Origin of the sequence: Ramlibacter sp. PS3R-8 (assembly GCF_037572435.1) — a bacterium.
Classification (GTDB): domain Bacteria; phylum Pseudomonadota; class Gammaproteobacteria; order Burkholderiales; family Burkholderiaceae_C; genus Ramlibacter.
This window is the reverse complement of the sequence record NZ_JBBHGT010000002.1, coordinates 670176-727846: the sequence shown is the minus strand read 5'-3', so window position 1 is coordinate 727846 and position 57671 is coordinate 670176. Positions and strand designations below refer to the sequence as shown.

The 57671-nt window shown below is 68.3% G+C and carries 52 protein-coding genes (1 of these 52 only partly in view); 37 read left to right on the top strand and 15 right to left on the bottom strand.

The genetic code is table 11. The features are described from left to right. Window positions 1-356: 356 nt before the first annotated feature. The 21 genes from dksA (at window position 357) to WG902_RS11270 (ending at window position 23912) form a co-directional block, all read left to right on the top strand. Window positions 357-1232 carry an RNA polymerase-binding protein DksA gene (dksA, locus tag WG902_RS11370; protein ID WP_445263680.1) on the top strand — a complete coding sequence of 292 codons (876 nt, stop codon included), beginning with the start codon at window positions 357-359 and terminating at the stop codon, window positions 1230-1232. 29 nt (window positions 1233-1261) lie between these two features. After that, entirely contained in the window at window positions 1262-3145 is a 1884-nt protein-coding gene (locus WG902_RS11365) for a hypothetical protein (RefSeq protein WP_340060163.1), read from the top strand. Window positions 3146-3227: 82 nt separating this feature from the next. After that, complete coding sequence (gene hslV / locus WG902_RS11360; protein WP_340060162.1) at window positions 3228-3779, top strand: ATP-dependent protease subunit HslV; 552 nt, start codon at window positions 3228-3230, stop codon at window positions 3777-3779. Window positions 3780-3982: 203 nt separating this feature from the next. Then, a complete protein-coding gene (gene hslU, locus WG902_RS11355; protein ID WP_340060161.1) occupies window positions 3983-5293 on the top strand; it encodes an ATP-dependent protease ATPase subunit HslU in 1311 nt (436 codons plus the stop codon). Window positions 5294-5522: 229 nt separating this feature from the next. Continuing rightward, a complete protein-coding gene (gene mraZ, locus WG902_RS11350; RefSeq protein ID WP_340060160.1) occupies window positions 5523-5951 on the top strand; it encodes a division/cell wall cluster transcriptional repressor MraZ in 429 nt (142 codons plus the stop codon). Between the two features lie 9 nt (window positions 5952-5960). Next, the gene (gene rsmH / locus WG902_RS11345) at window positions 5961-6872 is read left to right on the top strand and encodes a 16S rRNA (cytosine(1402)-N(4))-methyltransferase RsmH (RefSeq protein ID WP_340060159.1); all 912 of its coding nucleotides are present in this window, start codon (window positions 5961-5963) and stop codon (window positions 6870-6872) included. Next, window positions 6872-7144, top strand: a complete 273-nt coding sequence (gene ftsL, locus WG902_RS11340; protein WP_340060195.1) for a cell division protein FtsL — start codon at window positions 6872-6874, stop codon at window positions 7142-7144. Before rsmH ends, ftsL begins: the two co-directional genes overlap by 1 nt. A 55-nt stretch (window positions 7145-7199) precedes the next feature. Next, window positions 7200-8936 (top strand): peptidoglycan D,D-transpeptidase FtsI family protein, encoded by a 1737-nt coding sequence (locus WG902_RS11335; RefSeq protein WP_340060158.1) that lies wholly within the window; start codon window positions 7200-7202, stop codon window positions 8934-8936. Further along, entirely contained in the window at window positions 8936-10420 is a 1485-nt protein-coding gene (locus tag WG902_RS11330) for a UDP-N-acetylmuramoyl-L-alanyl-D-glutamate--2,6-diaminopimelate ligase (protein ID WP_340060157.1), read from the top strand. The genes WG902_RS11335 and WG902_RS11330 overlap by 1 nt, the downstream gene beginning before the upstream one ends. Window positions 10421-10428: 8 nt before the next feature. Next, entirely contained in the window at window positions 10429-11802 is a 1374-nt protein-coding gene (locus tag WG902_RS11325) for a UDP-N-acetylmuramoyl-tripeptide--D-alanyl-D-alanine ligase (protein WP_340060194.1), read from the top strand. Beyond that, complete coding sequence (gene mraY / locus WG902_RS11320; protein ID WP_340060156.1) at window positions 11792-12970, top strand: phospho-N-acetylmuramoyl-pentapeptide-transferase; 1179 nt, start codon at window positions 11792-11794, stop codon at window positions 12968-12970. Before WG902_RS11325 ends, mraY begins: the two co-directional genes overlap by 11 nt. Continuing rightward, window positions 12970-14484, top strand: coding sequence for a UDP-N-acetylmuramoyl-L-alanine--D-glutamate ligase (murD, locus tag WG902_RS11315; RefSeq protein ID WP_340060155.1), 1515 nt, complete (start codon window positions 12970-12972; stop codon window positions 14482-14484). Before mraY ends, murD begins: the two co-directional genes overlap by 1 nt. Beyond that, window positions 14481-15683, top strand: coding sequence for a putative lipid II flippase FtsW (ftsW, locus tag WG902_RS11310; RefSeq protein ID WP_340060154.1), 1203 nt, complete (start codon window positions 14481-14483; stop codon window positions 15681-15683). Before murD ends, ftsW begins: the two co-directional genes overlap by 4 nt. Beyond that, window positions 15680-16738 carry an undecaprenyldiphospho-muramoylpentapeptide beta-N-acetylglucosaminyltransferase gene (murG, locus tag WG902_RS11305; RefSeq protein WP_340060153.1) on the top strand — a complete coding sequence of 353 codons (1059 nt, stop codon included), beginning with the start codon at window positions 15680-15682 and terminating at the stop codon, window positions 16736-16738. The genes ftsW and murG overlap by 4 nt, the downstream gene beginning before the upstream one ends. Continuing rightward, window positions 16735-18147 (top strand): UDP-N-acetylmuramate--L-alanine ligase, encoded by a 1413-nt coding sequence (gene murC, locus WG902_RS11300; protein WP_340060152.1) that lies wholly within the window; start codon window positions 16735-16737, stop codon window positions 18145-18147. Before murG ends, murC begins: the two co-directional genes overlap by 4 nt. Window positions 18148-18251: 104 nt before the next feature. After that, window positions 18252-19178, top strand: a complete 927-nt coding sequence (locus tag WG902_RS11295) for a D-alanine--D-alanine ligase (RefSeq protein WP_340060193.1) — start codon at window positions 18252-18254, stop codon at window positions 19176-19178. Next, complete coding sequence (locus tag WG902_RS11290; protein WP_340060151.1) at window positions 19175-19963, top strand: cell division protein FtsQ/DivIB; 789 nt, start codon at window positions 19175-19177, stop codon at window positions 19961-19963. Before WG902_RS11295 ends, WG902_RS11290 begins: the two co-directional genes overlap by 4 nt. An 11-nt stretch (window positions 19964-19974) precedes the next feature. After that, entirely contained in the window at window positions 19975-21204 is a 1230-nt protein-coding gene (ftsA, locus tag WG902_RS11285) for a cell division protein FtsA (protein WP_340060150.1), read from the top strand. 147 nt (window positions 21205-21351) lie between these two features. Beyond that, on the top strand, window positions 21352-22596 hold the full coding sequence (gene ftsZ / locus WG902_RS11280; RefSeq protein WP_340060149.1) for a cell division protein FtsZ: 1245 nt from the start codon (window positions 21352-21354) through the stop codon (window positions 22594-22596). A gap of 208 nt (window positions 22597-22804) precedes the next feature. Continuing rightward, window positions 22805-23728: a UDP-3-O-acyl-N-acetylglucosamine deacetylase gene (gene lpxC, locus WG902_RS11275; RefSeq protein WP_340060148.1), complete on the top strand. Its 924-nt coding sequence runs from the start codon at window positions 22805-22807 to the stop codon at window positions 23726-23728. Window positions 23729-23732: 4 nt separating this feature from the next. Continuing rightward, a complete protein-coding gene (locus WG902_RS11270; RefSeq protein WP_340060147.1) occupies window positions 23733-23912 on the top strand; it encodes a hypothetical protein in 180 nt (59 codons plus the stop codon). Window positions 23913-24001: 89 nt separating this feature from the next. Here WG902_RS11270 and ruvC read toward each other — a convergent pair whose 3' ends face one another. The 6 genes from ruvC to WG902_RS11240 form a co-directional block, all read right to left on the bottom strand. Then, window positions 24002-24550, bottom strand: coding sequence for a crossover junction endodeoxyribonuclease RuvC (gene ruvC, locus WG902_RS11265; protein ID WP_340060146.1), 549 nt, complete (start codon window positions 24548-24550; stop codon window positions 24002-24004). A 1-nt stretch (window position 24551) separates the two neighbouring features. After that, window positions 24552-25283, bottom strand: a complete 732-nt coding sequence (mtgA, locus tag WG902_RS11260; protein ID WP_340060145.1) for a monofunctional biosynthetic peptidoglycan transglycosylase — start codon at window positions 25281-25283, stop codon at window positions 24552-24554. Beyond that, window positions 25280-26110, bottom strand: a complete 831-nt coding sequence (gene aroE / locus WG902_RS11255) for a shikimate dehydrogenase (protein WP_340060144.1) — start codon at window positions 26108-26110, stop codon at window positions 25280-25282. Before aroE ends, mtgA begins: the two co-directional genes overlap by 4 nt. Window positions 26111-26116: 6 nt before the next feature. Beyond that, window positions 26117-26965: an energy transducer TonB gene (locus WG902_RS11250; RefSeq protein ID WP_340060192.1), complete on the bottom strand. Its 849-nt coding sequence runs from the start codon at window positions 26963-26965 to the stop codon at window positions 26117-26119. Between the two features lie 10 nt (window positions 26966-26975). After that, window positions 26976-29039, bottom strand: coding sequence for a ribonuclease catalytic domain-containing protein (locus WG902_RS11245; protein WP_340060143.1), 2064 nt, complete (start codon window positions 29037-29039; stop codon window positions 26976-26978). 231 nt (window positions 29040-29270) lie between these two features. After that, window positions 29271-29855: a YqiA/YcfP family alpha/beta fold hydrolase gene (locus WG902_RS11240; protein ID WP_340060142.1), complete on the bottom strand. Its 585-nt coding sequence runs from the start codon at window positions 29853-29855 to the stop codon at window positions 29271-29273. Window positions 29856-29894: 39 nt separating this feature from the next. On the opposite strand from WG902_RS11240, the gene rodA reads away from it, so the two are divergent. Both rodA and WG902_RS11230 read left to right on the top strand, forming a co-directional pair. Further along, a complete protein-coding gene (rodA, locus tag WG902_RS11235; protein WP_340060141.1) occupies window positions 29895-31049 on the top strand; it encodes a rod shape-determining protein RodA in 1155 nt (384 codons plus the stop codon). Window positions 31050-31066: 17 nt separating this feature from the next. Beyond that, on the top strand, window positions 31067-31687 hold the full coding sequence (locus WG902_RS11230; RefSeq protein ID WP_340060140.1) for a response regulator transcription factor: 621 nt from the start codon (window positions 31067-31069) through the stop codon (window positions 31685-31687). 182 nt (window positions 31688-31869) lie between these two features. On the opposite strand, the gene WG902_RS11225 is transcribed toward WG902_RS11230, so the two are convergent. Continuing rightward, window positions 31870-33651 carry a hybrid sensor histidine kinase/response regulator gene (locus WG902_RS11225; RefSeq protein WP_340060139.1) on the bottom strand — a complete coding sequence of 594 codons (1782 nt, stop codon included), beginning with the start codon at window positions 33649-33651 and terminating at the stop codon, window positions 31870-31872. Window positions 33652-33733: 82 nt separating this feature from the next. On the opposite strand from WG902_RS11225, the gene WG902_RS11220 reads away from it, so the two are divergent. From WG902_RS11220 to WG902_RS11195, 6 genes are all read left to right on the top strand, one after another. Next, a complete protein-coding gene (locus tag WG902_RS11220) occupies window positions 33734-34612 on the top strand; it encodes an NAD(P)-dependent oxidoreductase (protein WP_340060138.1) in 879 nt (292 codons plus the stop codon). Between the two features lie 55 nt (window positions 34613-34667). Beyond that, on the top strand, window positions 34668-36734 hold the full coding sequence (locus WG902_RS11215; RefSeq protein WP_340060137.1) for a protein kinase domain-containing protein: 2067 nt from the start codon (window positions 34668-34670) through the stop codon (window positions 36732-36734). 50 nt (window positions 36735-36784) lie between these two features. Beyond that, complete coding sequence (gene tldD / locus WG902_RS11210; RefSeq protein ID WP_340060136.1) at window positions 36785-38245, top strand: metalloprotease TldD; 1461 nt, start codon at window positions 36785-36787, stop codon at window positions 38243-38245. A 9-nt stretch (window positions 38246-38254) separates the two neighbouring features. Then, entirely contained in the window at window positions 38255-38809 is a 555-nt protein-coding gene (locus WG902_RS11205; RefSeq protein ID WP_340060135.1) for a hypothetical protein, read from the top strand. Between the two features lie 231 nt (window positions 38810-39040). Further along, window positions 39041-40168 carry a 3-deoxy-7-phosphoheptulonate synthase gene (locus tag WG902_RS11200; RefSeq protein ID WP_340060134.1) on the top strand — a complete coding sequence of 376 codons (1128 nt, stop codon included), beginning with the start codon at window positions 39041-39043 and terminating at the stop codon, window positions 40166-40168. 108 nt (window positions 40169-40276) lie between these two features. Continuing rightward, window positions 40277-41311 carry a hypothetical protein gene (locus WG902_RS11195; RefSeq protein WP_340060133.1) on the top strand — a complete coding sequence of 345 codons (1035 nt, stop codon included), beginning with the start codon at window positions 40277-40279 and terminating at the stop codon, window positions 41309-41311. On the opposite strand, the gene mpl is transcribed toward WG902_RS11195, so the two are convergent. Together mpl and WG902_RS11185 are read right to left on the bottom strand one after the other, a co-directional pair. Then, window positions 41308-42684, bottom strand: a complete 1377-nt coding sequence (gene mpl / locus WG902_RS11190; RefSeq protein WP_340060132.1) for a UDP-N-acetylmuramate:L-alanyl-gamma-D-glutamyl-meso-diaminopimelate ligase — start codon at window positions 42682-42684, stop codon at window positions 41308-41310. The two genes, WG902_RS11195 and mpl, sit on opposite strands and share 4 nt — an antisense overlap. Before the next feature lie 156 nt (window positions 42685-42840). Then, complete coding sequence (locus WG902_RS11185; protein WP_340060131.1) at window positions 42841-44469, bottom strand: long-chain fatty acid--CoA ligase; 1629 nt, start codon at window positions 44467-44469, stop codon at window positions 42841-42843. A gap of 69 nt (window positions 44470-44538) precedes the next feature. On the opposite strand from WG902_RS11185, the gene WG902_RS11180 reads away from it, so the two are divergent. The 7 genes from WG902_RS11180 (at window position 44539) to WG902_RS11150 (ending at window position 50558) form a co-directional block, all read left to right on the top strand. Then, window positions 44539-45135 carry a hypothetical protein gene (locus WG902_RS11180; RefSeq protein WP_340060130.1) on the top strand — a complete coding sequence of 199 codons (597 nt, stop codon included), beginning with the start codon at window positions 44539-44541 and terminating at the stop codon, window positions 45133-45135. Then, complete coding sequence (locus WG902_RS11175) at window positions 45128-45685, top strand: TlpA family protein disulfide reductase (protein ID WP_340060129.1); 558 nt, start codon at window positions 45128-45130, stop codon at window positions 45683-45685. Before WG902_RS11180 ends, WG902_RS11175 begins: the two co-directional genes overlap by 8 nt. 136 nt (window positions 45686-45821) lie before the next feature. After that, a complete protein-coding gene (gene accB / locus WG902_RS11170) occupies window positions 45822-46280 on the top strand; it encodes an acetyl-CoA carboxylase biotin carboxyl carrier protein (RefSeq protein ID WP_340060128.1) in 459 nt (152 codons plus the stop codon). Between the two features lie 2 nt (window positions 46281-46282). Continuing rightward, a complete protein-coding gene (gene accC, locus WG902_RS11165; protein WP_340060127.1) occupies window positions 46283-47632 on the top strand; it encodes an acetyl-CoA carboxylase biotin carboxylase subunit in 1350 nt (449 codons plus the stop codon). 6 nt (window positions 47633-47638) lie between these two features. Further along, a complete protein-coding gene (prmA, locus tag WG902_RS11160; protein ID WP_340060126.1) occupies window positions 47639-48526 on the top strand; it encodes a 50S ribosomal protein L11 methyltransferase in 888 nt (295 codons plus the stop codon). A 12-nt stretch (window positions 48527-48538) separates the two neighbouring features. Continuing rightward, a complete protein-coding gene (locus tag WG902_RS11155; protein WP_340060125.1) occupies window positions 48539-49651 on the top strand; it encodes a DUF3426 domain-containing protein in 1113 nt (370 codons plus the stop codon). Between the two features lie 22 nt (window positions 49652-49673). Next, the gene (locus WG902_RS11150; RefSeq protein ID WP_340060124.1) at window positions 49674-50558 is read left to right on the top strand and encodes a carbohydrate kinase family protein; all 885 of its coding nucleotides are present in this window, start codon (window positions 49674-49676) and stop codon (window positions 50556-50558) included. 58 nt (window positions 50559-50616) lie between these two features. On the opposite strand, the gene WG902_RS11145 is transcribed toward WG902_RS11150, so the two are convergent. Next, window positions 50617-51384: an SDR family oxidoreductase gene (locus WG902_RS11145; RefSeq protein ID WP_340060123.1), complete on the bottom strand. Its 768-nt coding sequence runs from the start codon at window positions 51382-51384 to the stop codon at window positions 50617-50619. Between the two features lie 124 nt (window positions 51385-51508). On the opposite strand from WG902_RS11145, the gene WG902_RS11140 reads away from it, so the two are divergent. Further along, window positions 51509-52954 carry an MBL fold metallo-hydrolase gene (locus WG902_RS11140; RefSeq protein WP_340060122.1) on the top strand — a complete coding sequence of 482 codons (1446 nt, stop codon included), beginning with the start codon at window positions 51509-51511 and terminating at the stop codon, window positions 52952-52954. A 175-nt stretch (window positions 52955-53129) separates the two neighbouring features. On the opposite strand, the gene WG902_RS11135 is transcribed toward WG902_RS11140, so the two are convergent. The 5 genes from WG902_RS11135 to WG902_RS11115 form a co-directional block, all read right to left on the bottom strand. Beyond that, on the bottom strand, window positions 53130-54014 hold the full coding sequence (locus tag WG902_RS11135) for a branched-chain amino acid ABC transporter permease (protein ID WP_340060191.1): 885 nt from the start codon (window positions 54012-54014) through the stop codon (window positions 53130-53132). A 145-nt stretch (window positions 54015-54159) separates the two neighbouring features. Beyond that, entirely contained in the window at window positions 54160-55047 is an 888-nt protein-coding gene (locus WG902_RS11130) for a branched-chain amino acid ABC transporter permease (RefSeq protein ID WP_340060121.1), read from the bottom strand. A 51-nt stretch (window positions 55048-55098) separates the two neighbouring features. After that, window positions 55099-56313: an ABC transporter substrate-binding protein gene (locus WG902_RS11125; protein ID WP_340060120.1), complete on the bottom strand. Its 1215-nt coding sequence runs from the start codon at window positions 56311-56313 to the stop codon at window positions 55099-55101. A gap of 30 nt (window positions 56314-56343) precedes the next feature. Beyond that, a complete protein-coding gene (locus tag WG902_RS11120; protein WP_340060119.1) occupies window positions 56344-57051 on the bottom strand; it encodes an ABC transporter ATP-binding protein in 708 nt (235 codons plus the stop codon). Beyond that, on the bottom strand, window positions 57051-57671 hold the 3' portion of the coding sequence (locus WG902_RS11115) for an ABC transporter ATP-binding protein (protein WP_340060118.1). Its footprint extends 153 nt past the window's final position; 621 of the gene's 774 nt are visible here — the last part of the coding sequence; its start codon lies off the right edge, out of view; it ends in the stop codon at window positions 57051-57053. The genes WG902_RS11120 and WG902_RS11115 overlap by 1 nt, the downstream gene beginning before the upstream one ends.

Below are 57671 nucleotides of genomic sequence, written 5' to 3'. Positions count from 1 at the left end.
CCCGCAGGGAGGGGCACTCGCGTCCACATGAAAAGGAGGTCCACGGTCGTGCACAGCAGGACAATCAGGGTATAAAGCCCGGTCATGAAGGCGTTGCAATTACAAGAAAAGGCATGGATGCTGTCCCCGGACCGCAGGCCGCCGGCGCCGATGACGCGAGGAGACGGGAAGTGAAGGCTCAAGCCAAGGTCGTTGCCAAGACCAAGAAACCAGCGGCGAAAGCCAAGCCCGCACCCAAGGCGTCCAAGCCGGCCGCGAAGGCCGGCAAGCCTGTTGCCAAGAAAACGCCCCCGAAACCCGTAGCCAAGAGCGGCCGCCCGGCTGCCAAGCCTGCCGCCAGGCCCGCCACGAAGCCAGTGTCCAAGGTCGCGTCCAAGGCTCCGGCCAAGGCTGCCTCCAAAGCGCCGTCCAAGTCCGCCAAGGTCGCCGCCAAGCCGGCTGCCAAGAGCGCGGCGGGCAAGGCGCTGGGCGCGGTCGCCAAGGCGGTCGTCAACGGCGCCAAGGCCGTGGTCGCCGCCGCCAAGAAAATTCCTGCCAAGGCCAGCCCGGCCCCCGCCCCGGCGGCCGCTTCCAAGGCATCCCCTCCACCCACGGTCCCCAGGAAAGCGGCATCCCAGCCCGCTGTCGCCAAGCCCGCCTCCTCGCAGTCCGCTGCGAGGCCGCCTGCTGCGACGGCACCGGCTGCGGGCTCTGCCCCCGTCTTCGGGTCCGCCAAGGCAACCTATACCCCCATGGCCAACCAATCCGTCCTGCCGCCTCCTCCGGTCGTCGCCGTCAAGAAAGACCCCAAGCTGGCGAACAACTGGAAGACGAAGACCATCGAAGAACTCTCGGACGCCGAAGTGCTGGCCATGCCGGACTCGGAGTACATGAACGAGAAGCAGATGGCGTTCTTCCGCATGAAGCTGCTGCAGCTGAAGACGGACATCCTCAACAGCGCCGGTGAAACCACCGAGCACCTGCGTGAAGACACCGTCATCGTCCCCGATCCCGCCGACCGCGCGACGATCGAGGAGGAGCACGCGCTCGAACTGCGCACGCGGGACCGCGAACGCAAGCTGCTCAAGAAGATCGAACAGTCCATCAACCGCATCGATGCGGGCGACTACGGCTACTGCGACGAGACCGGCGAGCCGATAGGCGTCGGCCGCCTCCTGGCCCGGCCCACCGCCACCCTTTCGCTCGAGGCGCAGCAGCGCCGCGAGCTGAAGCAGAAGATGTTCGGCGACTGAAGCCGCGCGAAGGCAAGCAGTTCTCCCACATGGCAACGAAGGACGAATCCGCACCGGGTGGCCTGCTGTCCAGGGTGGTGCGGTTCGTCAAGAGCCCCTCCACCAACTGGGGCGAGGGTGTCGAGGCGGACACCGACCGCGAGAGCTCGTACTCCAAGCAGATGCTCAAGGAGATGATCGAGCGCAAGCGGCGCAACGACTTCGTGCGCAAGCGCGAATTCGACATGCTGCGCAAGATGCGCCGCAGCGAAGTGCTTTCGGGACAGGACCCCGGGCTGCGCCCCTCCTTCTTCCAGAGCTCGATGCCGTCCAAGCCGGACGATCGCGCGACCACGCTGAAGAAGATCGACGAGATCGAGGCGCAGATGTCCATGCAATGGTGGAAGACCAAGCATGGGCCGCAGTCGCAGTCGTCCCAGGTGAACAGCGAATACCCGATGTCCTCGCACATGACGCCGGATGCGCTGCGCGCCGGAGCGGGAATCCCCAATGCCGCCGCTGCGCCCACCGCCAGCTATTCGCGCACCGCACCGCAGGAACTGAGCCACGCGGTCACCGCCCCGGCCGAGCCCTCGCCTTCGCTGATGGATTCCGTGCTGCCGGCCCCTACAACCGCGCATGCCGGGCTGGTGCCGCAGCGGCAGGAGCCGGTTCCCTCGGCCCGCGCTCCGCTGGCCCCCATGCCGCCGCCGCAGGTTGCGCCCACGCCCCAGGCTGCGGCCCGCATCGAAGCCGTCAACGGCACGCCCAGCCTGCCGGGCTCGTTCTCCCAGTCCAAGCAGTTCGCGATCCAGGTCGAGGAATTCGCGCACGACCCCGAACTGGAGGAAGCCTCGATCCGGTTCGCCAATGGCGATGACGACGGCGCCGAGGCCGGCCTGCTGGAAGTGCTGGGCCCCCAGGGCACGCGGGTGAACCACGACGAAACCTGGCTGACGCTGTTCGACCTGTACCGCGCGATCGGGCGGCAGGCCGGCTTCGAGAGCGCTGCGATCGACTTCGCCAGCCGCTTCGGCCGCTCGGCGCCCCAGTGGTTCTCGCTGCCGGAGATCGTGGGCCGCATGAACGCGACGGTCTCCACCGCCGTGCCCAGCGGCGTGCCGGTGGCCGACTGGAACTGCCCGGCCATCTTCGGCACGCAGACGCTGGCGGCGCTGAACGCGGCCTTGAACAAGGCGAGCCCGCCCTTCAAGCTGAACTGGGCCAAGCTCAATTCCATCGTCGATTCCGCCGTGGAGCCGCTGACCAAGTTGTTCACGCTCTGGACCACGCAGAACCTGCAGTTGCGCTTCATGGGCGCCGACTCGCTGGAGAAGGTGCTGAAGGACGCCACGCCCTCGGGCGACCGCTCGACCAACCCCGCGTGGTGGAAGCTGCGCATGGAAGTGCTGCGCGTCATGCACCGGCCGGACGAATTCGAGCTGGTTGCGCTGGACTACTGCGTGACGTACGAGGTGTCGCCGCCGTCCTGGGACAGCGCGCGCTGCGACTACAAGACACTGCAGGCCGACGGCAGCGTGGCCCGCAACACGATCATCGGGGAGGCCTTCCGCGACTCGGTGGTGTCCAGCTTCGCGGTGGGCACGGGCTTTGGCGACTCGGGCGCGCCTTCGATGAACTCGCAGATGTCCAGCGTGGCGACGGTGGAGCTGTCGGGCCAGATCCTCGGCGACGGCAAGGAGGCGATCGACATCCTCGACGCCAAGCTGGCCGACGCGGACATCATGATCGTCTCCTGCGCGCGCCTGATGCGCATCGACTTCACCGCGGCGGGCACCTTGCTCAACTGGGTGACGGCGCGCGAGGCCGAGGGCCGCCAGGTGCAGTTCGTCGACGTGCACCGCCTCGTGGCCGCGTTCTTCAACGTCATCGGCATCAGCGAGCACGCGCGCATCGGCGTGCGCAACGACTAGGCGCCCTGGTTCCCGCCTGCGGGGGGATGACGGCTGCGCCGTCACTTGCAATGCGGGGGGACGGCCCCCAATTGCAAGGGCTATGGAACAGTTTCACGGAACGACCATCATCAGCGTGCGGCGCAAGAGCGCCGACGGCCGCTGGCAGGTGGCGATCGGCGGCGACGGACAGGTCACCCTCGGCAACATGGTCGTCAAGGGTTCGGCCCGCAAGGTCCGCAAGCTCTACCACGACAAGGTGATCGCGGGCTTCGCGGGTGCCACCGCCGACGCCTTCACCCTGTTCGAGCGCTTCGAAGGCAAGCTCGAAAAGCACCAGGGCAACCTGGTGCGCGCGGCCATCGAGCTGACCAAGGACTGGCGCACCGACCGCGTGCTGCGCAAGCTGGAGGCGATGCTGGCCGTCGCCGACCGGGAGTCCTCCCTGATCATCACCGGCAACGGCGACGTGCTGGAGCCGGAAAACGGCATCATCGCCATCGGTTCCGGCGGCGGTTATGCGCAGGCGGCCGCCAAGGCGCTGCTGGACAACACCGAGCTCGGCGCCCGCGACATCGTCAAGAAGTCCCTCGAGATCGCCGGCGAGCTTTGCATCTACACCAACATGAACCATACGATCGAGGTGCTGGAGTAGGCGAGGCGGACAGCCGCATCCGAACAGCCGAACAGCCGAACAGCCGAACAGCCGGACAGCCGGACGCAGAAGGCGCAGAAGTTACGCAGAAGGCGCAAAAGGAACCCAAGAAAACTTCTTTTGGATTTTTCTGCGTCTTCTGCGTAACTTCCGCGTCTTCTGCGTCCGGTAGTCCTGTCTTCCTCCATCTTTCAGGCCCCCACATGTCGTCCATGACCCCCCAGGAAATCGTCTCCGAGCTCGACCGCCACATCGTCGGCCAGAAGGACGCCAAGCGCGCCGTCGCCATTGCGCTGCGCAACCGCTGGCGGCGCCAGCAGGTGGACGAGAAGCTGCGCCACGAGATCACGCCCAAGAACATCCTGATGATCGGCCCCACCGGCGTGGGCAAGACCGAGATCGCCCGGCGCCTGGCCAAGCTGGCGGATGCGCCCTTCATCAAGGTGGAGGCGACCAAGTACACCGAGGTCGGCTACGTGGGCAAGGACGTCGACGCGATCATCCGCGACCTGGCCGAAATCGCCGTGAAGCAGACGCGCGTCGCCGAAATGCGCAAGGTGCGCGCGCGGGCGGAGGACGCCGCCGAGGACCGCATCCTCAACGTGCTCATCCCGCTGGCGCGCACCGAAGACGGCGACAGCACCGCGCGCCAGGTGTTTCGCAAGAAGCTGCGCCAGGGCGAGCTGGACGACAAGGAAGTGGAGATCGACGTCGCCGACACCAAGCCGCAGATGGAGATCATGGGTCCGCCCGGCATGGAAGACATGGCCGAGCAACTCAAGGGCATGTTCGGCCAGATCGGGGGCAACCGGCGCAAGACGCGCAAGCTGAAGATCGGGGAGGCGATGAAGCTGCTGGTCGACGAGGAGGCCGCGGGCCTGGTGAACGAGGAAGAGATCCGCGCCGCAGCCATCTCGAGCGCGGAGCAGAACGGCATCGTCTTCATCGACGAGATCGACAAGGTGACGTCGCGCAGCGAGGGCTCCGGCGCGGAAGTCTCGCGCCAGGGTGTGCAGCGCGACCTGCTGCCGCTGGTGGAAGGCGCGACCGTGTCCACCAAGTACGGCCCGGTCAAGACCGACCACATCCTGTTCATCGCCAGCGGCGCATTCCATCTTTCCAAGCCGAGCGACCTCATCCCCGAGTTGCAGGGCCGCTTCCCGATCCGGGTGGAACTGGATTCGCTGTCGGTGCAGGATTTCGAAGCGATCCTCACCACCACCCATGCCTCGCTGGTCAAGCAGTACCAGGCCCTGCTGGCCACCGAGAACGTGCAGCTGAGCTTCACCGCCGACGGCATCACCCGCCTGGCGCAGATCGCCTTCGACGTGAACGAGCGCACCGAGAACATCGGCGCGCGCCGGCTGTCGACGGTGATGGAACGGCTGCTCGACGACGTCAGCTTCGAGGCCAGCCGGCTGGAGGGGCAGGCCGTCAAGGTCGACGCCGCGTACGTGGATGTGCGTTTAAAGGAACTCAGCCGGGACGAGGATCTTTCCCGCTACATCCTTTAGCCGCCTCAAGCTCTACATGCAGAGCGGCGCGTAAGTGCTTGCTTTAGAACGAAAATCGGGGGCTCCAAGCCTCCGGTTTCGCTTCTAAGTGCTTGATTTCATTGCCAAAAGTTACCCGGGACGGTTGCGCCTCAGCGATTTCCTGCTACAGTGCAAAAAAGTGCAATGAAGTGGTGGAAAGTGGAAGTCCACCCCATCCATTGCGCTTCAACTGTAGGGGCTGACCAAGGTGTTCCAGGGCGCGTCATCGCTGAGTCTCGATGCCAAGGGTCGGCTGTCCATGCCGACCCGGCACCGTGACGTCCTGGCCGCCACGGCTTCCAACCAGTTGACCATCACCAAGCATCCGCACGGCGGCCTGATGGTGTTCCCGCGTCCCGAGTGGGAAACATTTCGTGAACGCATCGCACGGCTCCCCATGGCCGCGCAATGGTGGAAGAGAATCTTCCTGGGCAACGCGATGGACGTCGAGCTCGACGGCACCGGACGCGTGCTGGTGTCGCCGGAACTGCGCGCCGCGGCGGGCATCGAGAAGGACGTGATGCTGCTGGGGATGGGCAACCACTTCGAACTTTGGGACAAGGCGACTTACGAGGCCAAGGAGGCCGAGGCGATGCGTGGCGAGATGCCCGAGGCCTTCCAGGACTTTTCCTTCTAGAGGCAGGCGGTGGAACGCACATGGCAACACACCACCGTCTTGTTGAACGAAGCAGTAGAAGCCCTCGTCACCAAGCCGGAAGGAACATACGTCGACGCGACCTTCGGGCGCGGCGGGCACTCGCGGGCGATCCTCGCGCTGCTGGCGCCGCAGGGCCGGTTGATTGCCTTCGACAAGGATCCCGAAGCCGTGGCCGTTGCGAATGCCATCGAGGACCAGCGCTTTTCGATCCGGCACCAGGGCTTCGCGGCCCTGTCGGAGCTCGAAGCGGGCAGCGTCACCGGCGTCCTGCTGGACCTGGGCATCAGCTCGCCGCAGATCGACAACCCCGCGCGGGGTTTTTCCTTTCGCTCCGACGGACCGCTGGACATGCGCATGGATCCCACGCGCGGGCAGAGCGCCGCGGATTTCCTTGCCACCGCATCGGTGGAGCAGATCGCGGAGGTGATTCGTGAATATGGCGAAGAACGGTTTGCTGTGCAGGTTGCAAAGGCGATTGCAGCTCGGCGACAGGAACGGGGCCCTCTTGCAACCACCGCCGAACTGGCCCAGCTCGTGGCTGGTGCGGTCAAGACTCGCGAGCCGGGCCAGGACCCTGCAACGCGCACATTTCAGGCTCTTCGGATTTTCGTCAATGCCGAGCTTGAAGAGCTGCAACAGGCGCTGACCGCGAGCCTTCACGTGTTGCAACCCCATGGCCGCCTTGTCGTGATCAGCTTCCACTCGCTGGAGGACCGCATCGTCAAGCAGTTCATCGCGGCGAACGCGCGCGATGTCTTCGACCGCCGCGCGCCCTTTGCCGAACCCAGGGCGATGAAGCTGCGGGCGATCGAGCGCGTCAAGCCCACCGCCGACGAAGTGCAGGCCAATCCGCGCTCGCGCAGCGCGATCATGCGGGTGGCCGAGAGGACCGACGCATGATCCTGCGGTTGAACCTCTTCCTGCTGGTGGTGCTGGTGGCCAGTTCGCTGTACCTGGTGCGCGTGCAGTACGAGTCGCGCCACCTGTACGCCGAGATCGAGCGGGCGCAGAACGAATTCCGCAAGCTCGAAGTGGAGCACGAGCGCCTGCAGGTGGAAAAGCGCGCGCAGGCCACGCCCGGCCGCGTGGAAAAGGTCGCCCGCGACCAGCTGCAGATGCGGCCGGCCACGCCGGCGATCACGCAGTACGTCACGCTCAAGGGAACCCCATGAGCCGCCGGGCCGCTCCCACGGCGAATGCCGCAGCGCTTCGCGCGGAGGCTTCCAGATGAGCGGGCGTGTCGTCGCTTATTCGTCCAGCCCGCTGCTGGCCAGCCGCACCCCGGTGTGGCGCAGCAAGTTCATCGTGGCCGGCATCGCGCTGGCCTTCCTGGGCCTGGCCGGCCGCGCCGCCTGGGTGCAGGTGATCGGCAACGACTTCTACCGCAAGCAGGGCGAGGTGCGATTCGCCCGCACGCTGGAACTGGCCGCCAACCGCGGCCGCATCGTGGACCGCAACGGGCTGCTGCTCGCCACGAGCGTGCCGGTTCCCAGCATCTGGGCGATTCCCGAGGACGTGGAGCGCGACAAGGTGAAGCTGGCGCGACTGGCCAGGCTGCTGCAGATGCCGCTGGCCGAGCTGACGGCCAAGCTGGCAGAAGAAGAGAAGAACTTCGTGTGGCTCAAGCGCCAGGTGGACGAAGCCACCGCGCGCGAGATCGCGGCGCTGGACATCAAGGGCGTCTTCCAGCGCAAGGAATACCAGCGCAAGTACCCCGAGGGCGAGGCCGCCGCGCACGTGGTGGGCTTCACGGGCGTGGAGGACCACGGCCAGGAGGGCGTGGAACTCGCGTTCGACAAGGACCTGGCCGGCCGCCCGGGATCGCGCCGCGTGATCAAGGACCGCATGGGCCGGATCGTCGAGGATGTCCGCGAGCAGGTGCCGCCGGTGGACGGCAAGGACCTGCAGCTGTCCATCGACAGCAAGGTGCAGTTCTTCGCCTTTCAGCGCCTGCGCGAGGCCGTGCTGGAGAACAAGGCGAAGGCGGGCAGCGTGGTGGTGCTGGACGTGCAGACCGGCGAGATCCTCGCGCTGGCGAACTACCCGAGCTATTCGCCCGGCAACCGGCAGAACCTCAACGGCGCGCAATTGCGCAACCGTGCGCTGACCGACACCTTCGAACCGGGCTCCACGATGAAGCCCTTCATCGCGGCGTTGGCGCTGGAAAAGGGGCTCGTCAAGCCAGGCACGCAGATCCAGACGGCGCCAGGCCGCATCACCATCGGCGGCTCCACCATCACCGACTCGCATCCGCACGGCGTGCTGACGGTCAGCGAAGTGATCCAGAAGTCCAGCAACGTCGGCACGGTCAAGATGGCCATGCAGATGGAGCCGAGGGACATGTGGGAGATGTACAGCCATGTCGGCCTCGGCCAGCGGCCGCAGGTGCCGTTTCCCGGCGTGGTCAGCGGCAAGCTGCGCGCCTACAAGACCTGGAAGCCGATCGAGCAGGCGACCATGAGCTACGGCTACGGCCTGTCGGCCAGCCTGTTCCAGCTGGCCCGCGCCTACAGCGTGTTCGCGCGCGACGGCGAGCTGATGCCCGTCACGCTGCTCAAGACCGACCTGCCGGCCGCCGGCGTGCGCGTGCTGCAGCCGGCGACGGCGCAGGCGGTGCGGCAGATGCTGCACATGGCCACCCAGAACGGCGGCACCGCGCCGCGCGCGCAGGCCATGGGCTACTCCGTGGGCGGCAAGACCGGCACCGCGCACAAGCAGGAAGGCAAGGGCTACGCCGAGAAGAAGTACCGCGGCTTCTTCGTCGGCGTCGCGCCGGTGGACAAGCCCCGCATCGTGGTCGCCGTGATGATCGACGAGCCGAGCGGCGGCCGCTACTTCGGCGGCGATGTCGCCGCGCCGGTGTTCAGCGCCACGGTTCAGCAGACGCTGCGCATGCTGGGCGTGCAGCCGGACATGAACGTCAAGCCCCAGATCGTCGTGCAGGCCGTGGAGGAGTCGTTCTGATGCTCGTCCTGCACAGTCCCCGCGAAGCCGCCGACTGGCTGCGCTCGCGCATCACCGGAGAACTGCATTGCGACAGCCGCAAGGTCACCGCCGGCGACGGCTTCATCGCCTGGCCGGGCGCAGCCACCGACGGCCGCAAGTTCGTGCCGACAGCACTGCAGCAGGGCGCCAAGGCCTGCCTCGTGGAGCGGTCGGGCAGCGAGTCCTACGGCTTCGACAGTGACGCCGTCGCCGCGTACGAAGGCCTGAAAGCGGCCACCGGGCCGATCGGGTCGCTGTTCTACGGCGAGCCGACACTGGAGCTCGACGTGCTGGCCGTCACCGGCACCAACGGCAAGACGTCGACCGCGTGGTGGCTGGCGCAGGCGCTCAGCAACCTGAAGCCCAAGGCCATCCCTTGCGGCATCGTCGGCACGCTGGGCATCGGCCGTCCGCCGCACGTCGAACACACCGGCCTCACCACGCCGGACCCGGTGCTGATGCAGCGCCACTTCCGCCGCTTCCTGGACGAGGGCGACCGCGCCTGTGCGATCGAGGCATCGTCCATCGGCGTCGTCGAGCGGCGCCTGGACGGCAGCCGCATCCGCGTGGCGGCCTTCACCAACTTCACGCAGGACCACCTGGACTACCACGGCTCGATGCAGGCGTACTGGCAGGCCAAGGCGGAACTGTTTCGCTGGCCGGGGCTGCAGGCCGCGGTGATCAACGTCGACGACGAGAAGGGCGATGAGCTGGATGCGATGCTGCAAGGCGGCAGCGTCGAGACGTGGACGTACTCCTGCGTGCGCGATGCGCGCCTGCGGGCCCGCGACATCGGCTACACCGACGAGGGCTTGCGCTTCGTCATCGCCGAGGCCGGCGAGCAGCACCTGCTGCAAACCAGGCTGATCGGCCAGTACAACGTGTCCAACCTGCTCGGCGTGATCGGCATGATGCGCGCGATCGGCGTGCCCCTGGCCGCCGCGGTGGCCGCTTGCGCCGACCTGCTGCCGGTGCCCGGCCGCATGGAGCGCCTGAACGAGGCGGGCCGCCCGCTGGTCGCGGTGGACTACGCGCACACGCCCGATGCGCTGGAGAAGGGCCTGCAGGCGCTGCGGCCGCTCGCGCAGCAGCGCCGCGGCCAGCTGTGGTGCGTGTTCGGTTGCGGCGGCGACCGGGATCCGACCAAGCGTCCGCTGATGGCGGCGGTGGCGGAGAAGAACGCGGACCGCGTGGTCGTCACCAGCGACAACCCGCGCAGCGAGAAGCCCGAGGCCATCATCAGCCAGATCCTGCGCGGGCTGTCGCACGCGGAGTGCGTGGAGGTGCAGGCGGATCGCGCGATCGCCATCGCGGACACGGTCTCGCGCGCGGCTGCCGCGGATGTCATCCTCGTGGCTGGAAAAGGGCACGAGGACTACCAGGAAGTCGCAGGAGTGAAGTTCCCGTTCTCCGACCAGAAGCATGCGATGCAGGCGATCCGCAAGTACGGAGTCGGCGCGTGACCAAGCCCATGTTCACCCTCGACCAGGCCGCCGGCTGGCTGGGCGGCAGGATCGTCGGCGACGGCGGCGTGCAGGTGCTGCGCGTGCACACGGACACCCGCACGCTGCAGGCCGGCGACCTGTTCGTGGCGCTGAAGGGCGACCGCTTCGACGCCAACGACTTCCTCGCCGATGCGCGCGCCAAGGGCGCCGTGGCGGCCATCGCGCAACCGGGGCGGCTGCCCGCGGGGATGCCCGGCATCGAGGTGGCGGACAGCAAGATCGCGCTGGGCAACCTTGCGCGGGCCTGGCGCAAGCAGTTCAAGCTGCCCTTGATCGCCGTGACCGGCAGCAACGGCAAGACGACGGTGACGCAGATGATCGCCTCCATCCTGCGCGCCTGGCATCCCGAGATGCACCTGGCGACGCAGGGCAACCTGAACAACGACATCGGCCTGCCGCTGACGCTGCTGCGGCTGCGCGGCGGCCACCGCATCGGTGTCATCGAGCTGGGCATGAACCATCCGGGCGAGATCGGCTACCTGGCGGACATCGCCCAGCCGACGGTGGCCATGGTGAACAACGCGCAGCGCGAGCACCAGGAATTCATGGCGACGGTGGAAGCCGTCGCCCGGGAAAACGGCAGCGTGTTCCGCGCGCTGCCACGCAACGGGGTGGCGGTGTTTCCCGCCGGCGACGCGTTCACGATGCTGTGGACCGCGCTGGCCGACGCCCGCCCCTGCATGACTTTCGGCGACGACAACGCCGACATCGTTCTGGCCGGGTCTGAATGGCAAGAGGGACATTGGCAAGTGCGGGCGAAGACGCCTGCCGGGCCCATCGCGTTCCAACTCCATATCGCCGGCCGCCACAACGTGCGCAACGCGCTGGCCGCCGCCGCCTGCGCGCTGGCTGCGGGCGTGCCGCTGAACGCCATCACCCGGGGGCTGGAGACCTTCGAGCCCGTGAAGGGCCGCTCGCGCGCGCTGGCCGTGCAACTGGGCGAACGCACCGTGACGCTGGTGGACGACACCTACAACGCCAACCCGGACTCCGCGCGCGCCGCCATCGACGTGCTGGCGGAACTGCCCGGCCCGCGCCTGCTGGTGCTGGGCGACATGGGCGAAGTCGGCGACCAGGGCCCGGCCTTCCACGCCGAGGTCGGCGCCTATGCGCGCGAGCGCGGCATCGAGCAGCTGTTCACGTTCGGCGAGCAGGCCAGCGCGATGCAGGGGCGGCATTTCTCGGACGTCGATGGGTTGAAGGCGGCGGTGCTGCAGGCCCTGGACGGGACACGCAGCGTGCTGGTCAAGGGATCGCGGTTCATGAAGATGGAGCGGGTGGTGGAAGCCATCACCGCCCATGCACGACAACAAGACAAGGAGGCGCCCGATGCTCGTTAGCCTGTCCGCCTGGCTGCAAAGCCAGGGCACGGAGTTCGGCTTCCTCCGGGTGGTGCAGTACCTCACCTTCCGCGCGGTGATGGCCGCCATGACGGCGCTGCTGATCGGCATCGTCGCCGGCCCGTGGGTGATCCGCCGCCTGACCGCGCTGAAGATCGGCCAGCCGGTGCGCGAGTACGCGATGCAGTCGCACCTGGCCAAGAGCGGCACGCCCACCATGGGCGGCGTGCTGATCCTGATCTCGATCGCGGTGTCCACGGTGCTCTGGTTCGACTGGACCAACCGCTTCGTCTGGATCGTCATGCTGGTGACGCTGGGCTTCGGCGCCATCGGCTGGGTGGACGACTGGCGCAAGGTGGTCAACAAGGACCCGGAAGGCATGCCTTCGCGCGAGAAGTACTTCTGGCAGTCGGTGATCGGCCTGGTCGCCGCACTGTACCTGGCGTTCAGCGTGTCCGAGACCACCAACGTGCGCGTGCTCGGCCTGTTCTACGACTGGGTGCGCTCCGGCTTCGACATGAACCTGCCGCCCAAGGCGAACCTGCTGGTGCCCTTCTTCAAGGAGATCACGTATCCGCTGGGCGTGTTCGGCTTCGTGATCCTGACCTACCTGGTCATCGTCGGCTCCAGCAACGCGGTGAACCTCACCGACGGTCTGGACGGCCTGGCGATCATGCCGGTGGTGATGGTCGGCTCGGCGCTGGGCGTGTTCGCGTACGTCACGGGCAGCTCCGTGTATTCGAAGTACCTGTTCCTGCCGCACATCCCGGGCTCGGGCGAGCTGCTGATCTTCTGCGCGGCAGTCGCCGGCGCGGGCCTGGCCTTCCTCTGGTACAACGCGCACCCCGCGCAGGTGTTCATGGGCGACGTGGGGGCCCTGGCGCTCGGCGGCGCACTGGGAACGATCGCCGTGATCGTGCGCCAGGAGATCGTGCTGGCCATCATGGGCGGCATCTTCGTGGTCGAGGCGCTGTCGGTGATGGTGCAGGTCATGTACTTCAAGTACACCAAGAAGCGCTACGGCACCGGCCAGCGCATCCTGCTGATGGCGCCGCTGCACCACCATTTCGAAAAGACCGGCTGGAAGGAAACGCAGGTCGTGGTCCGCTTCTGGATCATCACGATGCTGCTGTGCCTGATCGGCCTGTCCACCCTGAAGCTGCGCTGATGGATCCACTGCGCGACCAACCCGTCCTCGTCCTGGGCTGCGGCGCCTCCGGGCTCGCCATGGCGCGCTGGTGCGCGTCGGCCGGGGCGGTGGTGACGGTCGCGGACACGCGTGAGCAGCCGCCGCAGCTGGCCACCCTGCGCGAGCAGGTGCCGGGCGTGCGCTTCGTCGCCGGCCCGTTCGAGGCCCAGCTCGTCGAGGGCCAGCAGCTGGTGCTGCGCAGCCCGGGCCTGACGCCGCAGCAGGTGGCACCGGTGGAACAGGCCGCCCGCGCGCAGGGCATCCGCGTCAGCGGCGAACTCGGCCTCTTCGCCGATGCGCTCGCCGCGATGAAGCAAGCCGACGGCTACAACCCCGCCGTGCTGGCCGTGACCGGCACCAACGGCAAGACGACCGTCACGGCGCTCACCGGGCAGCTGGTCGAGCGCAGCGGCAAGACGGTGGCCGTGGCCGGCAACATCGGGCCGACCCTGCTGGATACGCTGGCGCACAAGCGCGAAGCCGGCGCCTTGCCGCAGGTGTGGGTGCTGGAGCTTTCCAGCTTCCAGCTCGATGGGGTGACGGGCTTCGAGCCGACCGCCGCGACCGTGTTGAACATCAGCCAGGACCACCTGGACTGGCACGGCACGATGGAGGCCTACGCCGGCGCCAAGGCGCGCATCTTCGGCCAGCAAACCCTGATGGTCCTGAACCGCGAAGACGCGGCCGTGATGAAGATGCTGCCGGAGCCCGTGCGCCTCAAGGGTGGCAAGTACGAGCAGCGTCCCTACGTCACTTTCGGCGGCGACGTGCCCCGGCGTCCGGGTGATTACGGCCTGGAAGTCGTGCACGACATGGCCTGGCTGGTGCGCGCGCACGATGCCGACGAAACCTTGAAGCTTCGCAAGGACGAGGAAGTACAGATCCACCTTCAGCGCTTCATGCCGGCCGACGCGCTGCGCATTCGCGGCCGCCACAACGCCATCAACGCGCTGTCCGCGCTGGCGCTGGCCACCGCGGCGGGCTGCCAGCTGGCCCCGATGATCTACGGCCTGCGCGAGTACCGCGGCGAGCCGCACCGCGTGGAATCGGTCGCCATCGTCAACGACATCGAATATTTCGACGACAGCAAGGGCACCAACGTCGGCGCCACGGTCGCCGCGCTGCAAGGCCTGGGCGCCGAGCGCCGCCTGGTGGTCATCCTCGGCGGCGACGGCAAGGGCCAGGACTTCGCCCCGCTGGCCGACCCGGTGTCGCGCTTCGCCCGCGCCGTGGTGCTGATCGGCCGCGACGGCCCGCAGATCCGGGCGGTGCTGGAATCCACCGGTGTGCCGCTGCTGGATGCCGGCACGATGGAAGAGGCCGCGCGGGTTGCCACGCAGCGCGCCCACGCCGGCGATGCGGTCCTGATGTCGCCGGCCTGCGCCAGCTTCGACATGTTCCGCAACTACCCGCACCGCGCGGAGGTGTTCCGCGCCGCCGTGCAGTCGGTGGCCGACGAAGCCGGCGTGCTGGTGCAGGGAGGCGACGCATGACGATCGCGGGCGTCCTGGGGGGCTGGGGCCGGCGCGATGCCGTGCCGGGCCGCGGCGCCGCACGCGTGCATGGCTTCGATCCCGCGCTGCTGTGGGTGACGGTGGCGCTGCTCGTCTGGGGCATGGTGATGGTGTATTCGGCATCCATCGCGATGCCGGACAACCCCAAGTTCAGCCGCTATGCGCACACCTTTTTCCTGAGCCGGCATGCGCTGTTCCTGGCGCTGTCGTTCGCCGCCGGGTTGCTGGCCTTCCAGGTGAAGGTCGAGACCTGGGAGCGCATCGCGCCGTGGCTGTTCGTGGCTTCGCTGCTGCTGCTGATCGTGGTGCTGATCCCGCACATCGGCAAGGGCGTCAACGGCGCGCGCCGCTGGATCGTCCTGGGCCCGATGTCCTTCCAGCCTTCGGAGCTGGCGAAGTTCGCCGTGCTGCTGTATGCCGCCAACTACATGGTGCGCAAGATGGAGGTGAAGGAGCGCTTTTTCCGCGCGGTGCTGCCGATGGCCGGAGCGATCGCGGTGGTCGGCGTGCTGTTGCTGGCCGAGCCGGACATGGGCGCCTTCATGGTCATCGCCGTCATCGCGATGGGCATCCTGTTCCTGGGCGGCGTCAACGCGCGGATGTTCTTCCTGATCGCCGCGGTGATCACCGTCGCTTTCATGCTGATGATCGCGCTGTCGGACTGGCGGCGCGAGCGCATCTTCGCGTACCTGGATCCGTGGAGCGAAAAGCACGCGCTGGGCAAGGGCTACCAGCTGTCGCATTCGCTCATCGCCATCGGGCGCGGCGAGATCTTCGGCGTGGGCCTGGGCGGCAGCGTCGAGAAACTGCACTGGCTGCCCGAGGCGCACACCGACTTCCTGCTCGCGGTGATCGGCGAGGAATTCGGCCTGGTCGGCGTGCTGACCGTGATCGGGCTGTTCCTCTGGATGACGCGCCGCATCATGCACATCGGCCGCCAGGCGATCGCGCTGGACCGCGTGTTCGCCGGCCTGGTGGCGCAAGGCGTCGGCATCTGGATCGGCTTCCAGGCTTTCATCAACATGGGCGTGAACCTCGGCGCGCTGCCGACCAAGGGGCTGACGCTGCCGCTGATGTCGTATGGCGGCTCCGCGGTGCTGATGAACGTGGTGGCCATCGCGGTGGTGCTGCGCATCGATTACGAAAATCGCACCCTCATGCGTGGAGGCCGCGCATGAAGACCGCACTGGTCATGGCGGGCGGAACCGGCGGCCACATCTTCCCGGGGCTGGCGGTGGCGGAAGCGCTGCGCGCGCGGGGCTGGACGGTGCACTGGCTCGGCGCGCCGGGCAGCATGGAAAGCCAGATCGTGCCCAAGCGCGGCATCCCGCTGGAGACCATCGACTTCGGCGGCGTGCGCGGCAAGGGCGTCAAGACGCTGGTGCTGCTGCCGCTGAAGATCCTGCGCGCCTTCTGGCAAAGCATCGGCGTGGTGCGGCGCGTGCGTCCCCAGGTGGTGGTGGGCCTGGGCGGCTACATCACGTTTCCGGGCGGGATGATGAGCGTGCTGCTCGGCAAGCCGCTGGTGCTGCACGAGCAGAACTCGGTGGCCGGCATGGCCAACAAGGTGCTGGCCGGCGTCGCGGACCGCGTGTACAGCGCGTTCCCCGACGTCATCAGCAAGGGCCTGTGGATCGGCAACCCGCTGCGCGCGGAGTTCCTGCGCCAGCCGTCGCCCGAGCAGCGCTTCGCCGGGCGCACCGGGGCGCTGAAGGTGCTGGTGGTGGGCGGCAGCCTCGGCGCCCGGGCGCTCAACGAGATCGTGCCGCAGGCGCTGGCGCGGATTCCGGCCGCACAACGGCCGCACGTGCTGCACCAGAGCGGCGCCAAGCAGATCGATGAACTGCGCGCCAACTACGAGAAAGCCGGCGTCCACGCCGAGCTCACGCCCTTCATCGACGACACGGCGTCGGCCTTTGCGGAAGCGGACCTGGTGATCTGCCGCGCCGGCGCGAGCACCGTGACCGAGCTGGCCGCGGTCGGCGCAGCGGCGCTGTTCGTGCCTTTCCCTTCGGCCGTCGACGACCACCAGACGACCAACGCGAAATTCCTGGTCGACGCCGGTGGCGGCTGGCTGGTGCAGCAAAGCGAGCTGACACCGGACCGGCTGGCGCCGATGCTGATCACGATGCAGCGCCACGAATTGCTCAAGCGCGCGGTCGCCGCGCACAAACTGCAGAAAACACAGGCGACCGAGCAGATGGTCGCCGCCTGCGAGGAACTCGCAAGATGAAACACGCGATCAAGCACATCCACTTCGTTGGCATCGGGGGCGCCGGCATGTCCGGCATCGCCGAAGTCCTGCGCAACCTCGGCTACTTGATTTCGGGCTCGGACATCGCGGATAGCGTCACGCTGCGGCGCTTGTCGGACCTGGGCATCCAGACCTTCGTCGGCCATGCGGCGGCCAACGTGATCGGCGCGGATGCCGTCGTCACGTCGACGGCGGTCCAGCAGGACAATCCCGAAGTCGTCGCCGCCCGCAAGCGCAAGATCCCGATCGTGCCGCGGGCCATGATGCTGGCGGAACTGATGCGCCTGAAGCAGGGCATCGCCATCGCCGGCACGCATGGCAAGACCACCACCACCAGCCTGGTGGCCAGCGTGCTGGCCGAGGGCGGGCTCGACCCCACCTTCGTGATCGGCGGCAAGTTGAACAGCGCCGGCGCCAATGCCAAGCTGGGCTCGGGCGACTACATCGTGGTGGAGGCAGACGAGTCGGATGCGTCCTTCCTGAACCTGTTCCCGGTGATGGCGGTGATCACGAACATCGACGCCGACCACATGGAGACGTACGGCCACGACTTCAACAACCTGAAGAAGGCCTTCCTCGCCTTCCTGCACCGCATGCCGTTCTACGGGACCGCCGTGCTGTGCGTCGACGACGAAGCGGTGCGTTCCATCATCCCGGAGGTGCAGTGCCCCGTCACCACCTACGGCTTCGACGAAGAGGCCCAGGTGCGCGCGGTGGACGTGCGGGCGGTCGGCCCGCAGATGCACTTCACGGTGCGCCGCCGCAACGGCGTGACGCTGCCGGACCTGCAGGTGAAGCTGAACGCCGTCGGCCGGCACAACGTGCTCAACACACTGGCCGCCATTGCGATCGCCGTGGAACTGAACGTTCCCGACGATGCGGTGGTCAAGGCCTTGTCCGAATTCCGCGGCGTGGGCCGCCGCTTCCAGAGCTACGGCGAGGTGGCGGTGCCGGCTGCGCAGGGCGGCGGCGCCTTCACCTTGATCGAGGACTACGGCCACCACCCGGTGGAAATGCGCGCCACGCTCGCCGCCGCGCGCGGCGCCTTTCCCGACCAGCGCATCGTGCTGGCCTTCCAGCCGCACCGCTACACCCGCACGCGCGACTGCTTCGAGGACTTCGTGCAGGTGCTCGGTCATGCCGACGTCGTGCTGCTGTCCGAGGTGTACTCCGCGGGCGAAGAGCCGATCGTGGCGGCCGACGGCCGCTCGCTGGCCCGCGCGGTGCGCGTGGCCGGCAAGGTGGAGCCGCAATTCGTGGGCGAGATCGCCGGCATGGCCCAGGCCGTGCTGGACACGGTGCGCGACGGCGACGTGGTGATGTGCATGGGCGCGGGTTCGATCGGCACCGTGCCGCCCAAGCTGGTGGAACTGGGAGGCCAGGCATGAACCCCGCAAGGCCGAGCGAAAAAGTTCGCACCGCAGTGCGTGGCGCGGAGGTGTCCGATTCCGGCGTCATCGATCCCAAGTCGTTCGGCAAGGTCGCGGTCCTCATGGGCGGCAAGTCGGCCGAGCGCGAGGTTTCGCTGATGTCCGGCGCGGGCGTGTTGAAGGCGCTGCAGGCCAAGGGCGTGGATGCGCATGCTTTCGACCCGGCCGAGCGCGACCTGGTGGAGCTCAAGCGCAAGGGCTTCAAGCGGTGCTTCATCGCGCTGCACGGGCGCTTCGGCGAGGACGGCACGGTGCAGGGAGCCCTCGAATTGCTCGGCATCCCCTACACCGGCTCCGGCGTCATGGCGTCGGCGATCTCGATCGACAAGGTGATGACCAAGCGGGTCTGGCTGTCCGAAGGCGTGCCGACGCCCAAGTACACGCTGCTGCGCCGCGGCGCCTACCAGCGTGAGCAGGTCATCCAGGTCCCGGACGACCTCGGCCTGCCGCTGATCGTCAAGCCGGCGCGCGAGGGCTCCTCCATCGGCGTCGCGAAGGTGCAGGGCTATTCCGAGATGCAGGGCGCCGTCGATGCCGCCGCCGCGCTGGACGCCGACGTGCTGTGCGAGCAGTTCATCGCCGGTGACGAAGTGACCTGCCCGATCCTGGGCACCGGCGACGGCGCCCGCGCGCTGCCGGTCATCCGCATCGTGGCGCCCGAAGGCAACTACGACTACCAGAACAAGTATTTCACCGACGACACCAAGTACCTGGTTCCCTGCGGCCTGCCGGAAGGCGAGGAAGCGGCGATCCAGGAGCTGGTGGTCAAGGCCTACCGCGTGCTGGGCTGCCGCGGCTGGGGCCGCATCGACGTGATGATCGACGGCAAGACGCGCAAGCCCTACCTGCTGGAGATCAACACCTCGCCGGGCATGACGGGCCACTCGCTGGTGCCGATGTCGGCGCGCGCGGCGGGCATCAGCTACGAGGACCTGTGCCTGCAACTGCTGGCCGATGCCTCGCTCGACCAGGAGGTCGTGAAAGCATGAGGAAAAAGGCGCTGTCCCTGCCGGCGGACGTCAGGCTGATGAACATCACCGCCACGGTGCTGTTCGTCGCCTGCGGCCTGCTGCTGGTGGCGGCGCTGGGCTGGTGGGCCGTGCGCCATCCGGTCTTTGCCATCGGCGGCATCGTGGTGCAGGGCGACGTGGCGCACAACAGCGCGGCGACGCTGCGGGCCAACGTCGCGCCGCGGCTGGCCGGCAACTTCTTCACCGTGGACCTGGCGCAGGCGCGCGCGGCGTTCGAGGCGGTGCCCTGGGTGCGGCGCGCCGTGGTGAACCGCCAGTTTCCCAACAAGTTGCGCGTGGTGCTGCAGGAGCATCGGCCCGAGGCCTTCTGGGGCCCGGATGCCGAGTCCCGGCTGGTCAACACCTACGGCGAGGTCTTTGAGGCCAACCCGGGCGACGTGGAACAGGACGACATGCCGCGGCTGGCGGGACCGGATGGCACGTCGGCCCAGGTGCTGGCCATGTACCGCGGCTTGAAGCCGATGCTGGAGAAGCTCGACCTGGGCGTCGAGCAGGTGGTGCTGACCGGGCGGGGCGGCTGGTCGCTGTCGCTCGACAGCGGCGCGGTGGTGGAGCTGGGCCGCGGCACGACGGAAGAGGTGCTGGCGCGCAGCCAGCGCTTTGCGCAGACGCTGACGCAGGTGACGGCGAAGTACGGGCGCAGGCCGGAGGCGCTGGTGACGGCGGACCTGCGGCACGCCGATGGATACGCGGTGCGGTTGAGGGGCGTCGCCACCACCGACGTGGCGGCGCAGAGGAACTGAGGAAACATCGATTGGCCAAGGACTACAAGGATCTCGTCGTCGGGCTCGACATCGGCACTGCCAAGGTGATGGTGGTGGTGGCCGAGGTCATGCCCGGTGGCGAACTCAAGCTCGCCGGGCTGGGCATCGCACCCTCCAGCGGGCTCAAGCGCGGCGTGGTGGTCAACATCGACGCCACGGTGCAGAGCATCCAGCAGGCCTTGAAAGAGGCCGAGCTGATGGCGGACTGCAAGATCACCCGCGTGTACACCGGCATCACCGGCGCCCACATCCGGGGCATCAACTCCAGCGGCATGGTGGCGGTGAAGGACCGCGAGGTGACACCCGCCGACGTGGCGCGCGTCGTCGAGACCGCGCGGGCCATCAACATCTCCACCGACCAGCGCCTGCTGCTGGTGGAGCCGCAGGAATTCGTGATCGACGGCCAGGACGTGAAGGAGCCGATCGGCATGAGCGGCATCCGGCTGGAAGCCAAGGTGCACATCGTCACCGGAGCCCAGAGCGCGGCCGAGAACATCATCAAGTGCGTGCGCCGCTGCGGCCTGGAGGTGGAGCAGCTGCTGCTGAACCCGCTGGCCTCCAGCAGCTCCGTGCTGTCCGAGGACGAGAAGGAACTGGGCGTGGCGATGGTGGACATCGGCGCCGGCACGACCGACATCGCGATCTTCACCGGCGGCGCCATCCGGCACACCGCGGTGATCCCGATCGCCGGTGACCTGATCACGAGCGACATCGCGATGGCGCTGCGCACGCCGACCAAGGACGCCGAGGACATCAAGGTGGAGTCCGGCTTCGCCAAGCAGCTGCTGGCCGATCCCGAGCAGCAGGTGGAAGTGCCGGGCCTGGGCGACCGCGGCCCGCGCATGCTGTCCCGGCAGGCGCTGGCCGGCGTGATCGAGCCGCGGGTGGAGGAGATCTATTCGCTGGTGCAGCAGGTGGTGCGCGAGTCGGGCTACGAGGAAGTGCTGTCCTCGGGCATCGTCATCACCGGCGGCAGTTCGATCATGCCGGGCATGGTGGAACTGGGCGAGGACATCTTCCTCAAGCCCGTGCGCCGGGGCGTGCCGCGCTACCACGGCGCGCTGGCCGACATGGTGTCGCAGCTGCGCGCCGCCACCGTCATGGGTTTGCTGGAAGAGGCGCGCCTCGCGCGCGTGCGGGGCTTCAAGGTCGCGCAGCAGCACGGATCGGTCAAGACCGCATTCGGCCGCATCAAGGATTTCATCGTGGGGAACTTCTAGTCATGCAGAACAAGCTTTGGCTCGCCAGGGGTTCTCCGCCGCACTCAAGAAAGGAGCGATATCGGTGCACCGATCCACCGTTCCTGCGTTAACAGCGCAACACCAACGAGATAGTCAGTGGCAACTGCAACGAATGAGGAGTACGCAATGAGCATCGAAATGATTGAAGTCGAGGAGTTCCACCAGGGCACGCAGATCAAGGTGATCGGTGTCGGCGGTGGCGGGGGCAACGCGGTCGCGCACATGATCGAGCGCGGCGTGCAGGGCGTGGAGTTCGTCTGCGCCAACACCGATGCGCAGGCGCTGGCACGCAGCTCCGCGCACAAGCACATCCAGCTGGGCGGCAGCGGCCTGGGCGCCGGCAGCAAGCCGGAAAAGGGCCGCGAATGCGCGGAGCTGGCGGTGGAAAGCATCCGCGAGGCCATCCAGGGCGCCCACATGCTGTTCATCACCGCCGGCATGGGCGGCGGCACCGGCACCGGCGCCGCGCCGGTGATCGCGCGCGTGGCCAAGGAGATGGGCATCCTGACCGTGGGCGTGGTGACCAAGCCGTTCGACTGGGAAGGCGGCCGCCGCATGACCAATGCCGACAACGGCCTGGCGGAACTGGAAGCCAACGTCGACTCGCTGATCGTGGTGCTGAACGAAAAGCTGCTCGAGGTGCTGGGCGACGACATCACCCAGGACGAAGCCTTCGCCCACGCCAACGACGTGCTGAAGAACGCCGTGGGCGGCATCGCCGAGATCATCAACGTCCCCGGCCACGTCAACGTGGACTTCGAGGACGTGCGCACGGTGATGGGCGAGCCGGGCAAGGCGATGATGGGCACGGCGCTGGCTTCCGGGCCGGACCGCGCCCGCATCGCGGCGGAACAGGCCGTGGCCTGCCCGCTGCTGGAGGGCATCGACCTGTCGGGGGCCAAGGGCGTGCTGGTGCTCATCACCGCGGCCAAGGGCAGCCTGAAGCTGTCGGAGTCCAAGCTGGCGATGAACACCATCCGCGCCTACGCCTCGCCGGACGCGCACGTGATCTACGGCACGGCCTACGACGACGACCTGGGCGACCAGGTCCGCGTGACCGTGGTGGCCACCGGCCTTTCCCGCCAGGGCCAGGGCCGGCGCGCGGCTCCCCCGCTGCAGGTGCTGCGCACCGGCACCGACAACGTGCCGTTCAACGTGCCGACCATCCACAACGCGGTGGCCGGCCCTGGCGCCATCGTCACCCGCGAGATGCACGGCACCGCGGCCGCGCAGCCGGAATACGGCGGCCTGGCCGTGCCCAGCGTCTGGCGCACCAACCGCACGCAGGCGGCGGCGAAGGTGGACGCGCTTTCCAGCGGCGGCATGGACGATTTCGAAATCCCGGCCTTCCTGCGCAAGCAGGCGGACTGACACGGCTCTCCAAGAGGGAAGCTTTGGGGCGGGCGCAGTTCGGCCCGCCTCTTTTTATGTGCGATTTTCGCGACGCCGCCCTTGTGCTTTACGCGGGCTACGTCTGCGGTTGACACGACTGGAAGAGGCTCAGCCAATGGGATGGGGCTATTGGGGTCATGCGGAACGATCAACGGGCGGCGGCGGCGCGGCCCGTAAAATCGGCCGCATGCTTCGCCAACGCACCCTCAAGTCCCTGACCAAGGCCGTCGGCGTCGGCCTCCACAGCGGGCAGCGGGTGGAGCTGACGCTGCGCCCCGCCCAGCCGGACACCGGCATCGTGTTCCGCCGCACCGACTTGCCCCTGCCGGTGGACATTCCGGTGACCGCCCAGGCCGTGACCGACACGCGCATGGCCTCGACCATCTCCAACGGCGGCGCCAAGGTGCACACGGTGGAACACCTGATGTCCGCCTGCGCGGGCCTGGGGCTGGACAACCTGTACGTCGACATCACTGCCGAAGAGGTGCCCATCCTCGACGGCTCTTCCGCGTCGTTCGTCTTCCTGCTGCAAAGCGCGGGGATCGAAGAGCAGAACGCGCCCCGGCGCTTCATCCGCGTGCTGCGCACGGTGGAGATCCGCGAAGGCGAGGGCGAGAACCTGAAGTGGGCGCGGCTCGATCCGTACCACGGCTTCAAGCTGTCCTTCGAGATCGACTTCGCCCATCGCGTGGTCGACTCCACCGGCCAGCGCTACGAGTTCGACCTGAGCAGCGGCCACTATTCGCGCGACATCGCCCGCGCGCGCACCTTCGGTTTCACCAAGGACGTCGAGATGATGCGCTCCAGCGGCCTGGCCCTGGGCGGCGGCCTGGACAATGCCATCGTCATGGACGACTACCGGGTGCTGAATTCCGAAGGCCTGCGTTACGACGACGAGTTCGTCAAGCACAAGATCCTGGACGCCATGGGCGACCTGTACCTGGTCGGCAAGCCCTTGCTGGCCTCCTACAGCGCTTTCCGCTCGGGCCACGCGTTGAACAACAAGCTGCTGCGGGCGTTGCTGGCCGACTCGGATGCCTTCGAGGTGGTGAGCTTCGGCGATGAGCGCGAGGCCCCGGCGGGCTTCACGCTGCCGGCCCGCGCCTGGTAGTCCGGTGCCAGTCGTCCGGCTGGTCCTGCTGGTGTTGCTGATCGCCTGCGGCGTCTGCTTCGCCCTGTTCGCCTTTACCGGCGAGGCGCGCTACAAGCGCATCGGCCTGGTCACGCTGAAGTGGACCTTGATCGCGGCGGTGGCTTTCTTCGTGGCGTTGTTCCTGGAGCGCGAATACGGCTGACTGGATGCCGGGGTGCGGCTGCGCGTGCAACCCGGCCTACGGCCAGGGCGTAGGGCGGGTTGCGCGGAGCGCACCCCGCCATGGCGAGCTCAGACCACCCGCCCGCCCCTGTACGTCCCCGTGTTGCGCTTGGACAAGGCGCCCGCCGCCTGCAGCCGCGCCATCGCGGCGCCGGCATGAGCGTGGGTGATGGCGATGCCCAGCGCATCGCTGGCATCCTTGCCGGGCTCGCGCGGCAGGTGCAGCAGGCGCTTGACCATCGCCTGCACTTGCGCCTTGGCCGCCTTGCCGGACCCCGCCACCGCCTGCTTCATCTGCAAGGCGGTGTATTCGGCCACCGACAGGTTGCACGAGACCAGCGCCGTCAGGCACGCACCGCGCGCCTGGCCGAGCAGCAGGGTGGCTTGCGGATTCACGTTGACGAACACGATCTCCACCGCGGCGCAGTCGGGCTCGTAGCGCGCCCGCACCTCGCCGATGCCGTCGAACAGCACCTTCAGGCGCGCGGGCAGGTCGCCACGCGCCAGGTGCGTGGTGGTGATCGTGCCGCTGGCCACGTACTGCAGCGTGTGGCCGTCCACGTCGATCACGCCGAACCCCGTGGTCTGCAAGCCGGGGTCGATGCCGAGGATGCGCATGTCAGGGCAGCTCGGCGCCGCGCATGCGCACGACGATGGTGGAGGTGCGGCTGGCCAGGTAGCCGGAGCCGGGGAGCTTTTCGAAGCGTTTGGGCTGCGGCAGCATCACGGCCAGCCGGGCGGCTTCGTGGGGTGCCAGCTTGCTGGCGCTCTTGCGATAGTAGTGCTGCGCCGCCGCCTCCGCGCCGAACACGCCTTCGCCCCATTCGACGTTGTTCAGGTAGATCTCCAGGATGCGCTGCTTGCTCAGCATCTGCTCCAGCAGCAGCGCCAGCGCCAGCTCCTGGCCCTTGCGCAGCAGGGTGCGCTCGCCGGACAGCAGCAGGTTCTTGGCCAGCTGCTGCGTGATCGTCGAGCCGCCCACGATCTTGGGCGGCCGGGTGCGCGACGGCGCCAGCGCCGCGCGCTTGATGGCGACTTCCTCGGCCCTGGAATTGCGGTGCCGCGCCTTTTCCAGCGCGTCCCAGTCCACCCCCATGTGGAAGACGAAGCTGTCGTCCTCCGACGCGACCACGGCGCGCTTGAGGTGGTCGGAGATCTGGCTGTACGGAACCCAGCGCTGCCGCCAGCGCAGCTGGTCCTTGTCGCGCGCGATGCGCCAGGCTTCGGAGCGCTGGAACGTCGTCGATTCCGGATCGAGCACCACCATCGCGGCGATGCGGCCGACGAAGAACAGCTGCAGCGCGATGAAGGCGAACAGCAGCAGCGCCAGCCAGCGCACCACCGCCTTCATTTCGCCATCTCCGCGCGAAGCTCGCCCAGCACCTGCGCGCTCGGCGGGCGGACGCCCCGCCACAGCGCGAAGGCTTCGGCGGCCTGTTCCACCAGCATCCCGAGGCCGTCCCGGCCCACGGCGCCGTGCTCGCGCGCCCACTTCAGGAAGCCGGCGGCGGCGGGACCGTACATCATGTCGCAGGCCAGCGCACCCGGCGTCAGCACCCGCGCATCGACCGGGACGTCGCTGCCGCTCAAGCTGCTGGCGGTCGCGTTGGCGACCACGTCGAATTGACCCGTCACGCCGTCCAGTGCCACGGCCTGCAACTCCACGCCGCCCACCTGCGCGAGCATGGCGTGCCGTTCCACCAGCGCCTTCGCCTTCGCGACCGTGCGATTGGCCACCACCACGCGGCGCGGCCGCCGCTCCAGGATGGGCCCCAGCACGCCGGCAGCGGCGCCGCCGGCTCCGAGCAGCAGCAGGTCGCGGCCCGCCAGCAAGACTTCGGCGTTGCGCTCGATGTCCATCACGAAGCCGATGCCGTCGGTGTTGTCGCCGATGATGGTCTCCCCCTCGAAGCTGAGGATGTTGCACGCATCGGCCAGCGCGGCGCGCGCGGAGCGCCGCGACACCAGCGACGCCGCCTGGAACTTGAAGGGCACCGTGATGTTGCAGCCCTTGCCGCCCTCGGCCACGAATTCGCGCACGCCGGTGGCGAAACCGTCGAGCGGGATGAGGCGCTTGCCGTAGGCCACCGGCTCGCCGGTCAGCGCGGCAAAGCGCGCATGGATCCACGGCGACTTGCTGTGTTCCACGGGGTTGCCCATGACGCAGTAATGGTCCACGGCGTGTCAGCGGCTGGTGAGCTTGGTTTCGAGCGTGTCTTCGCGCGTGAACTTGAAGCGGGACACCACCACGATCTGGTCGGCGCGGCTGCGCATCGCCTGGTTGAAGCTGCCGAACGGCGCCGCCGAGCGCGCGATCAGCGCCGCGCGGCGGTCCAGGGTGAGGTTGCCGGAGGTCTCCACGATTTCGGTGTCCAGCACGCGGCCGTCGTGGTTGACGGTCACGATCATCGTCAGCTCGCCATACATCTTGCGGCCCGCGACCTGCGGGAAGTGGGTGGTGCCGCGGTCCTCGATCTTGCGCCGCAGCGTGTCGTAATAGACGGCATACACCTCCTCGCGCGTCGCGGGGCTGATGTAGCGCTTCTTGGGGCGGGCGTTTTCCTCGTTGATGCGCTTTTCGATCTCCGCGAGGATCTTCACCAGCTGCCTGCGCTTTTCCTCCTGCGAGGCCGCCTCCGGGCTGGTGTTCACCTGGCGCGGGTCGGGCGGCGGCATCGCCGCCAGCGTACGCTTCAGGTTGGAGAGCATCAGCATCTGCTGCTCCTGCATCGCGTCGATCTTCTGCTGCGCGTCCTCGGCGGCGTCGCCCACCTGCGTCAGCGCGGACGGGGGGAGGGGGGAGGTCGCGCGGCCCTTCTCGGCCTCGCCGCCGCCGGCCAGCGTGGCCTGGGCGATCGCCTGGGCGCGTTGCGGCTTCTCGTTGCTGCGGGCGTTGACCAGGATCACCTCGAGCGGCGTGTCCTGGAAAACGCGGTTGAATCCCTCGGGGTCGACGATGCGCACCGTCAGCACCGCGGCGTGCACGATCAGGGAGGCACCCAGTGCGATCTGCAGGGTGCTGAAGGACTTCAGATTCACGGAGTCAATTTTCGGCGGCGGCAGGCGCCGCGCCAGTTTCCTCCTCGGGAGTGTCCGTGACATCCACGGCAATGGCAATCGGTCCGGCCATCGTTTCCTCTTCGCTGTCGCCTTCATCCGACGCCGCTGCCGCTTCCGGCACGGCATCCAGGCGTTGCAGCACGGTGCCGCTCACGTCCAGCGTGATCAGGTCGATGTCACCCAGCTTCACCCGCACCCGGGTGCCGCGCGGCAGGTCGGCGCCCAGCACCGGCAGCACCAGCGGCAGGGTGTCGGCGCGCGCCAGGCCCTCCTTGAAGATGGTGGCGTCCAGTTCGCGCACGTCCTGCTGCTGCAGGTACCGCAGGGTCCAGTAGCGCTCCATCCCGGCCTGGTGCCCGTTGTAGGCGGAATAGGCGGCGTCGAACGCGGAGATGATGGAGAACAGCTCCGCATCCTTGGGTTTGAACGGCGCGGCCAGGGCCGCCGTGCGGCCGTGGCGCGCCGCCGCGATGATCTGCCACTGGTTCACCAGGTCGGTGTAGCGGCGCAGCGGCGAGGTGCTCCAGGCATAGGCTTTCACGCCCAGGCCGGCGTGCGGCAACGCCTTGGTCCCCATGCGCACCTTCACGCCGGGCGCCATGCTGGCCTGGCTGCGGTAGATGCCGGGCACGCCCATGTCCGCCAGCCACAGGCCCCAGGTGCTGTTGGCCAGGATCATCGCCTCGGAGACGATCAGGTCCAGCGGCGCGCCGCGGCGGCGCACGGTGATCTCCACCGCCTCATCGCCCGCGGGGCCGTCGGCGCCGGCGGCCGGGACGCGAAAGTTGTAGTCGGGCCGCGTGAAGTTCTCCGGCTTGCCGCGCGCCACTTCCCGCAGCGTCTTGAGCTGCTTGGCGAGGCGGAACAGGAAGGACAGCTCGGGGCGGAACCGCGCCGCCGGCGCCGGCAGGCCGTCGGCTGGGTGGGCCGCATCTTCCAGCACGGCCTCCGTCAGGTGCGCATCCAGCTGGTCGTGCCGCAGGTTGGCGGCGATCGGCACGCGCTCCAGGCGCGTCTCGCTGGCCTTCACTTCCAGCGAGGCTTCGTCGAACTGCACGTACAGCGACACGGCAGGGCACTCGCGCCCTTCCAGCAGCGTGTAGGCCTGCACCACGTCGTCGGGCAGCATGGTGATCTTGTGGCCGGGCATGTACACCGTGGACAGGCGCGTGCGCGCCAGCAGGTCCAGCGGGGTGCCGGTCTGCACGGCGAGTGCGGGAGCGGCGATGTGCACGCCGACCGTGACCGTGCCGCTGCCCAACCCCTGCACCGACAGCGCATCGTCGATCTCGGTGGTGCTGGAGTCGTCCACGGAGAAGGCCTCGACGGCCGCGAGCGGCAGGTCGTCCTTGATCGCCGGGGCGGCCAGCGGCGGAAAGCCGGTGCCCTTGGCAAAGAACTCCAGCAGGAAACGCTTGTAGTGGAACTGGTAGGGCGAGGTGATCGCGCCCGCCTTTTGCAGCAACGCCAGCGGTGCGGCCTGCGCGCTGCGCGAAGCCTCGACCACCGCCTTGTATTCGGGCGCGTTCTTGTCCGGCTTGAAGAGGATGCGGTACAGCTGCTCGCGGATGGCGGGCGGGCAGCTGCCGGCCACCAGCTCCGCGGCCCAGGCGGCGATCTGCGCCTGCACCTGCTTTTTCTTCTCGATCGCGGCCAGCGCCTGCTGCACCACCTCGGCGGAGGCCTTGCGAAAACGCCCCTTGCCCGCGCGGCGGAAGTAGTGCGGCGCGTCGAACAGGCGCAGCAGCGCGCCGGCCTGCTGGACCAGCGTGGCGTTGGCGCTGAAGTAGTCGCGCGCCAGGTCGGCGAAACCGAATTCGTCCTCGGGCGCGAACTCCCAGGCCAGGTCCAGCTCGATGCCGGCCGCCACCGCCTGCGCCTCGCGCAACAACTCCGCCGGCGCCGGCTTCTCGAACCGGAGCAGCACATTGGCCGACTTGACCTTCACGCGCTTGCCGCTTTCCAGCTCCACTTGCGCCGAGGCGTCGGTTTCGGAGAGCACCCGGCCGGCCAGGAACTTGCCGGCATCTTCAAACAACACAAACATGCCGGATTGTCGCATCCGGGGCTTGCGTCGCTGGAGTCGTGGGGAGGGGAGCGGGAGCGGACAGCCGGACGCAGAAGACGCAGAAGTGACGCAGAAGCCGCGGAAGGAGCCCAAGCCCCCTTTCTTTTGGTTTTTTCTGCGACTTCTGCGTGATTTCTGCGTCTTCTGCGTCCGGCTGTTGGGTTTGGCCGTTGCGCGCTGGCTGGCTGGCTGGCTGGCAGGCAGGCTGGCTCAGGCCAGTTGCAGGAAGCCCAGGATCTCCTCGACGTGATCGTCGAAGTCCGACAGCGCGTGGTCGCTGCCTTCCAGCAGCTTCGTGCGCACGCCGGGATAGCGGCCCGTCATCTCGCGCCAGTCCAGCACCTCGTCGCCCTTGGCGATGACGGCGAAGTAACGCTCGGGGTGGGCCACCGGGCCGCAGGCCAGCGCCCGCAGTTCGTCGGCGGAGCCCGGCTCCACCACGAAGCGCTCGTTCGGGTCGTGCCACGCGGTCTGCTCGCCCACGTGCCCGGCCAGGTCCCGCGCCGGATCGACGGCGGGATTGAGCAGCACCGCGCGGCAACCGGTGCGCTCGGCCACCCACGTGGCGTAGTAGCCGCCCAGCGAGGAGCCCATCACCGCCATGCCGGCCCGGGGCCAGCCGGCGATGCCGTCCTCGATCAGCCTGGCGGCCGCCGCGGGGGAGGGCGGCAGTTGCGGGCACCACCAGTGCACCGCCGGATGCCGCTCGCCCACCACGGCATGCATGCGCCGGGCCTTGAAGGACTTGGGCGAAGACCGGAAACCGTGGAGGTACAACAAATGGGTGGTGGCCATGCCCGATCGTAACGAGGCGTGCTGCCCGATAATCGACGGATGGCCGCCGTATTCGACCGTCCCTCGCTGCTCCAGCGCTTTGCACCCATGCTGCAGGGGTTCGACGGCCCGCTGGCGTTTGCCGTGTTCCTGCTGGCGTGCGCAGGCATGCTCATCATGTACAGCTCGGGCTTCGACCATGGCTCGCGTTTCGTCGACCATGGCCGCAACATGCTGCTCGCCGCCGGCATCATGTTCGTGGTGGCGCAGGTTGCGCCACAGCGCCTGATGAGCCTGGCCATTCCCCTGTACACGGTCGGCGTCGCGCTCCTGGTGGCGGTGCTCCTGTTCGGCATCACCAAGAAGGGCGCCACCCGTTGGATCAACATTGGCGTGGTGATCCAGCCCAGCGAGATCCTGAAGATCGCCACGCCGCTGATGCTGGCCTGGTGGTTCCAGAAGCGCGAAGGCCAGTTGCGGCCGCTCGACTTCATCGTGGGCGCTGTGCTGCTCCTGGTGCCCGTGGCGCTGATCATGAAGCAGCCGGACCTGGGAACGTCGCTGCTGGTCATGGCCGCCGGCCTGTCGGTGATCTTCTTCGCCGGGCTGTCCTGGAAACTGGTCATCCCCCCGGTGCTCGTGGGCCTGGTGGGGCTGGTGCTGATCGTCGTGTTCGAGTCCGCGCTGTGCTCGGAAGGCGTGCGCTGGTTCGTGCTGCACGACTACCAGCAGCAGCGCATCTGCACGCTGCTCGACCCGACGAAGGACCCGCTCGGCAAGGGCTTCCACATCATCCAGGGGATGATCGCCATCGGCTCCGGCGGCATCTTCGGCAAGGGCTTCATGCAGGGCACGCAGACCCACCTGGAATTCATTCCCGAGCGCACCACCGACTTCATCTTTGCCGCCTATTCCGAGGAGTTCGGGTTGGTGGGCAACCTGTTCCTGATCGCCAGCTTCCTGTTCCTGGTGCTGCGCGGGCTGGCGATCGCCCTGGAGGCGCCCACGCTGTTTTCACGCCTGCTGGCCGGGGCGATGACGATGATCTTCTTCACCTATGCCTTCGTGAACATGGGCATGGTCAGCGGCATCCTGCCGGTGGTGGGCGTGCCGCTGCCCTTCATCAGCTATGGCGGCACGGCGATGCTGACGCTCGGACTGGCGCTGGGCATCCTGATGGCCATCTCCAAGTCCAAGCGGCTGGTCCAGAGCTGATGGAGCGGAGCCAGCCAATGCGCGTCCTGGTGTGCGACGACCACGACCTGTTCCGGGAAGGGCTGCGGCTGCTGCTCGAAAAGCTGGATGCGGCCATGCAGGTCACGCTCGCCAGCTCGGCGGAGGAGGCGATCGCGGCGACCCGCGCGTCCACGTACGACCTGATCCTGATGGACTGGCACATGGAGGGCATGGGTGGCGCAGGCGCTCTCGCGGCCTTGCGCGAGACCGCGCCGCTGACGCGCGTGGTCGTGCTCTCCGGCGACCGCGACGCCAACCTGGTCCACTCCGCGGTGGAGCTGGGCGCCGCGGGGTTCATCCCCAAGGCGTCGTCGCCCGCCGTGCTGATGAAGGCCGTGACGATGGTCGCGGAAGGCGGCGTCTACCTGCCCAGCGCCGGCTTCGCCCGGACCCCTGCGCGAGACGTGCGCGACGCCTTTCCGACCTTGACCGAACGCCAGGCCGACGTGCTGCGCGCGGCCCTGCGCGGCAGCTCGAACAAGCTGATCGCGCGCGAACTCGGCATCAGCGACGGCACCGTCAAGACGCACCTGCGCGCCATCTACCAGGAACTGGGCACCCGCAACCGCACCGAGGCCGTCTACATGGCAGCGGAGCAGGGCGTGCGGATCTCGTAGGGTGGCGATGAGCGTGCAGCCGACCCCGGCAGATCAGCGCACCACGAATTCAACGCAGAAGGAAGACCAAAGGAATTCAAGAGACGCAAAAGGGCTCCAGGTTTTTTTTGCGTCTTTTGTCTTTCTTCTGCGTCTTCTGCGTTGAAGACCGTTTGCGCGCCCCGATGCTGGGGTTCCTGGCGTCACCCCAGCCTGCGCGCGGGCGCTCCCAGCATCCGCGCCAACTCCCCCTGCAGCGCCGGCAACCCCACCGGCTTGTGCAGCAGCTTGATGCCCGCGCGCTGCGCCTCCTGCAGGCGGTCCGGCGCCGTGTCGCCGCTGATCAGGAGCGAAGGGGTCGCGCCGACCGCGGCCACCACCTGCGAGATCACGTCGATGCCGGTTTCGCCGTTGCGCAAACGCAGGTCCGCCAGGATCACGTCCGGCTTGCGGCCGCGCGCGTGCCGCAACGCCTCTTCGCCGCAGGACGCCTCGAGGCAGCTGCAGCCCAGTTCCTCCAGCAGCACGCGCATGCCGATGCGCACCGAGCGCTCGTCGTCCACCACCAGCACGGTGCGGCCGGCAAAGCTGTGCACGCGCGCGGGTTCGCGCGCCTGCGGCAGCGCATCGGCCTGTCCGTGCAACGGCACGGCCAGCGTGACGGTGGTGCCGCGGTCTGCATCGGAGTGCAGGTCGACGCCGATGCCCAGCAGCTTGCTCAGGCGCCGCACGATGGACAGGCCCAGCCCCAGCCCCTTGGAGCGGTCCCGCTCCGGGTTGCCCACCTGGTAGAACTCCTCGAAGACCATTTCCTGCTCTCCGGCCGGGATGCCGCGGCCGGTGTCCTCCACCGAGATCCGCGCGGTACCGCCCTCCACGCGCAGGCGCAGGGTGACGGCGCCGCGCTCGGTGAACTTGGCGGCGTTGTCGGTCAGGTTGCGCAGCACCCGCAGCAGCAGCGTGGGATCGGTGCGGCAACGCACCCCGGTCGGCGCGTCCAGCACCACGCGCAGGCCCCTCGCTTCGATCACCGCGCGCATCTCCGCATGGTGCATGCGCAGCATCTCGCCCAGGTCGACCATCTTGTAGACCGGCTTGAGCACGCCCGCATCGAGCTTGGAGATGTCGAGCAGTTGGTCCAGCTGCTCCGAGAGGTCAGCCGAGACCTGGCTCAGGAGGTCGACCACCTCGCGGTCCCGGCCCTCCGTCTGGCGCAGCGACAGGGCGGCGACCAGCAACCCGATGGTGTGCAGCGGCTGGCGCAGGTCATGGCTGGCCGCCGCGAGGAAGCGCGTCTTGGCCAGGTTGGCCTGGTTCGCCTGCTCGAGCGCCTCGGTCAGCTGCTCGTTCAGCGCACGCTCGTGATAACGGATCTGCACCGACTCGGTGAAGTTGCGCCAGGCATTGTTGGCCAGCCCGGCCAGCACCCAGAGGTACAGCAGGAGCAGCAGGCCGATCGAAAGGTCGATCCACCCGGATTGGGCGGGCCCGGGATGGATGGCCCACAACAGGGGCAATGGCGCGGCCATCGGCACCACGTACGGCAGGAACAGGCTGCTGCGTCCGGCGGTCGTGCCCACGGCTCCGGTGGCCAGGCCGAGCGTCAGCAGCGTGATGAACGACCTCTCCGTTTCGTCGAGCATCGGGAACGCGAACAGCGTCAGGCCCAGGGTGCAGCCGCTGGCCAGGCTCATGAAACCGGCGGTGCGCACGCGGTCGGCCGCGGACCGGTCCACCTGCAGCGGCAGGGCGGCCAGCAGGCGCCATCGCACCAGCAGCATGCCGAGCGCCAATGCCAGCCATGCGGCCGGAATCCAGTCCGGCAGGACGCGGAGGCCCAACCCGGCGACCAGCACCATCAGCAGCGCCACGGGCAGCGGCACCCGGCGGTTCTGCTCGGCCAGCAGCTCGATCAGCCGCAGGTCCACCTCTTCGCGCGGTGCCTGCGCGCGCTGGATCGGCGTTGTGATCGTTCCCTCCGTCATCGTTCTGTTTTTTGCATGTTGCACCGGCCGGGCCGCCCGCTCAAGAGGGGAGACCCCCGGGCCCTCGCCATAATGTGCCGCCATGACGGGAACGATCGGCATCGTGGGCGTGGGCAACATGGGCGGCGGCATGGCCGGGCGCCTGCGCGACCGCGGCTGGCAGGTGCAGGCCTGCGACCTGGTGGCGTCCCGCGTGCAGGCGTGCGTGCGGCAGGGCGCGCGCGCCGCCGCGACGCCGGCCGAGGCCGCTGCGGGAACGCAGGCGCTGATCGTCAGCGTGGTCGATGCAGCGGAGATGCACGAGGTGCTGTTCGGCGCAGCCGGGGCCGCGGATGCGCTGGCGCCAGGGTCGGCGGTCCTGTTGTGCCCCACCATCGCGCCGACGGACGTGGAGCGCATCGGCGCCGCACTGGCCGCTCGAGGTTTGGCGCCGATCGACGCGCCGATGTCCGGCGGTCCCGCGCGCGCCCGCGACGGCAGCATGAGCCTGATGGTGGCGTGCGCCGACGCGGTGTTCGACGCCCACCGCGAACTGCTCGCGTCCCTGAGCAACAAGGTGTTCCGCGTCGGCGCCAGGCTCGGCGACGGCGCCCGCACCAAGCTCGTGAACAACCTGCTCGCCGGCATCAACCTGGCGGGCGCCGCCGAAGCACTGGCCCTGGCGGAGCGGCTCGGCCTGGACGCCGCGCGCACGCTGGATGTGATCGAGCAGTCCAGCGGGCAGAGCTGGATCGGGTCCGACCGGATGCGTCGCGCGATCGCCGGCGACTACGCGCCGCGCGCGCACGTCACCCTGCTGCAGAAGGACACCCGCCTCGCACTGGAAGCGGCGCAGGCCGCGGGCTTTCGCGCCAGCCTCGGGCCCGCGGCGCACGAGGCGTTCAACCGCGCCGTCGCCGCCGGCGATGCCGAACTCGACGACGCCGCGCTGCTGCGGCTGTTCCGCGGGTCGCAGGAATGAGCCGCCGGGCCGCCCCAGGGCAAATCCCGCAGCGCATAGCGCGCAGGGTGGTCGAATGACCGCCGTGCTGCTGGTCGAGGACGACGACGCCATCCGCAACAACGTGGCGCGCATCCTGCGCCTGGAGGGCTACGACGTCAGCGTGGCCACCAACGGCATCGAAGGCCTGGAGCGCGCGCGGGCGGTGCGCCCGGACGTCGTCATCAGCGACATCAACATGCCGGGCATGGACGGCTTCGCGCTGGTGGAGGCCCTGCGCGCGGAGGCCACCTTCGCCACGACCGTCGTCATGCTCCTCACGGCGCTGGACGACCGTGCGAGCATGCGCCGCGGCATGGGCGCCGGCGCCGACGATTACCTGGCCAAGCCCTTCACCCGCGTCGAGCTGCTCGACGCGCTGGATGCGTTGCTGCGCAAGCGCGGGCGGATCGAGCTGTCGATCGAATCGGCCGTGCAATCGCGCGAGGAGCAACTGCGCCGCGCCTTCGCCGAGAGCATCGCCGGCCATCGGCCGGCGCAGCGCTCCGGGCTGGAAGCGCCGGCAGGTGCGATCACCGACCAGGTGCTGCCCGCCACGGTGCTGTTCTCCGACATCCGCAACTTCACGTCGCTGGCCGAGAAACTCGATTCGAGCGAAGTGGCCGAGCTGCTGATCCGCTATTTCGAGCACACCAGCGAGCCGGTGCTGCGCCACGGCGGCATGCACTTGAAGTTCATCGGGGACGGCCTGATGGCGGTGTTCGCCGAAACGCCCGGCGGGCCGCCCACGACGCCGGCGCGCCGCGCCGTGTCGGCCGCGCTGGCCGTGGCGCTGGCGACGCACGAATTCCGCCGCTGGCTCGACGAGCGCTTCGCGGGCCGGGGCCTGCCGCCCTTCGCCATCGGCATCGGCCTGCACGCGGGCGAGGTCACGATCTGCCGCCTGGGCTCCACCGCGGTGAAGGAAACCACGCCGATCGGCGACACCGTCAACACCGCGGCCCGGCTGCAGGCGGCGAGCAAGGAACTGGGGTGGACAGTGGTGGCGAGTTCGGCCGTGCTGATGCAGGCAGGGGAGGGCGTGCAGACCGGCGCCATGACGTCGCTGGAGGTGCGGGGCCGCCATGGCTGGGTGGACGTCGCCGAGATCGTGGGGCTGCAAACCAGCGTGGCCGACCACGACCATGGGATGGCTGCGCTGGCCGGCCGCGCCGAGGAGATCCACGAGGCGGTGCAGATCAATTCGGCGATCACCGCGCGGGCCGTCAAGGGGGCGCTGCGCACGCGGCTGTCGACGCTGAAGAACCACCAGTTCCGCCCCGGCGACGCGCCATTGCGGCTGAAGGGCTTCCGCCTCACGCGCAAGATCGCCGCCGGTGGCATGACGGAGGTGTACCTCGCCGTGCAGGAGGACGACGGCATGCCGGTGGTGCTGAAGGTGCTGGAGGCGGAAGGCCGCTCGGCCAGCGCGAACCTGTCCCGCTTCATCCAGGAATACACGCTGGTGTCGCGCATCACCGACCCGCACGTGGTGCGCATCTACGACCAGGGCTTCACCGACGACCACGCCTACATCGCGATGGAGTACTTCGAGCGCGGCGACCTGCGCTCCGAGCTGAAGGCGGGGATGGACCGCGCGCGCGTCCTGCAGGTGGTGCGCCAGATCGCGCGCGGGCTGGACGTGATCCATTCCCACGGCGTCATCCACCGCGACCTGAAGCCGGAGAACGTGATGCTGCGGCCCGATGGCAGCGTCGCCATCGCCGATTTCGGCGTCGCCAAGTCCATGCTGCAGGAGGACAACCTGGCCCTCACGCAGACGCGGCATGGCGAGGTGGTGGGCACGCCTTACTACCTGAGTCCGGAGCAGGCGTCCGGCGGCGAGATCGGGCCGTCCTCGGACCTGTACAGCCTGGGCGTGATGATGTACGAGATGCTCACGGGACAGCGGCCTTTCAGCGCGGAGACGCTGGAGCTGCTGCTGGCGCGCCACCTCACCGCGCCGGTGCCGGCGCTGCCGCCGCAACACGCCGGCCTGCAGGCAGTGCTGGAGAAGATGATGGCCAAGCAGCCGGAGCAGCGTTATCCGACCGCCAAGGCGCTGCTGGAGGCGCTGGACGCGGTGGAATCCGTCCAAGGCTGAGTCGGAATCCGCACCAGCCCCCAGGAAAAGGCCGGCCCTACAATGGGTCGATGATCTCCCGCGAACCCACCATCGAACGCCTCGCCACCGCGCGGGCGTTGCTGCTCGAGCCGTTCGGCCTGGACGAAACCCATTTGACGCGCGCGCTGAGCGAGATCCGCGCCCACCGCGTCGACGACGCCGACCTTTATTTCCAGTACACCCGCAGCGAGGGCTGGAGCCTGGAAGAAGGCATCGTCAAGACCGGCAGCTTCAGCATCGATCAGGGCGTCGGCGTGCGCGCCGTCAGCGGCGAGAAGACCGCTTTCGCCTATTCCGACGACATCTCCGAGGCGTCGCTGCTCGATGCGGCGCGCACCGTGCGTTCGATCGCCGCCGTGTCGAAGAACGCGCGCGTGCGCGTCAACGCTCCGCGCGTGGCCGGCAGCCGCTCGCTGTATGGTGGCGAAGACCCGATCTCCTCCCTCGACAGCGCCGCCAAGGTCAGCCTGCTCGGTCGGGTGGAACAGATGGCCCGCGCCAAGGACCCGCGCGTGGCGCAGGTGATGGCGGGCCTGGCGAGCGAATACGACGTGGTGCTGGTGGCGCGTGCCGACGGCACGCTCGCGGCCGACGTGCGGCCGCTGGTGCGGCTGTCGGTCACGGTGATCGCGGAGCAGAACGGGCGCCGCGAGATGGGCTCCGGCGGCGGCGGCGGCCGCTTCGGCCTGGGGTACTTCACCGACGCGCAGCTCCAGAGCTACGTGGACGATGCCGTGAAGGCCGCGATGACCAACCTCGAATCGCGTCCCGCGCCCGCCGGCCACATGACCGTGGTGCTGGGCCCGGGCTGGCCCGGCATCCTGCTGCACGAGGCGGTGGGCCACGGGCTGGAAGGCGACTTCAACCGCAAGGGCTCCAGCGCCTTCAGCGGAAAGATCGGCCAGCGCGTCGCGGCCAAGGGCGTGACCGTGCTGGACGACGGCACCATCGCCGACCGCCGCGGCTCGCTGAACGTGGACGACGAAGGCAATGCCAGCCAGCGCAACGTGCTGATCGAAGACGGCATCCTGCGCGGCTACATCCAGGACGCGATGAACGCCCGCCTGATGCGGGTGGCGCCCACCGGCAACGGCCGCCGCGAAAGCTACGCGCACATCCCGATGCCGCGCATGACCAACACCTACATGCTGGGTGGTGATCGCTCGCCGGAGGAGATCGTCGCCAGCATCGACAAGGGCCTCTACGCCACCAACTTCGGCGGCGGCCAGGTGGACATCACGTCCGGCAAGTTCGTGTTTTCCGCCAGCGAGGCGTACTGGGTGGAGAAGGGCAAGATCCTCTATCCGGTCAAGGGCGCCACGATCGTCGGCAACGGGCCGGACGCGCTGACCCGCGTGAGCATGATCGGCAACGACATGAAGCTGGACACCGGCGTGGGCACCTGCGGCAAGGAAGGCCAGAGCGTGCCGGTCGGCGTGGGCCAGCCCACGCTGCGCATCGACGGCCTGACCGTCGGGGGCACTGCGTAGCGAGAGTCCATGGATACCGAGCCGCAGCCCACTTCCCCCCGGCCCGCGACGGTGCCGAGCATCCAGACGTTCGGGGACGTGAGCAACTTCCTGCGCGGCGTCATTGCCGACGAGGATTCGCGCGCCTTCTCGGACAGCATGGGCGAACTGGCGGCGCACGCCGAGGGCGTGATCGCGGTGCTGGCCCGCAGCCGCCGCCGCGACGAGGCCGCCCCGGCGCTGATGGACATGCTCACCGTGCTGCGCGTGCATCGCGTCTTCGTGCTGCAACTCGGGCTCAGCTGGCGGGGGCTGTATGAATATGCCGGCTACCTGCAGTCGGTGAACAACCTGCGCATCCTCATCGGGCAGTGGCTGCAGGCGCCGCCCTGGCAGGACGAGCTGGAGGTCACGGCGACGGACTTCCAGTCGGCGACCTGGCGCACGCTGGGCGACGGCATGCTGCTGATCGACATGTACGAGCAGTGGCTGGAACGCGATGGCGTGGACAGCGAGCGTTTCGACGACGTCACCGAGCCGCAGCGCGAACAGGTACAGCAGTGGTGGCAGAAGCTGCGGCGCTGACACAACGAGAACGCATCGGCGGCCTCGCCCCGTCGAAGGCCGTGTGCTACATTGGGCCCATGCGTCCCGTTCGCGCCTTCTTTTTTGGCTACTTCTGGTTCTCCTGCGCCCCCGGCGGTAGAGAGATCTGAGCGTACCCGCAACGAACGCAAAGAACCTCGAAACAAACCGCCGGCACCCCCGGCGGTTTTTTCTTGGGCCCGCGAAACACCAACCTCCAGAGCACCGTCCATGAACGCCAACGCCAACGCCACCGCCCCCAGCGACGCCTGGTATGCGCACCCCGTCGACAAGACCAGCCAGACCGACGACGAACGCATCAAGGACATCACCGTGCTGCCTCCCCCGGAACACCTGATCCGCTTCTTCCCCATCCGCGGGACGCCGGTGGAAGGCCTGATCAGCCAGACCCGCCGCTCCATCCAGGACATCATGGCCGGCCAGGACGACCGGCTGCTGGTGGTGATCGGCCCGTGCTCGATCCACGACCCGGTGGCGGCGGTGGAGTACGCGCGCAAGCTCAAGGACGCGCGGGCGAAGTACCAGGACACGCTGGAGATCGTGATGCGCGTGTACTTCGAGAAGCCGCGCACCACGGTCGGCTGGAAGGGGCTGATCAACGACCCCTACCTGGACGAGAGCTACCGCATCGACGAGGGCCTGCGCATCGCGCGGCAGCTGCTGATCGACATCAACCGCCTCGGCGTGCCGGCAGGCAGCGAGTTCCTCGACGTCATCTCGCCGCAGTACATCGGGGACCTGATTTCCTGGGGCGCGATCGGCGCCCGCACGACCGAAAGCCAGGTGCACCGCGAACTGGCTTCCGGCCTGTCCGCGCCGATCGGTTTCAAGAACGGCACCGACGGCAACATCAAGATCGCCACCGACGCCATCCAGGCGGCGGCGCGGCCGCATCACTTCCTGTCCGTCCACAAGAACGGCCAGGTCGCCATCGTCCAGACCAATGGCAACCGCGATTGCCACGTCATCCTGCGCGGAGGCAAGACGCCCAACTACGACGCGGCGAGTGTCGCGGCAGCGTGTCGCGAACTGGAAGCCGCCAAGCTGGCGCCGACGCTGATGGTGGATTGCAGCCACGCCAACAGCAGCAAGCAGCATGAACGCCAGGTGGACGTGGCCAAGGACATCGCGGCGCAGGTCGCGGGTGGCTCGCGCCACGTGTTCGGCCTCATGATCGAAAGCCACCTCACCGGCGGCGCGCAAAAGTTCACGCCGGGCGCCGATGATCCCCGGGCCCTGGAGCACGGCAAGAGCATTACCGACGCCTGCATAGGGTGGAATACCTCGCTGGATGTGCTGGAAGTCCTGTCGGACGCCGTTCGCCATCGCAGGCGGTGACGCCCGTCGGCATTTGCGGAGTCACCCAAAGGTATTATTTACATCCAGTAACGTTCCACGTACATTGTTTCCACTCGGCCCTGATCGGGCACGAGGAGGGAGCAACAGATGACCATCGAGGTCCCCGTGCTCCGCCTGGGATTGGCGGGGTACAGCGAAGCCCAGCAGAAAGCGGCCGCCGACGTCGCGCGCAGTGCCGTCACTACGCGTTGCAGCTGGGAAATCGTGCCCTTCGCGGAGGCGGACGCCTGGTGGCTGGAAGGCAGCCGCACGATGTTGTTGCCCAACCAGCACCTGCGCGTGCAGCCCGCAGTGCCCTCCCACCGGTCCGTCCAGCTCGCGCTGGCCGATGTCGACCGGCCGGTCGCCTTTTCCCTTCCGCTCACCGCCGAGGGCTTCAATCCGGCGGTCACCTTCCAGCTGAACGAACGTGCCGAGGCCACGCGCGTGCTGCAGCAGTTCGCCAGCTGGATGAAGCCCACCCTGGCGCAGTTCGCGCTGGCCACGAGCATCGCCGACCACCAGCCGACCCTGGGCTCCGGTTCCTGGGAGGTCCTGCGCGGCAGTGACCTGCTGGCCGTCGTCGACCTGAAACTGGGCGCCGGCGTCGCGCCGGACGCCACCGCGGCCGCCTTCGAGGAAGCCAGCTGGTGCATCCGCAACCATGGCGACGTGGTCATTCCCCCCAACTTCTCGCGCGTGAGCGTGTCGCAGCTGATGTGGCAATACGCCCAGCGCACCGAGCGCGACCTGCTGCCGTCGCATTACCGCGCGCAGCCCTTGTACTTCCGACGGCCGCCGCGCCTGGCCCAGCGCTTCCAGCGCGACGGGCACCTGCTGGTGATGCGCGAGCTGGTGGCAAAGCCGGGGCTCACCTTCGCCGACCTGCAGCAGTCCACCGGCATGAACGACAGCTCCCTCGCGCGCTGCCTGTCGGCGCTGTACGTGGTGGGCTCCATCACCTCGAACCCGCGCCGCGCGAACCTGCCTGCCAGCGGCGCCCCGGGCACCGGCGGCGACAGCCATCAGCATTCGCAGCAAAGCAGCTTCAACTCGGTGATGGACTCGGCGCCGCGCACGCCGGAGCTGGTGCGCAGCCTCGCCAACGACAAGACCGCCCCCGCGCCGTTGAAGCAGGACTAGGCGAGCTCCTGCAGCAGCTTCGCGTGGATGCCACCGAAGCCGCCGTTGCTCATGCACAGCACGTGGTCGCCCGGGCGTGCAGCCGCCTTCACCTGCGCGACCAGCTCGGCGATGTCGCTGGCGATCGACGCCTTGGCGCCCATCGGCGCCAGCGACTCCGCGGGGTCCCAGCCCAGGCCGCCGGCATGGCAGAACGACAGGTCCGCCTGCTCCAGGCTCCACGGCAGCTGCGACTTCATCGTGCCCAGCTTCATGGTGTTGCTGCGCGGCTCGAACACGGCCAGGATGCGCTGGTCCTTCACCTGCCGGCGCAGGCCGTCGATGGTGGTGCGGATCGCGGTGGGGTGGTGGGCAAAGTCGTCGTAGACGGTGACGCCGCCGGCGATGCCCTTGACCTCCATGCGGCGCTTGACGTTGCGGAACTCGCGCAGCGACGCCGCGGCCACCGCGGGCGTGACGCCGACATGCTGGGCCGCCGCGATGGCGGCCAGCGCATTGAGCTGGTTGTGCACGCCGCCCACGTCCCAGCGCACCCGGGCGGCGCGATGGCCTTGCTCCAGCACGTCGAAGTCGTGCGGCTCGCCCTCGGCCCGGAAGTCGCTGACGGCGGAGCCGAAGCTGCGCACCTCGCTCCAGCAGCCCTGGTGCATCACGCGCGTGAGGCTCTCCTCCAGTCCGTTCACCACCACGCGCCCGGTGGACGGCACCGTACGCACGAGGTGGTGGAACTGCCGCTCGATGGCCGCGAGGTCGTCGAAGATGTCCGCGTGGTCGTATTCCAGGTTGTTCAGGATCGCGGTGCGGGGGCGGTAGTGGATGAACTTGCTGCGCTTGTCGAAGAACGCGGTGTCGTATTCGTCCGCCTCGATCACGAAGGGAGTCAGCGGTCGCGCCATGTTGCCCAGCCGCGCGGACACGCCGAAGTTCAGCGGGACGCCGCCGACCAGGAAGCCGGGCTGCAGCCCCGCGTGCTCCAGGATCCACGCGAGCATCGAGGTGGTGGTGGTCTTGCCGTGCGTGCCGGCGACGGCCAGCACGTGCCGGCCCTGCAGCACGTGGTCGGCCAGCCATTGCGGTCCGCTGGTGTAGCGCAGGCCCTGGTCGAGGATGGCCTCCATCAGCGGGAACCGCGCCGTGCCGTCCGGCAGGCGGGCGCGGGAGACGACGTTGCCGACGACCCAGACGTCGGGCTTGAAGGAGAGTTGTTCGACGCCGAAGCCTTCGATCAGGTCGATGCCGAGCGAGCGCAGCTGGTCGCTCATGGGCGGGTAGACACCGGCGTCGCAGCCGGTCACCTGGTGGCCGGCCTCCCGCGCGAGCGCGGCCAGCCCTCCCATGAACGTGCCGCAGATGCCGAGGATGTGGATGTGCATGGGGGGCGATTATCCCGGGTCCAGAACACCCAACAGCCGGACGCAGAAGACGCAGAGGTTACGCAGAAGTCGCAAAAGGACATCCAAAACCATTTCCTGGATTTTTCTGCGCCTTCTGCGTAACTTTTGCGTCTTCTGCGTCCGGTTGTCCGCTTTTCACCGAGGAAACCGCTCCCTCAACTTCAGCTTCCAGAACTTCCCCGTCGAAGTCCGCGGCACCGCGTCGATGAATTCATAGCGCTCCGGCAACTGCCACTTGGCGAAGGAATGTTCCAGCAGGTGCGCGTTCAGCGCATCGGGGTGGGCGTCCGCGCCTTTCTTGAGGACCACGCACGCCAGCGGGCGCTCGCTCCACTTCTCGTCCGGGATGGCGACCACGGCGGCTTCGGCGACGGCGGGGTGGGCCATCAGGGCGTTCTCGAGGTCCACCGAACTGATCCACTCGCCGCCCGACTTGATCAGGTCCTTCGTCCGGTCCGTGATGCGCACGAAACCCAGTTCGTCCACGCTCGCCACGTCACCCGTGCGCAGCCAGCCGTCCTCGGTGAACTTGCCCGGGTCCAGCGGCACCGCGTGATAGCTGCCCGTGATGAAGGGTCCGCGCACCTGGATCTCGCCCACCGCCTTGCCGTCCCAGGGCTGCTGGCCGCTGTCGCCCATCACGCGCAGGTCCACCAGCGGCACCGGCACGCCCGCCATCGCCGCGCGGCGGTACTTCTCGTCGCCATCCGCATCGCGCAGCTCCGCGCGCGGATACGAGATCGTGCAGACCGGCGAAGTCTCGGTCATGCCCCAACCCTGCAGGATCCAGATGCCGTGCCTGTCGAAGGCCCGGATCAGCGACTCCGGCACCGCCGCGCCGCCGACCAGCGAGCGCATGCCGGCGGGCAGTTTCCAGCGGCCATGGTTCGGCGACCCCTGCTCCTGCGCCGCATCGAAGGCCTGGATCAGGCTCATCCAGATGGTCGGCACGCCCAGCGACAGCGTCGGCGGCTCCAGCTGCATCAGGTCGAGCAGGTCGTCGGGATGCAGGTGCGGCCCCGGGAACACCAGCTTCACGCCCATCATCACGGCGCCGTACGGCATGCCCCAGCTGTTGGCGTGGAACATGGGCGTCACCGGCATCACCACGTCGGTCCCGCGCAAGCCCCAGAAATCGCCCAGGCTGGCCACCAGGGTGTGCAGGATCGTCGAGCGATGCGAGTACGCCACGCCCTTCGGCCGCCCCGTGGTGCCGGACGTGTAGCACATCGCCACCGGGTCGTTTTCGTCGTGCTCGGCATACCGGAAGCTGTCGGGGTCCGCTTCGGCGAGCACGGCTTCGTAGTCGGTGAACTCCGCCGGCACGGCGGCGCCCGAGAACGGGAACACGATCACCTTGTCGAAGGCGTGCTTGCCCGCGAGCTGCCTGTACAGCGGCAGCAGCACGTCGTCGACGATCAGGAAACGGTCCTTCGCATCGCCGGCGATCCAGCCGATCTCGTCCGGCGAGAGCCGCAGGTTGAGGGTGTGCATCACGCCGCCGGCGGCCGGGATGCCGAAGTAGGCCTCCAGGTGGGCATGGTGGTTCCAGCACAGCGTGGCGACCCGCTCGCCCTTCTTCAGCCCCAGCTTGCGCAAGCCCGCGGCGAGGGACCGGGTGCGGCGGTAGAACTCGCCGTAGGTGTGGCGGCGCAGGCTCTTGTCCGGCAGCCGCGAGACGATCTCGTTGCCATGGAACAGCTGGCCGGCGCGCTCGAGCAGGTGGTTCAGCGACAGCGGCGTGTTCATCATCGTGCTTTGCATGCAGGCTCCTTGGACGCTTCGGCGCACTCTACGGCCCGCGCCAGCGCGGGGCAATGCAGAATCCCCCCGATGGACACCCTGCAGTCGGAAATCGCCGCGACGGCCGCGCGGCTGGTGGTGGAAGAAGGGCTGGAATACGGGCCGGCCAAGCGGCGCGCCGTCAAGCAGATGGGCCTGCCCCAGCGCACGGCCTTGCCGGACAACGACACGCTCGAAGATGCGGTGACCGAATACATCTCCCTCTTCTGCGCCGACACCCAGCCGGCCGAACTGGCCGCGCTGCGGCGACTGGCCGTGACCTGGATGGAGCGCATGGCGGAATTCCGGCCGCACCTCGCGGGCGCGGTCTGGCACGGCACCGCGACGCGGCTGTCGGACATCTACCTGCAGCTGTTCTGCGATGACCCCAAGTCGGCCGAGATCAAGCTGATCGACCACAATGTGAACTACACGCCGCGCACCGTCGCCGGTTTCCACGGGGAGTCCGTGGAGGCGCTGAGCATCAGCTCGATGAGCCCGGAACTCGGCGAATCGATCGGGGTTCACCTCCTGGTCTACGATCATGACGACTTGCGCGGCGCCTTGAAGCCCGACGCCAAGGGCCGCACCCCCCGCGGCGACCTGGCGGCCGTACGGTCCCTGCTGGAGAACACACCTGATGAATGAAGCGGCCGCAGCCTCCGCGGTCACGTCCCCCAGGCGGCGCAACTTGCTGGTGGCTGCGGTCGCCGGCGCAGCCGCCATGGCCGGCGCCGGCGTGGCGTGGTGGCGCTACCGGCCCGGCGACCTCGACGACGGTGCAACCGAGCGCCTGTGGGCCGCGAATTTCGATACGCCGCAAGGCGGCGCGTTTTCGATGTCGAGCCTGCGCGGCAAGCTGGTGCTGGTGAACTTCTGGGCCACGTGGTGCGCCCCCTGTATCGAGGAAATGCCGCTACTCGATGCTTTCTACCGTGAACATGCAGCGAAGGGCTGGCAAATCGTCGGCCTCGCGATCGATCAACCGAGTTCGGTGCGCAAGTTCCTGGCCCGCACCCCGGTGAGTTTTCCGATCGGGCTGGCCGGCCTCGAAGGCACGGAACTGACGAAGGCGCTGGGCAACCTGGCCGGCGGCCTGCCGTACTCCGTCGTCCTGGGACGGGACGGCTCGGTGCGACAGCGTAGAATGGGCCGGGTCAGCGAGGCGGACCTGAAGGCCTGGGCCACCCTTGCCTGATGCGCCGCGGGCTCGCCGCGGTCACTTTCTCACCTCGCACGCCAAATATAAATCACGCGGGTTCCCGTGAATAACGGGAAGTAAGCGAATTTTGTTGTAAATTCGCGCTCTTCGAACGAGGCAGGAGAACCTCCCCATGGACTTGCGCAAACTCAAGACGCTGATCGACCTGGTGTCGGAATCGAACGTGTCCGAACTGGAGATCACCGAAGCCGAGGGCAAGGTCCGCATCGTCAAGGGAGGGCCGGCCATGGTGCAGTCGGCGCCGATGCAGATGATGCAAGCGGCCCCCGTCGCAGCCCCCGCGCCGGCGCTCGCGCCCGCCGGCGTGCCGGCGGCTGCCGTGCCCGAAGCACCAAAGGGCCACACCGTCAAGTCACCCATGGTCGGCACCTTCTACCGCGCCTCCGCGCCGGGGGCCAAGTCCTTCGTCGAGGTCGGCAGCCAGGTCAAGGAAGGCGAGACCATCTGCATCATCGAGGCGATGAAGATCCTCAACGAGATCGAGACCGACAAGGCCGGCACCATCATCCAGATCCTGTGCGAGAACGGCCAGGCCGTCGAATACGGCCAACCCCTGTTCGTGATCGAGTGAGCATGTTCAAGAAGATCCTGGTCGCCAACCGCGGCGAGATTGCCTTGCGCATTCAGCGCGCGTGCAACGAACTGGGCGTCAAGGCGGTGATGGTGTACTCCGAGGCGGATCGCGAAGCCAAGTACGTCAAGCTGGCGGACGAGGCCGTGTGCATCGGCCCGCCGCCTTCCGCGCAGAGCTACCTGAACATGCCCGCCATCATCTCGGCGGCGGAAGTGACCGACGCCGAGGCCATCCACCCGGGGTACGGCTTCCTGTCCGAGAACGCCGATTTCGCCGAGCGGGTGGAAAAGAGCGGCTTCCAGTTCATCGGCCCGACGCCGGACAACATCCGGACCATGGGCGACAAGGTCTCGGCCAAGCAGGCCATGATCAAGGCCGGCGTGCCGTGCGTGCCCGGTTCCGAAGGGGAACTGCCGGACAGCCCCGTGGAGATCCGCCGCATCGCCAAGGCGGTCGGCTATCCGGTGATCATCAAGGCGGCCGGCGGCGGCGGCGGGCGCGGCATGCGCGTGGTGCACACCGAGGCGGCCCTCATCAACGCCGTGCAGATGACCAAGGCCGAGGCCGGCGCGGCCTTCGGCAATCCGGCCGTGTACATGGAGAAGTTCCTCCAGAACCCGCGCCACATCGAAATCCAGATCCTGGCCGACAAGCACAAGAACGCCGTGTACCTGGGCGAGCGGGACTGCTCCATGCAGCGCCGCCACCAGAAGGTGATCGAGGAGGCGCCGGCGCCGGGCATCCCGCGCAAGGCGATCGAGAAGATCGGCGAGCGCTGCACCGCCGCCTGCAAGAAGATCGGCTACCGCGGCGCCGGGACCTTCGAGTTCCTGTACGAGAACGGCGAGTTCTACTTCATCGAGATGAACACCCGCGTGCAGGTGGAGCACCCGGTGACGGAGCTGATCACCGGCATCGACATCGTCAAGACGCAGATCCGCGTGGCGGCGGGCGAAAAGCTGCCGTTCAAGCAGAGCGACATCGTGCTGCGGGGCCACGCCGTCGAATGCCGCGTGAACGCCGAGGACCCGTACAGCTTCGTGCCCTCGCCGGGCCGCATCACCCTGTGGCATGCCCCCGGCGGGCCGGGCGTGCGCGTCGACTCGCACGTCTACAACAACTACTTCGTGCCGCCCAACTACGACAGCATGATCGGCAAGATCATCGTCCACGGCGACACCCGCGAGCAGGCGCTGGCCCGCATGCGCGGCGCGCTCGGCGAGACGGTGGTGGAGGGCATCAAGACCAACATCCCGCTGCACCGCGAGCTGGTGGTCGATGCCAAGTTCATGGCGGGCGGCACCAACATCCACTACCTGGAAGAGTGGCTGTCCCACCATAAACGCTGAGCCGCGATGCATGAATTGCGGTTGTTGTGCCCCGAAGGGCGCGTCGAAGAGGTCAGCGACGCACTCGAGGCGCTCGACGCGCTGAGCATCTCGGTCGAGGACGCGGACGCGCAGACGCCCGCGGAGCAGGCGCTGTTCGGCGAGCCGGGCATGCCGCCCCCGAAGGAGGGCTGGCAGCGCTCGCTGGTCATCGCCTTGTTCGCCGAAAAATCACAGGCCCATGAAGCGGCGCAGCTGCTGGCGCCGCAGGACTTCTTCGAGGGCTGCAGGCTCGTCGCCATCGTCCACGTCCCCGAGCAGGACTGGGTGCGCCTGACGCAGTCGCAGTTCGAGCCGGTGGAGATCACGCCGACCTTCTGGATCGTGCCCAGCTGGCACGAGCCGCCGGCGCAGGCCCGCGAGGTGATCCGGCTCGACCCGGGCCTGGCCTTCGGCACCGGCACCCATCCCACCACGCGCATGTGCCTGCGCTGGATCGCCCGCAATCCTCCGCGCGACCAGCGCGTGCTGGACTACGGCTGCGGCTCCGGCATCCTGGCCATCGGCGCGGCCAGGTTCGGCGCGGCTTCGGTGGATGCCGTGGACATCGACCCGGCCGCGGTGCAGTCCACCGAGGCCAACGCCCAGTCCAACCACGTCCAGCTGCGCCCGGGCCTGCCGGACCGGGCCAGCGGCAAGTACGACACGGTGCTGGCCAACATCCTCGCCTCGCCGCTGAAGGTGCTGGCGCCGCTGCTGTGCGGGCACGTGGCGCCTGGCGGGGCGCTGGTGCTCGCGGGCATCCTGGCGCGGCAGTCCGATGAGCTGAAGGAGGCCTATGCGCCGTACCTGCAGCTGGAGGTCGCCGACGACGAGGATGGCTGGATCCTGATGACCGCTCGCCAAGCTCCGTAGAATCCGGGCTTCATGAGCCTGATCACCAGCTGCCCCGCCTGCGGCACGATGTTTCGTGTCGTGCCGGACCAGCTGAAGATCTCCGAAGGCTGGGTCCGCTGCGGCCACTGCTCCAATGTCTTCGACGCCCAGGCGCACCTGGTCGACGAGAACGTGCTGGCGCGCCAGGCGGCCGTTCAGGCCTCCTGGCCGGTGGACCTGCAGGCGCGACCGGCCGACGTCGAGCCGCGTGGTGGGTTCGAAGCGGAGACGGTGCCCGCGTCGATGGAGACGGTGCCCGCCCCGATGGAGACAAGACCCGCATCGCTGGACACGCGTCCGGCGTCGCTGGACACGGTGCCGGCCGACCTGTTGCGGCGCCCGTCCGCCGGGCCGCGGGCGCCCGCGGTGACCACCGCGCGCAGCGGGGCCGAAGACGGCGCAGCGGGCGAGGACTCCAGCTTCTTCGGCAGCGACAGCCAGTCGCTGGAACAGTCTCCGCTGGACACGCCTTTCGTTTTCAACCGCTCCGACCTCGTGCCGCCGGGTGATGCATCCGTCTTCCCGCCGCCGCCCGCCGACAGCGAGCTGCCGCGAGACGACGATGGGCTCGACGAAGAACTGGACGACGTGTCGTTCGTGCGCAATGGCCGGCGCAATGCGTTCTGGCGGCGGCCCTTCGTCCGCTTGATGCTCGCCTTGCTCGCCCTGCTGCTGGGGGGAGCGCTGTTGCTGCAGGTGGCCCACCACGACCGCGATCGCCTCGCCCAGGCGCAGCCCGAGTTGCGCCCGGCGCTACAGCTCATGTGCGAGTGGCTCGAGTGCGCGCTGGGCGCGCCGCGGCAGATCGAGGCGATCGCGATCGAGAGCTCCGGCTTCAACCGGGTGCGCAACGACACCTACCGACTCGCTTTCACCTTGCGCAACACCGGGCGGGTGCAGGTGGCCACGCCCGCCATCGAACTGACCGTCACCGATTCGCAGGACCAGCCGATCGCGCGCCGTGTCCTGCTGCCCGCCGAGCTCGGCGCCGACGGCAAGGTCATCCCGGCGGCCAGCGACTGGTCCGCTGCCGCCGGCGTGGTGCTGGCGGTGCCTGGCGGCGCCCGCGTGGCCGGCTACCGCCTTCTTGCCTTCTATCCCTGAACCACTGGAACTTCCTACCACCATGGCTGCCGTCATCTGCGGATCCCTTGCCTTCGACACCATCATGACTTTCGAGGGCCGCTTCGCCGAGCAGATCCTGCCCGACCAGTTGCACATCCTGAACGTCTCCTTCCTGGTGCCCGCGCTGCGGCGCGACTTCGGGGGCTGCGCCGGCAACATCGCATACAGCCTCAAGCTGCTGGGCGGCACGCCGCTGCCGATGGGCGCGGTGGGCAGCGACGGCGGCGACTACCTGCAGCGGCTGCAGCGGCTGGACATCAGCCCCGAGTTCGTGCTGCGCGTGGACGACACGTACACGGCGCAGGCGATGATCATGACGGACCGCGACAACAACCAGATCACCGCCTTCCACCCGGGCGCGATGATGCAGGCGCACAAGGTGCAGGTGCGCCCGCGCGCGGACATCAAGCTGGGCATGATCTCGCCGGACGGGCGTGACGCGATGCTGCAGCACGCCGAGCAGTTCCACGCCGCCGGCATCCCTTTCGTGTTCGATCCGGGCCAGGGCCTGCCGATGTTCGACGGCAAGGAGCTCGCGCACTTCATCGACCTGGCGACCTGGGTCACGGTGAACGACTACGAAGGCAAGATGCTCAGCGAGCGCACCGGCTGGAGCAGCGCGGAGATTTCGAAGCGGGTGAAGGGGCTGGTGGTCACGCTGGGCGGCGACGGCTGCGAGGTCTGGGTGAATGGGGACAAGACGCTGGTGCCGCCGGAAAAGCCGGCCGCCATCGTCGACCCCACCGGCTGTGGCGATGCGTGGCGTGGCGCCTTGCTGCATGGACTGGAGCAGGGCTGGTCCCTGGCGCGCTGCGCAGCGCTCGGAAACAAGATCGGCGCGATCAAGATCGCGAGCCGCGGGCCGCAGAACTACACGCTGTCCTGAATTCCTCCCTCTCCCCCTGGGAGAGGGACAGGGTGAGGGCACGCGCGTCCCGGTTCAGTCAGCGCGTCAGCGTCGTCCCCCCATCCACCACCAGCGTCTCGCCCACCACGTAATCTCCCGCCCGCGACGCCAGGAAGATCGCCGCGCCTGCCATGTCCTCCGGGCTGCCGATGCGGCCCACGGGCACGCGCCGGGCGACCTCGTCCCCATGGTCGCGCGCCTGCTTGTTCATGTCCGACGCGAACGGGCCGGGTGCGATGCCGCTCATCACGATGTGGTCCTCCGCCAGGCGCAGGGCCATGCGCTTCGTCAGGTGGATCAGGCCGGCCTTGCTGGCCGCGTAGGAGTAGGTTTCCCAGGGGTTGACCGAGATGCCGTCGATCGACGCGATGTTGATGACCTTGGCGGGGCGCTGCGCGGTCGCTGCCTTCTTCAGCGATGCATGCAGGGCCTGGGTCAGGAAGAACGGCGTCTTCATGTTCAGGTCCACCACCTTGTCCCAGCCGCCTTCCGGGAAGGTATCGAACGGCTCGCCCCATGCGGCGCCCGCATTGTTGACCAGGATGTCGAGGCGCCCCTCGCGCTGCCCGATCTGCGCGGCCAGTTGCCGGGCCCCTTCGATGCTGGACACGTCGATCGGCAGCGAGATGCACGGGCCGATCGCCGACAGCTCCTCGGCCGTGGCATCGCAAGCCGCGGCCTTGCGCGCCGTGATGTACACCTTGGCGCCCTGGTGCAGGAAGCCGGCGGCGATCATCTTGCCGATGCCGCGCGAGCCGCCGGTGACCAGGGCGACGCGGCCCTGCAGGTCGAACAGGTTCTTCATGGGATCTCCTTGTTGCACGGCACAGGTTAGCCGTGCGTCGGCTCCTGAGCGATCACCTGCATGACAAGCGGCCGCGTCGCGGCTACCCTTCCGCCACGCCGGCCCTCGCCGGACGGGAGCCACCATGCAGCGTCGAGTCCTTCTTTCCGCGTTTTCAGCTTCGGCCCTCGTGGCGGCGGGATGCGCCCACCGGCAGGACGCCCAGGCCGTCCTGCGCCTGGCCGACCAGGCCACGGGCGCCGGCCGCGTCAACACCTTGCGGTACACGGGCGCCGGCACCGGGTCCACGTTCGGGCAGGCCTACGTGCCGGGTACCGCCTGGCCGCGCATCAACGTGACCGGGTACACGCGCTGGGTCGACTATCCCAATGCAGCCTTGCGCGAAGACTCCGTGCGCAGCCGCGCCGAGCCTACCGGCGGCGGCGCGCTTCCCCTGATGGGCACCGGCGAACAGCGGGTGTCCGCCTGGCTGCGCGGCACCCAGGCGTGGAACATGACCGGCCCCGCCGCGGCGGCGGCGCCCGTGGCCCTGGACGGCCGCATCCACGACCTCTGGACCACCCCGCATGGCGTGATCCGCGCCGCCATGCGCCAGGGCGCCACGATGCACAGCGAAGGGCCGCTGTCGGTCGTCACGTTCACCGAACCCGGGCGCTTCCGCGCGACGGCCTGGATCGACGCGGCCGGCCACGTGCAGCGCGTGGACTCCGTGATGCCGCATCCGGTCACGGGTGACACGGCGGTGAGCACCACCTATTCCGGCTGGCGTGACTGGGGCGGCGGCGTCAAGTTCCCGGCACGCATCGTCCAGACCATGGCGGGCGTCCAGGTGCTCGACATCAACGTGACCGAGGTGGAGGTGAACGGCGCCTTTGCCAGCGACATCCCGTCGACGGTCAGCGCCTTCGTAGAACGCGCGGAGTCGACGCCGGCCGCGCCGGGCGTGTGGCACATCGCCGGCGGCTCGCACAACAGCGTGCTGGTCGAGTTCTCGGACCACGTGATGCTGATCGAGAGCCCGCTGTACGACGGCCGCGCCCACGCCGTCCTGGCGGAGGTGCGGCGGCTGGTGCCCGGGAAACCCCTGCGCTACGTGGTCAACTCGCACCATCACTTCGACCATTCCGGCGGCTTGCGCGCCGCCGCTGCCACGGGCGCGACGCTGGTGGTGAGCGAGCCGGCGCGGGGCTGGTTCGAGCAGACCTTCGCGACGCCCAATGCGATCCGCCCCGACGCCCTGCGGCAGTCCGGCCGCCGCGCCGAGGTGACCGGCGTGAACGGCCAGCGGACGTTCAGCGACGGCACGCGCACGGTCAACGTGCACTTCATCGAAGGCTCGCCGCATGCGCAGGGCTTCATGATGGCGTGGCTGCCGCGCGAACGCTTGCTGGTCGAAGCGGATGCCTACACGCCCGGCCCGCCCAACCAGCCCCCGCCGGCGACGCCGAACGCGTTGCACGTCAACCTGGTGACCAACGTGCAGCGCCTGGGCTTCGATGTCGACCGCATCCTGCCGCTGCACGGGCGGGTGGTGCCGTTCTCCGAGCTGCGGACGGCGGCGAAGATGTAGTGGCGAGGGCGAGGAAAACGGATACCGGACGCAGAAGGCGCAAAGGTTACGCAGAAGGCGCAGAAGAAAACAAGACAGCTTCTGGATGTCCTTTTGCGACTTCTGCGTCACTTCCGCGTTTTCTGCGTCCGGATGTCCGATTTCTCTTCGCGCGACGCGGCCATCGCCGCCGTGTTCAATGGGCGACGCGCGCCTTGCGCCGGTCCCGGAACGCCTGGATTTCGCCGACGATGCCCTTGCGGAACGCCAGCACGCAGACGACGAAGATGGCGCCGATGATCACGGTGACCCACTCACCGACCTTGTCGGCCAGGATGTTCTGCAGCGCGATCACCACGCCCGAACCGAGCACCGGGCCGAAGAAGGTGCCGACGCCGCCCAGCAGGCTCATGAGGATGACCTCGCCGGACATGGCCCAGTGCACGTCGGTCAGCGATGCGAAGCCCATCACGATGGTCTTCATCGAGCCGGCCAGCCCGGACAGCGCGGCGGACAGCACGAACGCCATCAGCTTGTAGCGTTCCACCTCGTAGCCCAGCGACACCGCGCGGGGCTCGTTCTCGCGGATCATCTTCAGCACTTGCCCGAACGGCGAGGTGACCACCCGCAGGATGAACAGGAAGCACGCAACGAAGATGGCCAGCACCACGTAGTACAGCGTCAGGTCCGATGCCAGCGGCAGCAGCCCGAACAGGCTGCCGCGCGGCACGCCCTGCAGGCCGTCCTCGCCGCCCGTGAACGGCGCCTGCAGGCAGACGAAGTACACCATCTGCGACAGCGCCAGCGTGATCATGGCGAAGTAGATGCCCTGGCGGCGGATGGCGATGGCGCCGAACAGCAGGCCCAGCAGGGCGCCGGTCAATGTGCCTGCCAGGATGCCCAGTTCCGGCGTGAAGCCCTGCGCCTTGACCAGCCAGCCCGCCACGTACGCGGCAAAGCCGAAGAAGGCCGCATGGCCGAAAGACAGCAGCCCGGTGAATCCGAGCAGCAGGTTGAAGGCGCACGCGAACAGGGCGAAGCAAAGCAGCTTCATGCCGAACACCGGATACAGCCCGAGCATCGGCGCGGCAAGGGCCAGCACCAGCAAGCCGACATAGACCAGGCGCGTGCCCTTGCTGGCCGTGGGGCCGAGCGCGGTCGCCGGCGCTTGCGTGGCGCCGGTGGCCTGATCCGCGGGCAGGGACGTGGTGACCGAGGTGTTCATCTCAAGCTTCCTTGCCGAACAGGCCGGCGGGTCGGAACATCAGGACGATGGCCATGATCACGAAGACCACCACGTTCGATGCTTCCGGATAGAACACCCGGGTCAGGCCTTCGATCACGCCCAGGCCCAGGCCGGTGATGACGGAGCCCAGGATGGAGCCCATGCCGCCGATCACGACGACTGCGAACACCACGATGATCAGGTTGGAGCCCATCAGGGGCGTCACCTGGATGACGGGGGCGGCCAGCACGCCGGCCAGGCCCGCGAGCGCGGCGCCGGCGCCGTAGGTGAGCATCACCATCATCGGCACGTTGACGCCGAAGGCCTGCACCAGCTTGGCATTCTCCGTGCCCGCGCGCAGGTAGGCGCCCAGGCGTGTGCGTTCGATCAGGAACCAGGTCGCCAGGCAAACGGTGATGGAAGCCACCACCACCCAGGCGCGGTAATTCGGCAGGACCATGAAGCCCAGGTTGGTCGCGCCGGACAATGCGTCGGGCACGGGATACGACTGGCCGGAGACGCCGAAGTAGTAGCGGAACGCGCCTTCGAGGATCAGCGCCAGGCCGAAGGTCAGCAGCAAGCCGTAAAGCGGGTCGAGTCCGTACAGCCGCTTCAGCAGCAGCCGCTCGACCACGACGCCCAGTACGCCCACCGCGAGCGGCGCCAGGACCAGGGCGAACCAGTAGTTGATGCCCCACTGCTCCAGCATGATGTAGGCGGCGAACGCCCCCACCATGTACAGCGCGCCGTGCGCGAAGTTCACGATGTCGAGCAGGCCGAAGATCACCGCCAGGCCCAGCGACAGCATCGCATAGAAGGCGCCGTTCACCAGGCCCAGCATCAGCTGGCCGGCGAAAGCCTGGATCGGTATGCCAAAGATTTCGGTCATCAGGACAAGCCGGCCCCGCGGGGCCGGCTCCTTAAGGTTGCAACGCTCGGCTTACTTCCAGAGGGCGCACTTGCTCTCTGCCTTGGTGGTCCAGGCCTCTTCGCCCTTGAACACCTGCACCACCTTGTAGTAGTCCCACGGCTCGGTGGACTCCGAAGGCTTCTTCACCTGCATCAGGTACATGTCGTGGATCACGCGGCCGTCCGGGCGCACGTAGCCGTTCTTCATGAAGACGTCGTTGAACTTCGCCTTCTTCAGGTGCGCCAGCACCTTTTCGCTGTCATCGCTGTTCACGGCCTTCACCGCGGCCAGGTACTGCAGCGTCGCGGAGTAGTCGGCGGCCTGGATCGACGAGGGCATGCGCTTGAACTTGTCGAAGAACCGGCGGCTCCAGGCGCGCGTCTCGGCGTTCTGGTTCCAGTACCAGCTGTCCGTCAGGTACATGTCCTGCGTGGTCTTCAGGCCCAGCGAGTGGATGTCGTTGATGAACACGAGCAGGCCGGCGAGCTTCATCGTCTTGGTGATGCCGAACTCGTTGGCGGCCTTGATCGAGTTGATCGTGTCGCCGCCGGCATTGGCCAGACCGAGGATTTCGGCCTTGCTGCCCTGCGCCTGCAACAGGAAGGACGAGAAGTCGCTGGCATTCAGCGGCGCGCGCACGGACCCGGCGACCTTGCCGCCATTGGCTTCCACCACCTTGGTGGTGTCGGCTTGCAGCTGGTGGCCGAAGGCGTAGTCGGCGGTCAGGAAGAACCAGCTCTTGCCGCCCTGCTTGACCACCGCCGCGCCCGTGCCCTTGGCCAGCGCGGTGGTGTCGTAGGCCCAGTGCAGGGTGTACGGAGTGCATTGGTCGTTGGTCAGAGCGGACGTCGCCGCGCCGATCGAGATGAAGGGCTTCTTCTTCTCGGCCGCGACCTTGGCCATGGCCAGGTTGGTGCCGGAGCTCGTGCCGCCGATCAGCATGTCCACGCCCTGGGTGTCGAACCACTCGCGCGCCTTGGTGGCGGCGACGTCCGGCTTGTTCTGGTGGTCGGCGGACACCAGTTCGATCTTCTTGCCCCCGATGCTGCCGCCGGCGTCGGCGATGGCCATGCGGATCGCTTCCACGCCGGCCGGGCCGTCGATGTCGGCGTACAGGCTGGCCATGTCGGTGATGATGCCGATGCGGATCACGTCGCCGGAAAACTGGGCGTGCGCGGGAGCGCTGGCGCCGAACAGGGCGGCTGCGCCCAGGGCTACGGCAGCATGTGCCTTCTTGACTTTCATGGAGGTCTCCTTCGTTGAAAACGTTGTGGCCTAGACGCCCAGGAATTCCTGGAGCATCGCGGTGTTGGCGGCGAGTTCGCGCTGGGCGAACTCCCTGACGATCTTGCCGTGCTCCATCACGTAGAAGCGGTCGGCCAGCGGCGCGGCGAAGCGGAAGTTCTGCTCCACCAGCACGATGGTGTAGCCCTTGGCCTTGAGCGTGCGGATGGTCTCGGCCAGCTTCTGCACGATGACCGGGGCGAGCCCTTCCGAGATCTCGTCCAGCAACAGCAGCCGGGCGCCGGTGCGCAGGATGCGGGCCACCGCCAGCATCTGCTGCTCGCCGCCGGACAGGCGCGTGCCGGGGCTGGAGGCGCGTTCCTTCAGATTGGGGAACATGTCGTAGATCTCGGCCACGGTCATGCCGCCCTGGGCGATGGTCGGCGGCAGCATCAGGTTCTCTTCGGCCGACAGGCTGGCGAAGATGCCGCGTTCCTCGGGGCAGTAGCCGACGCCGAGCCGCGCGATGCGGTGCGGCGCCATCTTCACCGTCTCTTCGCCGCGGATGCGGATGGAGCCCTTGCGCGTGCCCACCAGGCCGACCAGGGCGCGCATCGTGGTGGTGCGCCCGGCGCCGTTGCGGCCGAGCAGGGCCACGACTTCACCTTCGTTGACGTGCATGTTGACGCCGTGCAGGACGTGCGACTCGCCGTACCAGGCATGCAGGTCGTCGATGCGGATGCTTTCGCCTGCAGCCATCAGTGCGCCCCTTGCAGCTCGGTGTCGGCGCTGCCCATGTAGGCCTCGATGACCTGCGGATTTTTCGACACCTCGGCATACGGGCCGTCGGCGATCACCGCGCCGCGCTGCAACACCGTGATGCGGTCGGCGATGGAGGACACGACGTTCATGTTGTGCTCGACCATCAGGATGGTGCGGCCTTGCGAGACCTTCTTGATCAGCTGCGTCACGCGGGAAACGTCCTCGTGGCCCATGCCTTGCGTCGGCTCGTCCAGCAGCATCAGGTCCGGCTCCAGCGCCATCGTCGTCGCCAGCTCCAGCGCGCGTTTGCGGCCGTAAGGCAGGTTGACGGTCAGTTCCCCGGCGAAGTCCTGCAGGTCCACCGTGTGCAGCAGTTCCATCGCCCGGCCGTGCAGGTGGTACAGCGAGCGCTCGGGCTTCCAGAAGTGGAACGAGGTGCCCAGGTTGCGCTGAAGCGCGGCGCGCACGTTTTCCAGCGCGGTCAGGTGCGGGAAGACGGCGGAAATCTGGAACGAGCGCACGATGCCGCGGCGCGCCGTCTGCGCCGGCCGCTCGTTCGTGATGTCGGTGCCCTGGTAGGTGATCTGGCCGCGCGTGGGCGGCAGGAACTTGGTCAA

Coding starts and splice junctions, on each gene's coding strand:
- ftsW (WP_340060154.1), top strand. CDS start 14,481: ATGACGATCGCGGGCGTCCTGGGGGGCTGGGGCCGGCGCGATGCCGTG.
- WG902_RS11240 (WP_340060142.1), bottom strand. CDS start 29,855: ATGGCCACCACCCATTTGTTGTACCTCCACGGTTTCCGGTCTTCGCCC.
- murD (WP_340060155.1), top strand. CDS start 12,970: ATGGATCCACTGCGCGACCAACCCGTCCTCGTCCTGGGCTGCGGCGCC.
- hslU (WP_340060161.1), top strand. CDS start 3,983: ATGTCGTCCATGACCCCCCAGGAAATCGTCTCCGAGCTCGACCGCCAC.
- WG902_RS11230 (WP_340060140.1), top strand. CDS start 31,067: ATGCGCGTCCTGGTGTGCGACGACCACGACCTGTTCCGGGAAGGGCTG.
- murG (WP_340060153.1), top strand. CDS start 15,680: ATGAAGACCGCACTGGTCATGGCGGGCGGAACCGGCGGCCACATCTTC.
- WG902_RS11330 (WP_340060157.1), top strand. CDS start 8,936: ATGCTCGTCCTGCACAGTCCCCGCGAAGCCGCCGACTGGCTGCGCTCG.
- WG902_RS11175 (WP_340060129.1), top strand. CDS start 45,128: ATGAATGAAGCGGCCGCAGCCTCCGCGGTCACGTCCCCCAGGCGGCGC.
- WG902_RS11145 (WP_340060123.1), bottom strand. CDS start 51,384: ATGAAGAACCTGTTCGACCTGCAGGGCCGCGTCGCCCTGGTCACCGGC.
- WG902_RS11135 (WP_340060191.1), bottom strand. CDS start 54,014: ATGCTCGGGCTGTATCCGGTGTTCGGCATGAAGCTGCTTTGCTTCGCC.
- WG902_RS11245 (WP_340060143.1), bottom strand. CDS start 29,039: ATGTTTGTGTTGTTTGAAGATGCCGGCAAGTTCCTGGCCGGCCGGGTG.
- mtgA (WP_340060145.1), bottom strand. CDS start 25,283: ATGAAGGCGGTGGTGCGCTGGCTGGCGCTGCTGCTGTTCGCCTTCATC.
- WG902_RS11365 (WP_340060163.1), top strand. CDS start 1,262: ATGGCAACGAAGGACGAATCCGCACCGGGTGGCCTGCTGTCCAGGGTG.
- accB (WP_340060128.1), top strand. CDS start 45,822: ATGGACTTGCGCAAACTCAAGACGCTGATCGACCTGGTGTCGGAATCG.
- WG902_RS11225 (WP_340060139.1), bottom strand. CDS start 33,651: ATGACGGAGGGAACGATCACAACGCCGATCCAGCGCGCGCAGGCACCG.
- WG902_RS11290 (WP_340060151.1), top strand. CDS start 19,175: ATGAGGAAAAAGGCGCTGTCCCTGCCGGCGGACGTCAGGCTGATGAAC.
- WG902_RS11205 (WP_340060135.1), top strand. CDS start 38,255: ATGGATACCGAGCCGCAGCCCACTTCCCCCCGGCCCGCGACGGTGCCG.
- WG902_RS11140 (WP_340060122.1), top strand. CDS start 51,509: ATGCAGCGTCGAGTCCTTCTTTCCGCGTTTTCAGCTTCGGCCCTCGTG.
- WG902_RS11195 (WP_340060133.1), top strand. CDS start 40,277: ATGACCATCGAGGTCCCCGTGCTCCGCCTGGGATTGGCGGGGTACAGC.
- WG902_RS11335 (WP_340060158.1), top strand. CDS start 7,200: ATGAGCGGGCGTGTCGTCGCTTATTCGTCCAGCCCGCTGCTGGCCAGC.
- hslV (WP_340060162.1), top strand. CDS start 3,228: ATGGAACAGTTTCACGGAACGACCATCATCAGCGTGCGGCGCAAGAGC.
- WG902_RS11150 (WP_340060124.1), top strand. CDS start 49,674: ATGGCTGCCGTCATCTGCGGATCCCTTGCCTTCGACACCATCATGACT.
- WG902_RS11130 (WP_340060121.1), bottom strand. CDS start 55,047: ATGACCGAAATCTTTGGCATACCGATCCAGGCTTTCGCCGGCCAGCTG.
- WG902_RS11215 (WP_340060137.1), top strand. CDS start 34,668: ATGACCGCCGTGCTGCTGGTCGAGGACGACGACGCCATCCGCAACAAC.
- mraY (WP_340060156.1), top strand. CDS start 11,792: ATGCTCGTTAGCCTGTCCGCCTGGCTGCAAAGCCAGGGCACGGAGTTC.
- WG902_RS11155 (WP_340060125.1), top strand. CDS start 48,539: ATGAGCCTGATCACCAGCTGCCCCGCCTGCGGCACGATGTTTCGTGTC.
- WG902_RS11125 (WP_340060120.1), bottom strand. CDS start 56,313: ATGAAAGTCAAGAAGGCACATGCTGCCGTAGCCCTGGGCGCAGCCGCC.
- tldD (WP_340060136.1), top strand. CDS start 36,785: ATGATCTCCCGCGAACCCACCATCGAACGCCTCGCCACCGCGCGGGCG.
- ftsZ (WP_340060149.1), top strand. CDS start 21,352: ATGAGCATCGAAATGATTGAAGTCGAGGAGTTCCACCAGGGCACGCAG.
- lpxC (WP_340060148.1), top strand. CDS start 22,805: ATGCTTCGCCAACGCACCCTCAAGTCCCTGACCAAGGCCGTCGGCGTC.
- WG902_RS11120 (WP_340060119.1), bottom strand. CDS start 57,051: ATGGCTGCAGGCGAAAGCATCCGCATCGACGACCTGCATGCCTGGTAC.
- mpl (WP_340060132.1), bottom strand. CDS start 42,684: ATGCACATCCACATCCTCGGCATCTGCGGCACGTTCATGGGAGGGCTG.
- ruvC (WP_340060146.1), bottom strand. CDS start 24,550: ATGCGCATCCTCGGCATCGACCCCGGCTTGCAGACCACGGGGTTCGGC.
- murC (WP_340060152.1), top strand. CDS start 16,735: ATGAAACACGCGATCAAGCACATCCACTTCGTTGGCATCGGGGGCGCC.
- accC (WP_340060127.1), top strand. CDS start 46,283: ATGTTCAAGAAGATCCTGGTCGCCAACCGCGGCGAGATTGCCTTGCGC.
- WG902_RS11220 (WP_340060138.1), top strand. CDS start 33,734: ATGACGGGAACGATCGGCATCGTGGGCGTGGGCAACATGGGCGGCGGC.
- rodA (WP_340060141.1), top strand. CDS start 29,895: ATGGCCGCCGTATTCGACCGTCCCTCGCTGCTCCAGCGCTTTGCACCC.
- WG902_RS11180 (WP_340060130.1), top strand. CDS start 44,539: ATGGACACCCTGCAGTCGGAAATCGCCGCGACGGCCGCGCGGCTGGTG.
- WG902_RS11295 (WP_340060193.1), top strand. CDS start 18,252: ATGGGCGGCAAGTCGGCCGAGCGCGAGGTTTCGCTGATGTCCGGCGCG.
- prmA (WP_340060126.1), top strand. CDS start 47,639: ATGCATGAATTGCGGTTGTTGTGCCCCGAAGGGCGCGTCGAAGAGGTC.
- WG902_RS11200 (WP_340060134.1), top strand. CDS start 39,041: ATGAACGCCAACGCCAACGCCACCGCCCCCAGCGACGCCTGGTATGCG.
- WG902_RS11325 (WP_340060194.1), top strand. CDS start 10,429: ATGTTCACCCTCGACCAGGCCGCCGGCTGGCTGGGCGGCAGGATCGTC.
- WG902_RS11185 (WP_340060131.1), bottom strand. CDS start 44,469: ATGCAAAGCACGATGATGAACACGCCGCTGTCGCTGAACCACCTGCTC.